Below are 56,732 nucleotides of genomic sequence, written 5' to 3'. Positions count from 1 at the left end.
TCATAAATTGTACGAAGAAGAAGATTATGTACTTATCGTTGGAAAAGTAGTAAATCTAGATGTTGATGATAAATACCTCAAAGAAGACGGTTCTTTAGATGTAGAAAAGGCAAACCCCTTAATGAATGTCGGAAATGCTGCAGGACTTAATTACTGCACGGTTTCTGAAACTGGAAAATTCGACCCAATTAGTGCAATGTTTCCAAATGGCAAAGATCCAGCGGCTAAAAATTAAAAATTAGCATGAATAATTTATTTTTTGCAATTTTCCAAAAAGTATGCTTTAGGTTGAATTAATTAAATTTTACATTTTCATTTTGGATATTCCGTAAAGAACATATACTAAAGCACACAATGCAAGCGGTCCGATAATACCAAACATCGAAAGTATTATGGATATTCCAAAGAGTACCAAAAACGGCTTTTTTGGATATTTTGGATAATTAATGTCTGATATCATAAGAAGTCCTGCAACAATTGCAAGGATTGAAACTAAATATTCTGATCTAAAATTGTATTTTAAAAATACCTGGCTTAATACACATAAAAATAATGCAGCTGCTGGAATTGGAAGTCCAATAAAATGTTTCACATCAAGTATTCCAAATCTTGCAAGCCTTAAAGCGCCCCCAATTAAAAATACGATTGATGCAAAAAGTACCGCTGTTGAATCAAAGTAATAATAAATTAAGTATGCGGGAGCAACACCGAAACTTACAACATCACAAATACTGTCAAGTTCTGCACCAAAATCTGAAACCGTGTTTGTTTTTCTCGCAACAATTCCATCAAGCGCATCAAATACAATTGAGATATAAACAAAACGAAAATCGTGGAGAAGTATTGCAAGCATTCCAAAAATAATGTTTATGACAGTTACATAATCTGAAATCGTGATTATGTTTCTAATTTTGAACATGTTTATCGCCGTTAAATTAGTTTTTGAATTAATAATTTAAAGAGGATTTTAAACCCTGTAATGACATTGGTTCCTCTCGCCATTGAATATTCCGTATAAATCGTTTTTATCGGTACTTCTTTAAATTTTAAGTTATTTTTTTTGAAAAGAACTATAAATTCCGAGGATACTTCGTACCTATTGCTTTTAAGCTGTTTTGAAACTATTTCTGCAGCATCGTATGAAAAAGCCCTAAGTCCCCCCTGACTATCGGTTACCATTTGTCCGCCCATTAGGCAGGTTATAAAATTTAATCCCCAGTTACCTATTTTTTTAATAAATGGCATATTTTTTAGTTCTTTTTCATCAATGAGCCGACTTCCGACAACGACATCAAAACTATCTTCAATTATTGGTTCTGAAACTTTGATTATATCGTTTGGATCGTGCTGACCATCTGCATCAAATGTTACTATTGCTTTTGGATTGTATTTTATTGCGCACTTTAAACCAGTTTTAAGTGCTCCACCAAGTCCCCTATTAATAATGTGTTTACAAACGATTATATCTTCTGAAACTGCGATTTTTGAAGTCTGATCTTTACTTCCATCGTCAACTACAATGATATTCTCATAACCGTGGCCTTTTAAATTGATTAACGTGTTTTTAATCATTTTTTCTTCATTATATGCCGGAATTACAATAAAAATATCATTTTTTTCCATACTATCCCGAATCGTTCGAATATTTTAATTTTAAATCTTATTTATATTTAGGTTGGTCATATATAAAAAAAGTTATTATATAAATGAACTGTTATTTTGTAAATTTTAAAGAACATTTCAAAGATTTAAAAAAGAAAAATGCATTTACATTGCATTTTCAAGAGTCATATCCATCATTTCTTTAACAGATTTTGCAAGTTCATCTGGAAGTCCTGAAATATCCACGCTTAAGAATCCTTTGATAATCAATGAGGATGCTTCATCTTCGCTAAGGCCTCTTGACATCATATATTGAATCTGATCTTCTGCAATTTTACCAACTGCAGCTTCGTGGGATAGTTCAAGATCCGTTCTTTCAGCTTCAAGTTCCGGAACTGCCAAAATATGTCCATCATTTGATAAAATTAATCCTCTGCATTCAAGATGCCCTTTAACGTGTGATTCTGCACCTACGAGGTGACCTCTTGAGATTACTTCTGCATTATCAACAACGATAACTCTTGAAATCATGTCCGCAGCTGAATTTTCACCTGAAAGGATTACTCTTGAACCCATATCTAATTTTGAGTCGCCTTTTCCATAAACAATTGTTTGGAATGTTGCTTTAGCATTTTTTCCCTCACAATATGCTGTAGGGTAGCTTTGAATGGATTTTACGGGCATCATTGTAACGTAATTGTTGATAAATATTGAATCGTCATCCATTTTTATCGCAGTTCTGGGTCTTACGTGTACGCTTTCTCCCCAGTTGTGAATCATCGTAAATGTAAGTTTTGCATTTTTTCCAATGTATATTTCCGAAATTCCCAAGTGAAGTCCTGATTTTACGTGAGGGGACGTTGTACAACCGGTAATTAAGTTTAATTCAGCTCCATCTTCAACAATAATAATATTGTGAACGTTTTGAGATACTTCTTCGCTACCTATTAATAGGCATGTTTGAAGAGGTATTGTTTTTTTAACGCCCTTTGGAGCTCTGATAAAGTATCCTTCTGTAAGTTCGTTTGCAACTCTAGCGCCGTACTTATCGCTCATTTCTACAGCACTCCAGTAGTAATCATCGAGTTCGTATTTTTCAAGAGCCTCAGTGATCGGCATAATTATAATATCTGAATACATTTTAGCGTATATTGCATCACTATTTACCTGAACGTAGGATCCAATAGTGTTTTTTTCCTCAATATCTACACCAACAGTTGCAAGAGCTTTTTTGTGGTCATCACTTAAATCATTCAATGAATCTACTTTTAGAAGGTTTTCTTTTGGTGTAGGATACATGCTTAAATCGATATCTTCTCCAAATGGTGCGGGAACATCCTTGTATTTCTGAGCCATTCCCCTTACTTGTTGCAACTTTTTTTCTGACAGCATGAAACACACCTCTGGTATCCGTTTTTAATAATTTCATTTAAAATTTCATCCGGAGTTCCTGAACAGGCAATTACTCCATCTAAGAGTACATGAGCTTTATCAACTTCCATGAAATTTAAGATGTACCCAAGGTGCGTTATGATAAGTCCAGATTTGTTCCTTTCACTTGGCTTTTTATCCTTATCAAGTAAATGGTTGATGATTCCACCGAGAATTTCTACGTTTTCAACGTCAACACCGCTATCTGGTTCATCAAACATTACAAGATCCGGGTTTTGTGCAAAAATCTGCAATAATTCAGATCTTTTAACTTCTCCACCCGAAAAACCAACGTTTAGGTCTCTTTGGTAGAAGTGTCTGATATTTAATTTTTTAGCCATTTCTTCCATTTCTTCATCGCTTTTTTTAGAAATGGCATTTATCATTGTTTCAAGCCTTACTCCCGAAATTGCAGGTGGTGACTGGTACGAAATACCAATTCCAAGCTGTGCTCTTTCATGCATTGGCATATCAGTTATATCTTTTCCCTTAAAGTAAATATTTCCCCTTATAACTTCGTATTTTGGGTTTCCAAGGATTGTATTAAGTAATGTGGATTTTCCTGCCCCATTGGGTCCGAACAAAACATGAGTTTCTCCTTTGTCAATGAATAGGTGAATGTCTTTTAAAATTTCTTTTTCACCCACTTTAACTGACAAGTCTTCGATTTGTAGCATTTAATCACCTTTAATATGTTTTAACAACGCCTCTCTGATTTCATCCACATTTTCTAATACCGTAATACCTTGCATATTCCTGAGTATGTTAACGTTTTCTACATCTGTATCTCTAATATATAGCTTTAGTGTTTTGCCTCCAGGAAGAATTGTTTCTATCTCTTCTTTTTTGTTATCTGGGGGGTAGATGTATGTTGGAACCATTGCCTTTGCCCCTTGTGCAACGGAATTTGTAATCAAAGTGTCTGCAATTCCATGTGCTATCTTTGCAACACTGTTTGCAGTTACAGGTGCAACCAAAAATAAATCGTATTTTCCAGTCTGTAACATTCCTGGTAAGAACGGAGCGTTTGAATTTACTTCTTTTCGAATATTATAAAATGTATCTTTTAATTTACCCATTAATTTATACCAGTTAAGTACCATTTCCGCGCTTTGTGAATAGTATATATCTACATCTAAATCGGCATGTTCATTTTTTAATTCAATAAGCATTTCAACGATTTCTTCAATTTTATCTCCACAACCAGTAATACCCCAAGCTACTTTAACCATTTTTAATCACCCTTTTCACTCAAACAATTGTAAAATTTTTTAAGAGTTCTTTTAAGAGTCCTAATCCCTTCAGAATCTTCTTCGACTCCTTTTCTACCAATGTCTTGAGACCAAAATGTAGCCCCTAAGTTAGACCCAAAAGAACCGCCGCTTATTGGAATTACTCCATTCAATATGTAAAAGTCATGAATGGTTTTTAATACAATTTCTTGGCCCCCATTCCTGTCACCACCAACAGAAAGCCCCATTCCATATTTATTCCTTACTACATCAATATCTTCTGCAAATATTGCCCTACATCTATCCATAATGGTTTTCAACTGTCCAGAAACAGTTCCATTATAGCAAGGACTTCCAAGAATAATCGCATCAGCCCATTTTAAACCATCATAAATTTCCTGCATACTGTCTTTATGCACGCAGCCTTCCCCAGTTCTTACGCAGTAATCACAGTGTATACAAAATTCAATCTTCTTCTGAAAAACTGAAATGTATTTGGTTTCAAATCCTTTTTCTTCTAAATAATCAAGCGCGTAATTTACAGCAAAATGCGTTCCTTCCTTTCTCGGACTTCCGGATATTCCAAGGATTTTCATAAAAACACCTATCGATTAAGAAATATTTATGATAATATAGTTATGATAATTTAAATCCATATAAGTTAATATATTTCTATATAATTTATCTTTTTGTATTCATTTTGAATTTAAAATGCAAAATTGCGACTATTTTGAACCTGAAGCAAATATTTAAAAATGTTATTTCCAAGGATCGTATCTTTTTAAAAGCAATGACAATCCAATTATGGTTAAGGAGCTTAACGTCATTGCAAATGCTGCAAGTTCGGGTTCAAATTTAATATTATATGAATAAAGGGCGCCGGCAGCAACAGGAATTAAAATTGAGTTGTATGCAAAAGCCCAGAACAAATTTAATTTTATCTGTTTCAATACCCTTTTACTCAATTTTACAAATCCTGTAACATAACTCAAATCATCATTCATTAAAACGACTTCACCACTTTCAATTGCAATATCTGTTCCGCTTCCAACTGCAATTCCAACATCTGCCGTAGAAAGTGCTGGAGCATCATTTATTCCATCTCCAATGAATTCAACGTATCCGCCGGCATTTTCTTTAATCCATTTAACAATTTCAGCCTTTTTTTCAGGTAAAACATTTGAATATACGTGATTTTCTAAAATACCAACTTCTTTTCCGATAACTTTTGCAGTTTTTTCATTGTCTCCTGTAATCATATAGGATTCAATTCCCATTTCACGTAAATTTTGAACTGTAATTTTTGCATTTTCTTTTATTTTATCAGATATTGCAATTATTCCCATTATTTTGTTTTCAATAGCAACAATGATGACGGTTTTTGCATTTTCTTCTAATCTGGATATTTCTACAATATAATGTTCATTTATTGAAAGATTATTTTCTTCCATAAGTCGCCGGTTTCCAATGAAAACCTTCTGATCTTTCAATATTCCAGAAACACCCATTCCAGTAATTGATTCAAATTTTTCAGGTTCAGAAAGTGAAATATTTAATTCATTCGCTTTTTTAACAATTGCAAGTGCTAGTGGATGTTCAGAGTTTTTTTCAAGCGAGCCCGCAATTAATAAAAGTTCTTCTTTGGAATAATCAGAAATTATTTCATCAACATCGGGTTTTCCTTTTGTAATGGTTCCAGTTTTATCAAAAATCATGCATTTGAGGTTTCCTGCAACATCAAATACCTTGCTATCTTTAATCAAAATGCCAAGTTCAGCTCCGCGTCCAACTCCAACTGTTATTGCAGTAGGTGTTGCAAGTCCAAGGGCACAGGGACACGCAATCACCATTACAGAAATAAATGTAGTCACTGCAAGTAAAATTCCGCCGTTAAAAAACCAAAATACTGAAGAAATAAGTGCAATTGTAAATACTGTTGGTATAAAGTACGAAACTGCCTTATCTGCTAAATTTTGGATATCTGGTTTTGAAAGTTGGGCATTTTTAACAAGCAGGATGATTTGTGACAATATTGTATCTTTTCCAATTTTTTCAGCAGTTATTTTTAAAATTCCATTTTTATTTATCGTTCCCCCAATTACAGAATCTCCTTTTTTCTTTGCAATAGGAATTGGTTCTCCGGTAATCATCGATTCATCAACGTAAGAAACTCCTTCAAAAACAGTTCCATCAACTGTAATCTTTTCCCCGGGACGAATCAAAATAATATCTCCAACAATCACGTCTTCGATTGGAATTTCAAATTCTTCGTTATTTTTAATAACTTTTGCAGTTTTTACCTGTAAACCCATTAGTTTTTTAATCGCTTCGGAGGTTCTGCCCTTCGCACGCTCTTCTAAATATCTACCAAGGGTTAAAAGTGTCGCAAGCATTATTGTCGTATCATAAAACATGAAGTTCATTGGAAGAATTCCTAACGTTACAAGTAATGCTGAAATGTATGCAACCCCCATTCCAAGAGAATACATAACATCCATGTTTAGCGATTTGATTTTAAGAGAATTAAACCCTGCTTTAAAAATTGGGAGTGCAATGTATATCAAAGGTGGAATTGAGATTAAAAATGCCAAATATGGTTTATATGGAATTTTTAGATACATAATTGAAAATAGTGCGATTGAGAAAACTGTCCCAAAAATTATTTTGCCAAGCTTTTCTTTAAGTTCCTCTTCTTTTTTAGGCAGTTCTTCAACTTCTTCTGCAATCCCGAGAACTTCATAGCCAAACCTTTCAATTTTTATCCAGATGTCTTCGATACTAACGATGTCTGGATTAAAATTGATAACTGCGCTTTCATCCAGTAAATTTACAACAATTTTATCAACACCGTCCATCTTTGAAACAGATTTTTCAATGGTTTTTACACAGACTGCACAAGTCATTCCGGAAATTTTTAGTTTTACTTCCATAAAAAATCCCCAAATTCAATTAACTAATTTTTTCTGCGAGATATAGTTCAAAAGCTTCATTTTTTAAAATTTCTTTTTCAGTTACTATTTTTTCATCGTACGTTATAATTCCAATTCCATCCTGTAAATTGATAACAATATTTATTATTCCTTCAAGTTCGCTTAAAAGATTTTTAATGGTTTTTACACACATCTGACAACTCATTCCACTTATTTTTAGTTTCAATTCTTTCATTAACCCACCACACACAATTTAACTAAAAATGAATGTGTAAATATATAACACTTCTATGTAACTACAATTAAAATAAAATTTAAGGTAATTTTGGAGTTAAATGTTTAAAAAAAGATAAATTATTTGATTGTATCGCAGATCCAATTTTCAAATTCTTCATTTGAATCATCGATATTTATTTTTAAGATTACTGGAGTTTCAAGTGGGTGAATTTCATTTATCATATCTTTTAAGACATCCCATTTGTTTTCAGCAGTTTTTAAAAATGCACCAACCTCTGTTTTTATTGCAATATCGCCATCTTCGATGTAGTGTGCTTCATGTTCTCTTAAATTTGCACAGGCTATCATTTTTTTTTCTAAAAGATACCCTACAATAGATTTTGCATTTTCAAGGTTTGGAAATGTTGTATAAACTAGTGTCGGTTTTCCCATCGATTATCCCCTCATTTTTTACATTTTTGCAAGTTTTTTTCCAAATTCATGGCATTTTTCGAGATGTTCTTCATCTGGAACAAATCTGCACGTTAAACATTCGTCTTCTACGGTATCAAAAGATAATATGTCGAAAGTATTTTTAATATGTTTTGTAGCACTCTCTGCCCAGCCGTAAGAACCAAATGCTGCCGCAATTTTTTTATTTGGTTTTAATCCTTCCATGTATTTTAAAAATCTGGCAACTTCAGGATATAAATTGATGTTGAGTGTAGGGGAACCCACAAGCACATATTTTGCATCTAAGATTTCTGTAATTATTTTGCTTATCGGAGTTTCAGATATTTTGAAGATTTTTACCTCTATATTACTATCCATTAAACCTTCTGCAATCGAAAGACCGATTTTTTCAGTTGATTTGTACATCGTATCATATACAATTACAGCTTTTTCAGAAATATTATTTGATGCAAATTCAAGATATTTTTCTTTAATTTTTGAGATATCTTCTTTCCAGATAATTCCATGGGATGGACATATCAAATCAAGTTCAAGAGTATCTACAGTTTTAACTGCATTTGGAATGAGTGTTCGGTATGGAAGAAGTATATTTGCAAAGTATTCTTTTGCAGATTCTATTGCATAATCAATTTCAAAGTCGAATCTTTCAGATGATGCGATGTGCTGTCCAAATGCATCGTTTGAAAACAGTATTTTATCTTCAGGACAGTATGTTACCATATTGTCTGGCCAGTGAAGCATCGGAGTTTTAACAAATGTTAAATTTCTACTGCCAATGTTTAATGAATCTCCTGTATCAACTAGTAGGTATTCCCAATCTTTCGTATCGTAGTGTAATTCAAGATGTTCTTTTGCCTTTGCGTTTGTTATGATAGTAGCTTTTGAAATTTCAATAATTTTTTCTAAAGAACCGCTATGATCCATTTCAACATGATTTACAACAATATAATCAATTTTTTCAGGATCAACGACCTTTTTAATTCTGTTATAAAATTCATCAAACATGTATTTTTTTACAGTATCTATCAAAACAACCTTTTCATCCATAATGATGTATGAATTGTAGCTAGAACCGTTTTTGGTCTCGTAGCCGTGAAATTCTCTGATATTCCAGTCGATTGCCCCTACCCAGTAGACATTATCTTTTAAAACAACTGCCATAAATACACCTAAAAAAAGTTAAATAATTTAGAATTCGACAACGGTGTATCCGTTATCAAGGTATTTTCTAAGACTGACGTGTCCGTGAAGCTCGTTTTCAATAGCAATTTTTCCTTTAATGCTTGTAAAAACATCAAACATATGAGAACATGCTTCACAAGCTACAAAGTTATCTTTAAGTGCTTCAACATGGGTTTTTAATGGGTGATCAGGTTTTAAAATTTCATTAAACCATTTCACAGCTTCTCCTTCAAAGACAATTTTTACATCGTCCCCTTTTTCTTTCATTTCTTTTGCAAAGAGCAGAGCATGAAATATTATTGGAACGTATGGTTTTCCCCCTTTATCATACGTAAATATCAAAAAACAAGCTTTCATAATTATCCCCTCTCTAAAAAAATAAATAATTAATTAAAGTCTACTTTCTTCATTTCTTTTTCCAGCAATTTTTGGATCGTAACCTTCAAATCCGCATTCTGGAGTATAACAACTTACATCGTAGAAAGTACAGATTTCTCCGCAGTTTGGACATTTTTCAGGAACTTTTTCAGCTTCCCCTTCAAAAATGTATCCGCAGTTTGAACATTTCCACCATACCATATTTTCACCTATGCAGTTTTTGCTTTTGTTGTTTCACTTTCAGGAGCGGTTTTAACCCTTTGCCCGAGTTCCTTATCGAGCATCATCAAGTAGTTTATATCTCCGCCAGTTAACTTCAATCCATCAAGAATGTCTCTAAATGAAGATTCTTCTTCAATCTGTTCGTTTACAAACCATTGAAGCATTGAAATTGCAGCGTAATCTTTTACTTCATGCGCAATATCCATCAACTTGTGGATTCGGCTTGTCACGTATTTTTCGTGGGTAAGTCCATTTTCAAAGACATCTGTAATGGAATTCCATTTTGGTTCAGGTTTATCAATTGCGTTTAATTGAAGGGTATCACCCATTTCGTGAATGTATTTGTAGAATTTCATTGCGTGGTCGATTTCTTCCTGAGCCTGAACTATGAACCAATTTGAAATTCCTTTAAAGCCTTCAGATTCTGCATAATTTGACATTGCAAGGTACAGGTATGCTGAATAGAGTTCTTTATTAATCTGTTCCTCTATTTCGTATCTTAATTTGCTGTCCATATCCTAAACCCCCTCAATATGGATTATTGAATGCTGCAACTTTTGGAAAGTTTTATTGCCAAGTCTTCTGCATTTTTTATTGGGAAATCGTTATCTGTTAAAAATTTAACGAGTTCTCCTGCTTCTAAATCTCCACAAGGCATTGAAATTCCACAAGGAAGTGCACTTCCAAGTTCAACTTTATTTTTTATTGGAAATACATCTTTATCTTTAAAGTAATCTGCTAATTTTAATTTGAAGGTTTCAATATCTTTTAGTGCTTCGCCAAGAGGATGGTTTGTAGTAATCATTGAATCACCAATTTTAGTTTTTACTCAATTTTTACTTCTTTTTCGTATTTCCAGAGCCCGTGAAGGTTGCAGAACATATATGCAACGAGTTTAAATGTATGTCCTTTATGTTCCTCATTTGGAGCTTTTATATTTACAACAACATCTGGTTTAGAGTGTTGCGTTAGTTGAACTCTTAAAAGCGGGCATTCTTCCACGTTTAATTCAATAAATTGGATAAAATGTCCATCTTCCATGGGATGTTCTACTCCGGCAGTATGAATTTTTACTTCATAAATTTCGTCAGGTTTAACGGTACTTTTACATTCTATCATAGGAACGTGTTTTTTTTCAAAATCTGTTCCTTCTTTAAGTGTTTGAGCACTCGCACAGCCCATTATATCCCCTCAGTTATAATTTACTAACTACTTTCATAGCTTTTGTAAATGCAGGCATTCCAGAAGTTAATAATACAACTCGCAATGCATCGATTATTTCTTCTTTAGTTATTTTTAATTCAACCATTCCACTTCTCATTTGTTTTTCTGCTGCATTTTCATCCCCTGTCGCTGCAACAATTCCAATTGCGATTAATTTTTGAGTTTTGTAATCCAAAGTTTTTCCAGTAAATGCTGCTTTATTTAATCCTACAACAGCATCGTAAATGTCTGGATAGCCTTCTTTTACAAATTTCATTCCTTCTCCGAAAAAAACACCTTCTTTCATAAATTATCCCCTCCGTTTTGAAAGTATATTAGTATTTTTTATTATTTATTTAATCCAAGCTTTTCAGTTACTGGATCTGCAGAAATAAAGTGAAGATCGAGTGCAACTTCTTTTGGGGTCATTCCCATGGCCATACCGAGCAACTGAGCATAATGAATAACTGGTAATTGGTATTCTCGTCCAAAAGTTTCTTTCATTTCAATCTGACCTCTGTCAAACTGTAAATGGCAGAATGGGCATACTTCCGTTACACAATCGCCCCCTGCTTCGAGTATATTTTTGACCTTAGTTTCAGCCATTTCAAGCGCAACTTCCGGGTTTCTAGCCCTTACTCCACCACCTGCTCCACAACACATATTCTTGTCTTTATAGTATATTGACTTTGCCCCAATTGCTTCAACAAGCCCGTCAAGGGATCTTGGAACTTCTGAACTTTCAATATGTTTTACATCGGTCGGCTTTAAGTAGTGGCATCCATAGTGAACTGCGATATTTAAATCAAGTGGCCTTTCCACTCTTTCGGCAATTTTTTCAGGCCCATAATCGAAATAGAGGACTTCTGTCAAATGCCGTACTTTTGATTTTCCAGTAAACTCAAGACCGTGCTTTGAGAGAACTTCATTTACCTTATTTCTTGCGCTTTCATTGTCGTGCAAAATGTGATTTGCTTCAAACAATGATCCATAGCAACCATTACATATTGTTAAAATGTCCAAATCAGCCTGTTCTGCCATTACAATGTTTCTTGCAGCAATTGTAAGCCAGGTCATAAGGTCAAAAGAACCAAATACTCCTGGTGCAGGACAGCAAGAAGCCTGTTCAAATGGATGTAGCTTCATTCCAAGTTTGTCAAGTGCTTTGTATGTTGCACTTTCTATTCCCGGATACCTATTTGGCGCAATACATCCTAAAAAAAACATGTATTCAAAATCGGTTTCACTCATTTTAATTCACCCCTATTCCCCAGATTTTTGAACGTTTAGTGGTTCCAAGTCCATAGTTTCCCTGCAAATTCCAACTTTTTTGCAGAAATTAAGGTCATCCATGATATCTCTTACGATTTCCAGAGCTTCAGGGTATTTGTGTGTAGTTGGGGGTATTTCGGTTAAACCTATCGCCAACCTTGCTTTTTTAATTTCATCGTTAACTGGAACAGCGTGGCCAGTTTTAAAAACAAGTAAACTGGTTTTCCTGTGAGGTTCTGCAATATAACCTTTTTCAGCAGCAATATTTCTTATAATTTTGATAATATCTGTTATTTTTACTTCCCTCGGACATTTTTCGTAACATTCATAGCATGTTGTACACATCCAAAGGTCATCACCCGATAAAATACTATCAATTCCTGCAAGAGCACTTCTTATCAGTTTTCTTGTTCTAAGTGGCGTTATTCTTCCACTTGGACATGCACCAGTACAGGTTCCACACTGGTAACATTTTTGAAAAGAAGATGCATTCTTTCCAAATATCCATTCCCCAGCTTCAATGATCTGTTTTGGAAAATCTGCATTAAATTCAGTAGATTTTAAAACCATTCACTTCACCTCCTGTATACTTAATTTTTATTTTTAAGACTTGATATATCTTTGCAGATTTGGATCAACTATTATACAGGAAGGTAATACCCAAAACAAATAATCATTAATAATATAAGTGAAGATGAACATTTACTAATTATCATAATTGATAATGATATTTTTTAATTTTAACTTTAATTTTATCAAAAGTTCAGGATTCATTTAATTATTTATGGAAGGGAAAATCATGTACGAAGGAGAAATTGCAATCGGGCCAGTGCACTCTACAATGCTTGAACCCCACAGATTGAGATTATTTATCGAAGATGAGATTGTAAAAGATGCAGAACTTACTATTGGTGTTAACCACAGGGGCGTAGAAAGATTAATGGAAGGACTCCCCGTTGAAAAAGCGTGTATCTTATGTGAAAAAATTTGTGGAATCTGTTCACACATTCACCTCTGGAGTGCAGCAAGGCTTGCTGAAATCGGGTGTAACATCGAAATTCCAGAACGTGCAAATCACATAAGAATTATCGTGGAAGAATTAGAGAGACTTCACTCACACACACTGCTTTTTGGACACGCTTTTGAAATATTGGGGCATGAAACAATGTCTATGAGATGTTTCATGTTAAGGGAACCAATCATGCAGGTATTTTTTGAAATCTCTGGAAGCAGAGTTCACTATTCATGCCCAATAATTGGTGGAATCAGGCCAAGATGCAATATTTCAGATACCCAAATTCCGCATATACTTGAAAAAGTTTCAAAATATGAGGAAGGTTTGAATAAATTTATTGAAAGAATGTTAAATGACCCGATGATTATTTCAAGAGTAAAAGATGTTGGTGTCATGGATAGAAAAACTGCGGCAAAATTCCACGCAGTGGGCCCTACTGCAAGAGGAAGCAATGTAAAATCAGATATGAGGAAGTGGGGATGGGTTCCAGAATACGATCCATACGACTTTGACGAAATATTATTTGACAGTGGGGATGTGTTTGCAAGACTCGCTGTTCGATTTTATGAATGCCTCGAAAGTGTTAAAATCATAAAACAGGCAGTAAATGCGTTAAAAGATACTGCTGATAAAAGAATATACAATCCAAATTACGAGTTACACGAATTTAAGCCAATAAACTGTTACACCGAAGCTCAAAGGGGAGAACAGTACTATTCATATGGACTTGATGGTGAAGGACTTGTAAGGCAGGCAAAAATCAGAACCCCGACTGCAACTAATCTTGGTGCAATGGAAGATATCGTAAAAGGTTACCACGTAAGTGACGCAGAATTGATTATTGCAAGCTGTGATCCATGTTTTACATGTACGGACAGGTTAATGGTTTTAAAAGAACCTTTTAAGAAATAATATTATATAATGATCAAATCTTTTTTTACTGTTTTAGGTGGTTTTATGATTGTAAGGGAAGTCATGAACGAAAATTTTTTAAAAGTTTCTCCAAGCGACATTGTGGGAGAAGTAGTCCAGTCGTTATATAAAAATAAAAAGACTTACGCGCCCGTAATCGAAGATGAAGAGATTGTTGGATGGGTTACGGCTTTAGATTTACTTACCGGATGTAAACACGTTAAAACAGAAGAAGCAATGCTTTTTTTAGATGAAATCAAAACAATAAATCCGGATGAGGAACTATCTGACGAATTAATCTCCGAAATGATAGAAAACGAAGTTTTCGCATACCCTGTTGTTGAGAATGATAAAATTGTTGGAACTTTAAGTTCATTTGATATTTTGAAAAAATTAACCGTTAAATAAAAATTCTTTTTTTCTTTTAACTTTAAAATTTAAAAAAGTAAAAAAATAATATTTTAATTTTATTTACAGATCTCTTGGATCGACAATTTCCCCTTTAACTGCGCATGCCGCGGCAGTTATTGGTGATGCAAGGTATACGTCTGATTCTAGGGAACCTTCTCTTCCCCTGAAGTTTCTGTTTGATGTTGCAATTCCAACTTCTCCAGGACCTAAAAGTCCGTATAATGCACCCATGCATGCAGAACACGATGGATTTGTTACAACGCAACCGTACTGGTAGAATTTTTTAATTAATCCTTCATCAATAGCTTCAAGCATTACGCTTCTTGATGCAGGGGTTACAACGACTCTTATGTCTTTTGAAATTCCACCATGCTTTTCAATAACTTTTAATGCAGCTCTCAAGTCTTCGATTCTTCCGTTTGTACATGAACCAATGAATACCTGGTCAATAGGGGTTCCTGCAACTTCCCGTACTGTTTTTACATTATCCACGTTGTGCGGGCATGCCATAACAGGTTCGAGGTTATCTACTTCAATTTCGAATTTTTCTTCAAATTCTGCATTTTTATCTCCAAGAATAAATTCGAATGGTTTTGCGGTGTTGTTGGTTTCCATTGCATTTTTTACATAATTAATTGTTTTGTCGTCCGGAGCAATCAAACCTGCTTTTCCGCCCATTTCAATAGCCATGTTTGACATTGACATTCTTGATGCAATAGTCATATTATCAACTGTGTTTCCTGCAAACTGTGCAGCTTTGTATGTTGCACCGTCAGCTCCAACCATTCCGATAATACTCAATATTACATCTTTAGACATTACTTCTGGTTTTAATTCTCCACTGATGTTGAAATAGAGTGTTTCAGGAACTTTAAACCAGAGTTCACCGGTTGCGAATACTGCTGCCATGTCGGTGCTTCCAATACCTGTTGCAAATGCACCAAATGCACCGTATGTACAGGTGTGGCTGTCTGCCCCAACAACAACGGTTCCTGGAACTACGTGGCCTTTTTCAGGCAATACTTGGTGGCAAACTCCCTCTCTAATGTCGTAGAAGTGTTTGATATTTTGTTCTTTTACAAAGTTTCTCATTAATATATGATTTTCAGCAGCGTTGATGCTATCAGCAGGTATCTGGTGGTCGAATGGAATCACAATTTTTTCATTGTCCCAAACCTTTGAAATACCTTCTTTCTTGAGGGTATTTACAGAAAGTGGGCCAGTGATATCATGAACCATCGCGGTTTCTACTTTAGCCATAACGATGTCTCCAGGTGAAACCTGAGTATTTCCTGAAGCTTTTGCCAAAATTTTTTCAGCTAGGGTCATTGCCATGTTTATACCTCCATATAGCACCATATGACAAATAAGGCGTACTTACTTGGAAAGTATTATATATCAGAACTATTTATTTATTTCTACGAATTAGAATTAGCAGTTGTTTTTTTATTATGCGAGGTGCGAATATGATGGATACACAAAGACCATTAGACGCTTTAGGTAAGTCAATCAATACAAACGTAACAGTTTTCTTAAAAGATGGTAAAGTTGTTAAAGGAAGATTAAAAGCATACGATTTACACATGAACGTTGCTTTAGAAAACGCTAAAATCGAAAACGATGAAGAAAAAGAATTCCCTATGTTAGTCGTAAGGGGAGACAACGTACTCTACGTTTCATTATAATTTCTTTGATTCGACAGTTAGTTTTTTATGTGATCTCGACATAGCAAATAAGGATAAAGATAAACACGGTGAAGTAAATGACAAAAGGAACACCATCCCAAGGTAAACACAATAAAGGTTCAAACCATATTGTATGCAGAAGATGTGGAAGAAGATCATTCCACGTAAGAAAAAAAGTATGTGCAGCATGCGGATTTGGTAAAAGCTCAAAAATCAAAAGATTTGCATGGCAATGGAAAAAAGTTACCGGAAAAGGAAACAGAGTAAAATAATATACCCACTTTCTTTTTTATTACTTAAAATAAAAATCCAAACTAACTTTTTTAACACTCGTTTAAACTCAATTTTTGTAACACTTATATATCAGTTTAATTTAGTTATTCTATCAATCTTATTCTGTGATAATCATGTGTGGAATCTTTGGAATTTATTCTCATGAAAAAAGTAACATTGTAAAAAAAGTTTACTATGGTCTTTACGCGCTTCAGCACAGGGGGCAGGAAGGTGCTGGAATTGCTGTCGGAAACGGCAAAGAAATAGGCCACTACAAGGGATTGGGATTGGTTCCTGAAGTATTTTCCAACAAGGAATTACAAAATTTGTACGGCCATATTGGGGTAGGCCATGTAAGGTATTCCACAACTGGCGGAAACATAATTGACAACTGTCAGCCGTTTGTTGTAAACAGCACTTTTGGAAAAATTGCAATTGCCCACAATGGGGATATTGTAAATTCAAAAGAATTAAAACACGAACTCGAAAAAAAGGGACATATTTTTGTTTCTACAACCGATTCTGAAGTTATTGCTCAACTTTTAGTTAGGGAACTTTTAAAAAATGATGATATTATTTCTGCAATCACAAACGTGACGCAAAAATTAAATGGTGCTTATTCTCTTTTAATCATCTACGATGACACATTGATAGCTTTAAGGGATCCAAACGGATTTAAGCCATTATGTATTGGAAAAGATGACGGCGCATACTATTTCAGTTCTGAAAGCTGTGCTCTTGATATCGTTGACGTTGAATTCGAAAGGGATGTTGCCCCTGGAGAAATGGTTGTTGTAAATAAAAATGGAATTAACACATACAAATTACCAAATGCAAAAGAAAAAGCATCAACGTGCATGTTTGAATATGTTTATTTTGCAAGGCCTGATTCAGTAATCGATGGAATAAGCGTTTATGCAGTTAGAAGAAATATTGGAAAGATTTTAGCAAGGGAGACTCCTGAAGAAGTCGATATTGTATCACCAGTTCCAGATTCGGGAATTATTTTTTCACAAGGGTACACTGAAGAAGCAGAAATTCCTTACTACGAAGCTTTAATTAAGAATAGATACATTGGAAGAACATTTATCCTTCCAACACAGGAAGAAAGGGATCTTGCAGTAAGATTGAAGTTAAACCCCGTAAAACACCTTTTAAAAGATAAAAAAGTCATGTTGATTGATGATAGTATTGTAAGGGGAACTACATCTGGAAAAATCATGAAAATGGTTAAAAAAGCAGGTGCAAAAGAAGTTCACCTGAGAATCGGGTCACCAAGAATTGTTTCACCATGTTTTTACGGAATAGACATGGCTACAACAAAGGAATTAATTGCAAATTCAAAAACCAATGAAGAAATAGCAGAAATGATTGGTGCAGATTCTGTTGCATATTTAAGTGTTGAAGGATTAGTCGAAGCAATTGGAAGAGATGACCTCTGTTTAGCATGTTTAAACGGAGAATATCCAACAGACGTGTCTTGCAAATTTGAATGCGGAAGTTGCAAAAAATAAAATTTTAATTTTCTATTTTTTTAATATTTTAAAAGTTCAAAAAAGAGTAATTATTTCTTAAATTTTGAAAAAACGCTTCTTTTTAATTTTTCAAAGAAACTTTCGTTATACATTTCTTCGATTTTATCCATGTCAACGTATGACCCTGTAACTTTTAGAGCAAGTTCAGTGTATGCTTTTGAAGCGGGGCTTCTTGGACTGTACTGGATTACATCCATTTTTTTAAGGGTCGCATTTCTAATATTTCCATCTTCGGGGATCAATCCAACAATTTTTTCTTCCAAAATCATTTCAATTTCGTCAGGCCCCATTTCACCGAAATCTTTTCCAGTTCTATTTAAAACAATTCCCATTACGTTAGTTCCTGCCATTTCGCTGCTTTCTTTAATTTTCATCGCATCCGCAATTGAAAAAAGCTCAGGAGTTACTACAAGAAGGATTTTATCTGCAATTGCAAGGTGAATTGCCATATCTTTATTCAAACCTGCTGGAGCGTCGATAATTACGTAATCGTATTCATCAGCAATTTCATTTATAACATCAGGGAATAAATCTAGGTCAGATTTTTTATAACCTGCAATTGAAAGGCTTGCGGGAAGTACAAATGCACCGGTTTTATGTTTGTAAATTGCATCTCTTACTGAACACTCTTCTGCGAGAACTTCATGAATGGACGGTCTGTTTTTTTCAAAATCAAATATCAGCCCTAAATTAGCCATTGAAATATCGCCATCAATTACAATAGTTTTTTTGCCGAGTTTGGAAAGTGCAACCGCCAAATTTGCAGAAGTTGTCGTTTTTCCAACTCCTCCTTTTCCAGAAGCTACCGTAATAATCATGAAATCACCAAATAAAACAAAATGAATCGTGTAATTAACTACTTATTATTTAATTTAAAGTATTTGTATTTAGTTATTTGTAACAGAAAAAGTATTTAATTGAACAGTTACTATTTATTAGAAACTCAAACTAATAATCAGGTCATACAAAATGGAAGAATTAATTCTAGGAATAGTTCAGGGACTTACCGAATTTTTACCGATTTCAAGTTCTGGACACCTCGCAATATTTACTGCAATTTTTAACAGCACACCTGATGTAGGTTATTTTGCATTTTTACACCTTGCAACATTTCTGGCAGTCTTAATTTTTGTAAAATCTGAAGTTTTTGAGATAATAAACGGGATTTCAAAAAAAGATAAAGAGTATATTAACCTCGCATCAAAACTTGTTTTATCAACAATTCCTGCAGTTTTTGTTGGATTATTTTTTGGAGATTTTATAGAATCAGTTTTTTCATCAACTTATCTGATCGGGATTTTTTTATCGATCACAGGAATATTAATGCTTCTCTCAGATAAACTGAATAAAAATCTAAAAACAATTAAATCTATTCCTTATTTTGATGCACTAATCGTTGGAGTATTTCAGGCTTTTTCAGTACTTCCTGGAATTTCAAGGAGTGGAACAACGCTTTTTGCAGCGCTTTTTTTAGGAATGAAAAAAGAAGATGCTGTAAAATATTCATTTTTAATGAGCCTTCCAGTAACGTTTGGTGCAGGGATACTAGAACTTCACAATGTAGCTTTTTCAACAGAGCAGATATTTGGATTTGTTATTTCATTTTTAACGGGACTTTTGGGATTATATCTTGTTAAAAGGATGGTAATTGGTGGAAAACTTAAAATTTTTGGATATTACTGCTTTTTAGCATCATTTTTTGTGTTAACGTTTTTATAAAACTAAAAGTGGAATAATTAACAATAAATTTAAAAATTAAAAAATCAGATTTTACAGGAATTTTTCAAGTATTGAGAGATCGGGAAATTTTAAAACTTCTTCTCCAATAACTATTGGGAATATCTCTTCTTTTTTAACTTTTTTCAAGTAGGGTGACATGAAGTTGCTTTCAAGTTCGTTTATTTTAACCCCTGATGCAATGTTTGAAAATGCAGGAGCTACAAGTATCTCAAAGTCATTCTGAACGATTTCAAGATAGCTTGGAAACCTCTGTTTATTTATTTCTAAAACAGGATGTTCATGTCCCATGATTAAGAGATTAAATTTAAAATCAACGTCAAATTTTTTATCGCCGTGAACCATTAAAATTTTATCTTCAAATAAGTAATCTAAAATTTTAAAATTAGTATTTTCCTTAAGTATATATTCGAGCATTATATCGTGATTTCCGCGAATTACGATTATTTCATGATTTTTTAAAAGGGAATTTAATTCTCGAACTGTTTCATAGACTTTGTAGGGTACTTTTTGAAAGTGGTGGAGAAAATCCCCTAAAAATACAAGTTTTTCAGGTTTAAATTCAATTATCAAATTTTTAATTCGTTTTAGAAGTTCTTTTTTTTCATTTAGTGGGAATAAAACACCGGTTCGCCGAATAAATTCTTCCATTCCAACGTGGACATCTGCAATTATTAAAGTTTTAGTTTCTTCTAAAAACACTGCATTATCTTTAAACTGGATTTCATGTCCATTAATGTTCATAATTAGTCCTCAAGCGAAATTCCCTTTTCGTATTCAATCATTTTGATTACCATTTGGTGGAAATCTTTCAAAAGCTGGTTTTTATTTTCAGCAAGAACTGAATCGCTTGCATTAAGTGTTGCAATTCCAAAGCTCATCGGGGTAGGTATTGGAACATCAATTATATTAATTTTTAATTTTCCGCTCCTAATTTCGCCCAAAACTTCACGAATATTATCAAGTTCAAGTGAATCTTCAATTATTTCTCGCAGTGTTTCCTCAAGGGGTGCAAATCTATCGAGGCTTTTTGCGTAATTTATTAGCAAATCTGCACTTACTTGCTGTTTTTTCGCAGATTTTTTATGTCCAATGTAATTTCTCAAAATCATGAGACTTCTTGTCGCATTTATCCTAAACATCCTTTTTAACAGGTTTGTTCCATCAAGAGCCTGTTTTAAGATATCTTTTATATTTTCAGGAGTTAATGATTTTACCACACTTTCAATATCAATTCTTTGGTTTTTCGCAAATTCAAGTGAAAATCCGTTATCGGAAATACTTACCAAAACTCCAAGTTTGTACTGTTTACTCAGGGCATAAGCCACAGCTCTGCTGAATCCGTCGTTAAATTTCCTTCCGTAATTACTGTGGAAGTAGTAATGCATTTTTTTATCAAAAATATGGCCTTCTACAACCATTTTATTTAATGTACTGACGCTATCGTTTCCTTTGTATAATATCTGCTGGTTAAAAAGCCCGTAAAGACTTTTTGTAGCATTTGAATCAAGTGGGTATTCACTTAAAAGATCAAGGAGTCTACCTGCATTATATTTTGAAACAGCTTCCTTTTTAAAAAGAAGGATATTTCTACCAAGGTCGTAGCTTAAAGGCAGTCTTTCAGAGTACCAGCTAGGAATATTTGGCCTTTCACTTGTTTTATCGACATAAACCTTGCTTCCACGCCTATACTGAAATTTAAGGTGTTCTCCACCAAGTGTAAATACATCGCCCTTTTCAAGCCTGTCCAAATACTGTTCATCGAGTTTTCCAACCCAGACTGTAGTTCCCCTCAAATATACGTCACAGCTGAAATCGTCAGGAATTGTGCCTATATTCATGTAATAAATTGCTCTTGCAGTTTTTCCAGTTTTTCCAATCATTTTTGTGTCTGGATCGTACCATATTTTTGAATATATCCTTTTTTCGTCCATTCCAGCATAAGATGCAGTCAGGTAGTTTAAAAGAATATCAAACTCTTCATCGGTAATTTCGTGGTAGTTATAACTTCTTCTAATGATATTTTTTACTCTTTCAAGCTCGATATATCCGTTTATCGCAATTCCATAGATATGCTGTATCAAAACATCAAGTGGACCTTTTGGAATGTGCACTTTATCGATAAAACCATCCATTGCTTTTTTAAGCATTACAGCGCACTCTAAAAGTTCGTCCCTGTCAAGTGCAATGATTCTACCTTTGGCAACCTTTCCAATTCCGTGGCCTGCCCTACCAATTCTTTGAAGCATAGTTTTAACACTTTTTGGACTTCCAATCTGAACTACAAGGTCGATATATGGCATATCGATTCCAAGTTCAAGGCTGCTGCTAGTTGTGGCAAATTTAAGGCTTCCTGTTTTTAATTTTTCTTCGAGTTCGTGCCTTTTTTCTTTTGATAAACTTCCGTGGTGGCATCCGCTGTTTGTTTCATCGTATTTTCCAGGATAACGCTTTCTAAGATTATATAATACTCTTTCAGCGCCACCCCTCGTATTTGTAAATATGAGCGTATTTTCATGAGTTTGAATTAACCTATCAAGTTTTTCGTAGAGCTTTTCAGAAATTTCTTTTGGAGTTCTATTTATTAAATCCTCAACAGGACACAGCAATTTTAAATCGTATCCCCTAACAAACCTTGTATCGACTATTTCAACGGGTCTGTTGTACCCATCGTCATAATACCCTCCAAGGTATTCTGCAACCATTTCTAAAGGTTCAACAGTTGCACTGCACCCGATTCTTAAAAATTCCTGATTAGTAAGCTCACGAAGTCGTTCAAGGCTGATACTTAAATGAACTCCTCTTTTGTTATCTGCAAGCGCGTGGATTTCATCGATAATTACCCATCGAACAGTTTTTAATTTTTCCTTAAATTTTGGGGAATTTAATATAATTGCAAGAGTTTCCGGAGTTGTATTTAAAATATGCGGCGTATTTTTTAGCATTTTTGATTTTTCATAATTTGAAGTATCGCCATGCCTTATCGCATGTCTAATTCCTGTAATTTCGCTACCTTCTTCTTTTAAAATTTCTTTTACTTCAGATAATGGTTCGTCTAAATTTACGTGAATGTCGTTTGCAAGACTTTTTAGCGGGCTGATGTAGAGGCAGTATATACTGTTTTGTAGCCCTTCTTCTTTTTCAATTCTAAAAAGTTCGTTTATAATTGCAATAAAGCTGCTAAGTGTTTTTCCACTTCCCGTAGGGCTACAAATTAAAGTATTTCTTCCAAAATGAATTTTTGGAATTGCGAGCCTTTGAGGTGGGGTAAAATATCCATTATTAATTGATTTATAGGCTTCAAATTTATTTACCCACCATTTTTTGACAGCAGGTTCGAATAAATCTAGTATTTCGCCATCATTTTTCAACCCAAATGGATATTCTGGATTTTTTAAGTTTTCTAAAGGGGATGATTGGATAATATCACCGTAAAAATTATGGTGTAAATTTGTAAATTTTTTAAATCTAATTTTTAAATTGGGGGTTCAAAAGTAATTAAAAAATAAGTATTAGCAGAAGTGTTTTGAAACATTGCTATATGTATTTTTGGATCCACGAAAAAACTGTAAAACTAGTGGAATTTTTCTTTTAACTTATTAATTTGTTTTTCAATAATGCGTTTTTTTAAATTAACCTGAATTGCACCAACAGGACATGCTGCAACGCAGATTTTACAGTTGTGACAATCTGAAACATCAAATGCATAGTATTTTCCGTCTTGGTCTTGTTTATAAATTCTAGGGCCTTTAGGACACTTATTGTAACATTTACCGCAACCAGTGCATTTTTCTTTATCAACGATAATTTCTACAGTCATAGCTTTCACGTTTAAAATTTTCTGAATTTCAGCAGATTTAGTTCTAATTATTAATGGCATTGAAATATATTTAACACTATCCTTACTAAAATCGTCAAAATATTCCAAAATAGTTCAGAAAACGTCTTAATTATGTAAATTATGATTTTCAAATCAATTCAAAAAAATAAAAAAAGCTATTTTATATATTTTTTAATTAGTTCGTTCATGTTTTCAGCAGATTTTAAGATATTTTCTGCACCAACAATTGCAGAAACAACTGCAACCCCTGAAACACCGCATTCTAGGACATTTTGAACGTTAGAATGGTTAATGCCCCCAATTGCAACAATTGGTAATTTAGAAAGTTTTGAAATACTTTTAAGTCCATCAATTCCAAGATTTCTCGCATCAAGTTTGGTATTTGTGGAATAAACCGCACCAACTCCCAGATAATCAGCACCTTCTGATTCTGCGGTTTTCATTTCTTCCATATTATATGCAGAAGCACCAATTATTAAATTAGGTGCAATTTCTTTAATTTTTGAAACGGGCATGTCATCTATTCCAACGTGGATTCCATCTGCATTTACAACTTGCGCTACATCGAGCCTGTCGTTTACAAAAAATAATGCATCGTATTCTAATGTTAATTTTCTAAGTTCATTTCCAACTTCAATCATTTCACGAGTCGTTGAATTTTTCATTCGAAGTTGAATGGACGAAGCACCTCCTTTTAGGGCCTCTTCAACAGAAACAACTTCATTTGAATAATTATTATCAGTTATCACGTAAAATTTTAATTTATCCTTAAATTTCAAATTTATTCACCTTAGCTTTTTCTAAAACTAATTTTTCATCGATTCTGTATAACCAGTCGTATACTTTTGCTTGGAACGTTCCAGGATATGGCGCTTCAGCAAATGCCATTTCAGCAGAAATTCCGTAAACCGTAAGTCCGCTAACTGCAGCTTTCAATGGTTCATCAACTGCGGAAAATGCACCAATAATTGATGTACTTGCACAGCCAGTTCCGGTAACTTTTGAAAGCATCGGATGTCCGTTTGAAATCGCATAAAGTTCTTTTCCATTGCTTACATAATCAATTGGGCCAGTTACTGCTGAAACGGTATTGAATTCTTTTGCAGCATTTTTAGAAAGTTCGATAGCTTCATTGCTGTCGTATGCAACGCTGTCTACGCCTCTTGTTTTTCCATGTTCTCCCAAAACTGCAGCAATTTCACCAAAATTCCCCCGTAATACTGAAATATCTGCAAAATCTAATATTTTTAAGGCTGTTTTTGTTCTTAATTTGGTAGCTCCCGCACCTACCGGGTCGAGTATTATTGGTTTTTTAAGGTCAGTTGCAATTTTTGCAGCTTTTTCCATTGACGGGATCCAGTATTCATCAAGAGTTCCAATGTTTACTACTAAAGAACTTGCAATTGATACCATTTCTTCTAATTCATCCATTGCGTGAGCCATTACTGGAGAAGCACCAAGTGCTAAAAGCGAATTTGCAGTAGAGTTCATTACAACGTAATTTGTAATGTTTTGAACGAGTGGGTTCGTTTCCCTTAATTTTGTAAGATTTTTTGCTACAAAGTCCATTTTTTCACCGATTTCTCCAAATTATCATTTAATAAAAACATACTCGTATTTAAAAACATGTCGGTAAAAAAGTTTCCGAAAAAAGTCCAATTTTATCAGATATCTATCCTAATAATAATGTATAACGTATATATATAGATTAATATCAATATAAAAAAACATGAAATAAGGATGATATTGTTTTTATGGAAAATAAACTGGTGAAAATAATGGATGAAAAAGACATGAAAATACTTGATTTTTTGATATTGGATGGAAGAAAACCATTTACCGAAATTGCAAAGGAATTGAAGACGAGTGAAAGTTCCGTTCGAAAAAGAGTTAAAAAAATGGAGGAAGAAGGGGTAATAAAAGGGTATTCTGTAATGGTTGATACGCCAAAAATGGGTTATAATGTTGTTGCACAGACTGGATTTGATACAAACCCTGAAGACTTTTTAGCAGTTGCACAGGAACTCTGTAAATTTGAAGAGGTAAAAAAGGTCTTTACTTCAACAGGGGATCACATGATCATGACAGAAATTTGGGCAAAAGATGGAAAAGAACTTTCGGAAATAATATTCAATAAAATTGGAAAAATTAAAGGAATTAAAAAAGTCTGCCCTGCAATTATACTAGAACAGTTGAAATAATCAAATTATTTTGATCAACCTTTTTAAAATGTTGAAAGAATGTCCAGCAATTATACTAGAACAGTTGAAATAAGTTTATTTTGAACTATTTTACCTAATTTTAGACAATATATGATTAAAAAAGGTTTAAAAGAGAATTTTTATTTAAAGTATCTATCTAAAATTCCTTTTAACATTTTAGCATGTCTTGCTTCGTCTCTTGAACTTTCTTCGAAGAAATCGTGGATGTGTTCGAGACCTTCTTTTTCAGCTAAATCTGCAGCTGCTTTTTTTTCGTTGTTTGCCATCGTTTCGCCTTCAAACATCATTTCAAGGTTTTCTTTTAACGTAGCTTTAATTACTCCGTTCATTTCAACGAATTTTGAAGCATGTTCAGCTTCTTCAAATGCAATTGATTTTAAAACTTCTGCAATTTCTGGGAGCCCTTCTCTCTGTGCCTGTCTTGCCATTGCAAGGTACATTCCAACTTCCATGCATTCCCCTTTAACGTTTCCACCAACTTCTTTTTCAAGTGCAGTACCTTTTGAAATACCAATTTTATGTTCGTTTACAAGTTCCATAATTTTCACCATATATCTTACTAATTTTTAAAATTTACCTTTATTTTTAATTTCGAAATATATTTTACGCTTATTCATTATAAAAAGTATGTTTTAGATTTTATTTTGAATTATATGCTATGTAAGCTTATATTACCTTAGTTAAATATATTTATTAATTTCGGTTCAAGGGCAATGTTTTAAATTAGTTATTTCCGAATATACCTATAATGGAGCCTAAATATTACATTAACCCTACGAAATCCGCAAAAATAGCATGAAAAGTGACGATATTCGAAACAGTTTTTCTAAAAATTTTAAATTATGCAAATTAAAAATTAAATTTTAAAAAAGATTATTTTATTAAAAAATAAATTAAATAGATTTTATTCTTTTTCCAAGTTCATTTCCAAGAGAATAGCATTTTTCAAGTTCATCTTCATTTGGAACATAATATAATTCATATTCATTAACCACATCAAAACCTGAATTCCTGAGTTCGTTTGCAATTTTTTCGATTGCACCACCCCTCCCCCCCATAGAACCAAATGTTAAAGCCAATTTCTTAAATCCTGTTCTATCAAATCTAAGACCTCTTAAATAATACATCAAATCTCCAATACTCGGGTAGGGCTGGTCATTAATCGTTGGAATTCCAAATAAAACGGCTTTACTATCAAGCATATCTTTTACAATTTCGCTTCTCTCATCAACGTGTAAATTATAAATTACAACTTCGATTCCTTCTGACATTAATCCTTCTGCAAACGCATGAGCCATTTTTTGAGTGGAATAGTGCATTGTGTCGTACACAATTGTAGCTTTGTCTTTGCACTGTCCTGTTGCAAAGTTTTGGTATGATGAGATTACTTTCATTGGATCAGTCCAGATCTGTCCGTGGGACGGTGCAATCGTCTTTATTTTTTCAAGTAAACCTAGTGAGCTAACTTGTTTAAACTTTTTTAAAACAAGTTTTGAGAGCGGAGTAATTAAATTTGCGTAGAATTTCTGATTTGCATCCATTAAAATATTTTCTGGAATTTCATTGTCAAATCTTTTAGTAATGCACAGGTGCTGTCCAAATGCATCGTTTGAAAATAATATGCCTTCTTCAGCATAAAATGTAAACATGCTGTCAGGCCAGTGTAAAAGGGGAGCTTCTAAGAATGTAAGAGTTTTTCCGCCTAAATCAATACTTTCAAGCGATTTTATAACTTTAAATGGTGCATCTTTTAGTCCAGTATAGTGTTTTTTCAAACCTTCAACTGCAACTTCGGTACAGTATATTGGGGCATTTGGAAACTTTTTGGTAATTTCAACGAGCGCACCACTGTGGTCTTTTTCAACGTGGTTTTGAACAACCACATCAATGTTGAGTGGTTTTCCTTCCTTTTCGAAAGCATTTTTTATCCTTCCCCACATCTGGGCAGAAGTTCCGGGATAAACGTTATCAATTAACGCTACTTTTTCGTCCCCAAATACGAGGTAAGCGTTATAGGTGGTTCCTTTTAGGGTATATCCGTGATATGATCGAATATCCCAGTCATATGTTCCAACCCAGTAGACTCCTTCGCTAATTTTCACTGCATCTGCTTTCATGAAAATGCCCTCCAAAACTTGGATAAGAATTGAGTTAATGTTATTACAATTTATAAAAAGAATTTATTTAAATAATTTTATATTTAGAATTATTATTTTATCAAAAGATGTAAAAATAAGGATTATTTTAAGTATTTTTCAATAATTATTCCTTTTTTATCACAGATATTTTTTAATTTTTTAAACAATATTTCATCAATTTCAAAACCATTTTTTTTACTTTCAGAAGTTCGCGCTTCAACATCTCCAGGGATTAAAATTTCAGAAGACCCTTCAGAAAGGTTTGAATTTTTTATTTCATCGACTAAAAAGTCAGTTTTATCTAAAAATTCGCTTTTTTCACCGAAAAATTCAGGATTTATCGCGATAAAGAAGTCTCCTTTCGTACACTTTTCATCGGCTCGGGCAGTCCCTTTCACATTTGTTCCAAGTTCTGCACCACCGATTGCAGAAAGAATTTCAACAGCCATTGCAATTCCATATCCTTTAATTCCACCAAATGGTAAAATACTGCCCTCAAGTGCTTGATCTGGGTCAGTTGTAATATTTCCGTTGATATCCACTGCCGCATTTTCCGGAAGTGTTTTTCCAAGACGTTTCGCTTCAAAGATTTTTCCCCTTGCAACAGATGCTGTCGCCATATCCAATGAATATTTGTGTTTTTTTCCTTCAAGAGCAATTGCAATTGGATTTGTTCCCAAAATTTTATCTTTTCCACCATATGGCGCCATTGCAGGTTCGGTATTTGTAATTGCAATTCCAATCATGCCTTTTTTCGAAGCTCTTTCCGAATAATGTCCTGTAATTCCAAAGTGATTTGAATTATATGTAGCAACCGCACCAATTCCTACATTTTTCGCCTTTTCAACTGCTAAATCCATTGCCATTGCAGCTGTAACATAACCTAATGCTAAATCCCCGTTCATGGTTGCAGTTGCAGGGCTTTCTCTTTCAATTTTGATATTTGGATTAATTTTGATATTTTCAGTTTCAAGGCCAATTATTGTTTGTGGAAATCTTCCAATACCATGTGAAGTGAATCCTTTTAAATCAGCTTCAGTGTAAATTTCAGCAGTAATTTCAGCATGTTCTTTTTTAACGCCGTATGCCATTAAAATATCAGCAAGTAATTTATTTTCCCCTTCGGGCGTAATTATATGTGCCATTTTGATTCCTCCGAATAATTAAAGCTTTAAATATCCCATGTTGTAGTATACGACGCTCCCATCAGCATCAACTATTGCAATAATCAATTCTTTTCTAACCGAATGTGCAACTCTAACAAATCCCGTAATTTCTGAAATTTCGCAAGGTATTTCTTCTGAAAAAACTTTTACAAGGTATCTAGAGTGAATTTCGTCAATATTGCTTCTTTCGTAAAGCCTAAAATCAGAACCATATTTTAAACCAGTTCTTACAGTATAACCCCTATTTCTGAGGTCTTTATATGCCAAATATCGGATACACAATTTTCTATCAATATTCTGTGCAACATCGAACAATTCTTCAAATGAAAGAAGTTTATTAGTTTTATCTCGCAATGATATCCAGTTTTTTGATACAAGGTAGAGTCCTTCAACAAAAGAAAGCGACAAAAAATTTTCGTGAAGTTCACCGTATCTTTTTTCGTTTAACCGGGATATCCCGTCTTTATCGTAAATTACAATCCTTTCGTCTGAAAGTTTTGCAGGTATTGTTTTCTTAGGTTTCGCCATTATATTTCCTCAAATTAAAAATAAAAATATCAGAATAAAAAACATGTATCTAATATATAATAGAGAAAACTATATATAGTTTTTAAAAAGATTCAATATAATTCAAGCTTACACGTGATTTTAAATCCATTTCTCTTAATTTACGGAAATTGAGATATACAAACGCGAAGACTATTTTAAGGTGGATATATGAGCGGAAATTCATCAACTGATATGTATTTATTCAAAAAATCATTAAGGGAACTTAAAGGTAAAAAGGGAAAAGGAACAGAGCTTATAAGCGTTTATGTTCCTGCAGGAAGGAGGCTTTCTGATATTTCTCAGTATTTAAGGCAGGAGCTTTCCCAATCCTCAAATATTAAAAGCAAAACAACAATGAAAAACGTACAGTCTGCAATCGAGGTAATTTTGCAGAGATTAAAGCTTTTAAAAGAACCTCTCGAAATGGGGGTAATCATATTTGCAGGAATGATTCCAAGGGGTGGCCCTGGAACAGAAAAGATGGAAGTTTACGTACTCGAACCTCCTGAACCTGTAAAAACATTTGTGTACAGATGTGATTCTTTATTCTACACCGACCCATTGGAAGACTTTATTCAGGATACTGAAGTTTACGGTGTAATTTTAGTTGATAGAAACGAGGCTACAATAGGTACAGTTAAAGGAAAAACGATAACTGTTCTAAAAAAACTTACAAGTGGAGTTCCTGGTAAATTTAAGGCAGGAGGTCAGTCTGCAAGAAGGCTCGAAAGACTTATCGATGATGCGGCACACCAGTTCATGGTAAGGATTGGAGAATACGCAACAGAATCGTTCATGCCAATTTTAGAGGAGAAAAAATTAAAAGGACTTCTTTTGGGGGGCCCTGGAAACACTAAAAACGAATTTGCAGAAAAAGACTATCTTCACCACGAATTAAAGAAAAAAATCATCGATACATTTGATTTGTGTTACACTGAAGAATTTGGAATCAGGGAACTTTTAGAAAAAGCATCGGATCTTTTAAGGGACCTTGATTTGATGAAAGAGAAAAATTTGATTCAAAGGTTCTTCAAAGAACTTATAAAAGATGATGGTGGGCTTTCAGCTTATGGTGAAGCTCAGGTAATGAAATATCTTGGAATGGGTGCAATTGATACGCTCATTGTTACTGAAGACATCGGAATTACAAGGGTTACCGTAAAATGTAACAACTGCGATTATACTCAAGAAGTAAACGTAAAAACAAACGAAATGTTCAAATTTGAAGACCAGTTAAAGACCAAAGCATGTCCAACATGTGGTGGAGCGATGTATATAGATGAGGAGAAAGATATTATCGAATATTTATCTGAACTCTGTAACGTACACAATACTGATATAATCGTTGTTTCAACAGATACTGAAGAAGGAAGCCAGATTTCAAGAGCATTCAAAGGAATGGCTGCAATTTTAAGATACAAATTGTAATTATTCTAAAATTACATTAAACTATTTTTAAATATTTATTTTCAAGTTAATTGGGGGAACGACCATGTTTTTTGAATATTCAGTTAAAACTGATGGAAGAGAGTCTTTGGTTGATATTTCTGACAATATTTTAGATGCAGTACAAAACTCAAAAGTCCAAAGTGGGATTGCAATAGTTTTTACCCCTCATACGACGTCTGCAATAACAATCAATGAAAATGCAGACCCTTCTGTAAAAAAAGATATTATTAAATTTTTACACGAAAAAATCCCCGAAAATTATGGATTTTCACATAATGAGGGAAATTCCGATGCGCACTTGAAAAGTTCGTTTTTTGGGCCTTCTTTAACTTTAATAATAAATAATGGAAAAGTAATTCTTGGAACCTGGCAGGGAGTTTATTTCTGCGAATTTGACGGGCCAAGAAGCAGGAAATTTTACGTAAAAATAATGAAAGACTGAATAAATTGGCAAAATTTAAGTAAATAATTTATACTGGAATTTTATAAAAATAATCTGAAACGTTTAATTTTTGAAAATTAATTAAAAAATTTATTTTTTGGTGAAAAGATGATTGCTACAATTCAGACGACACTTGGAACAATGAAAATAGAATTATTTGAAGAAAAAGCACCGATAACTGTTGAAAATTTCAAAAAATACGCAGAAACTGGATTTTTTGAAGGAACAATCTTTCATAGGGTAATAAAAGGATTCATGATTCAAGGTGGCGGTTTTACAAAAGATGGAATTCAAAAAGAAACTTTTGCTCCAATCAAAAACGAAGCTAAAAACGGACTCTCAAACAAAAGAGGAACTATCGCAATGGCTAGAACCAACGTTGTAGATTCGGCAACAAGCCAGTTCTTCATAAACACCGTTGACAACATGTTTTTAAACTACCAAAATGATTCAAACTACGGTTACGCAGTATTTGGCGAAATGACTGAGGGTTTTGAAGTTCTTGATAAAATTGCAGCAGTTAAAACTGGAAACAGAGGATACTTCGCAGACTGGCCAGTTGAAGACGTAATAATTGAAAAAGTTACAATCGAATAATTATTTTTTAACTATTATTTTATTTATTTTTTGGTGAAAATATGGATTTTAAAAACGTTATTTTCATAATTTTAACATCGATAGTTCTATTAACCAGTTTTGCAGGATGCACCGAAAATTCTACAAATTCTGATGAAACTGGGAAAATAGTTTACGCGACAATTCAGACGAATTACGGAAACATGACTTTTGAACTCTACCCTGATAAAGCGCCAATAACCGTTGAAAACTTCAAAACGTATGCAGAATCAGGATTTTACGAAGGAACAATCTTTCACAGGGTAATAAGTGATTTCATGGTCCAGGGTGGTGGTTTTACTGTAAATGGAACTAAAAAAGAAACGCTTGATCCGATTAAGAATGAAGCCGATAACGGACTCTCAAACAAAAGAGGAACTATCGCAATGGCAAGAACCAGTGTAGTGGATTCAGCAACAAGCCAGTTCTTCATAAACACGGTTGACAATTCATTTTTGGATTATCAAGATGACTCAAACTACGGTTACGCAGTATTTGGTAAAATGATCGACGGTTTCGATGTTCTCGATGAAATTGAAAGTGTGGAAACTGCAAATAATGGGCAGTATCAAAACTGGCCAGTAGAAGACGTAATAATTGAAAAAGTAATAATTGAAGAGTAATTAAAAAAATAGATTAATATTTAATTTTTTTATTCATTTTAACTTATTTTGCACGTTTTATTGAAAGAGAAACCCTTTTTTTATCAAAATCGATGTCCATTACCATAACATCAACGATATCTCCAACTGAGATTACATCAAGGGGATGCTTTATAAATCTGTCGGAAATTTCTGAAATATGTGCTAATCCATCGTGGTGAACCCCTATATCAATAAAAGCTCCGAAATCAACAATATTTCTTACAGTGCCTTTTAGAATCATTCCTTCTTTTAAATCTTCAAGTTCCAAAACATCGCTTCTTAAAACTGGTTTTGGAAGGTCTTCTCTTGGATCTCGTCCGGGTTTTTCAAGTTCTTTAATTATATCTTCAAGTGTAGGAACTCCACAATTTAATTTTTCGGCCAATTTTTCGATATCGACTTTTTCAGAAATTTTATCAACTTTCTTTTCTTTAATATCTTTTATCGAGATATTTAGTTCATTAAGTAAATTTTCTGTAATTTTGTAAGATTCTGGGTGGACTCCTGTGTTATCAAATAAATTTTTACCTTCAGGAATTCTTAAAAACCCTGCGCACTGTTCAAATGCTTTTTTACCAAGTTTATTTACCTTTAAAAGTTCTTTTCGGGATTCAAATTTTCCATTTTCGAGTCGGTATTCTACAATATTTTTTGCAATTCCAATATTGATTCCTGATACATAATTAAGAAGTGAAACCGACGCGGTATTTAAATCAACACCTACTGAGTTTACAGATGATTCAACAACTCCTGTTAAACTTTCAGATAATTTTTTCTGGTTCATATCATGCTGGTACTGTCCAACACCAATTGATTTTGGATCAATTTTTACAAGTTCGGCTAACGGGTCCTGAAGCCTTCTCGCAATTGATACTGCACTTCTAATTCCAACATCGTATTCTGGGAATTCGTCAGATCCGAGTTCGGATGCAGAATAAACAGAAGCTCCTGCTTCGTTTACAATCACGTAGTAGACGTCTTTTACAACTTCTTTTAAAATTTCAGAAACAATATGTTCAGATTCTCTCGAAGCAGTTCCATTTCCAATTGCGACAACATCGATATCGTGTTTTATTATTAATTCTTTGACCTGTTTTTTAGTTTCTGCAATTTTATTGTGGGGTTCTGTTGGATAAACTACCGTTTTATCGAGAACTTTTCCGGTTTCATCAACTACTGCAATTTTACAGCCTGTTCTAAATGCGGGGTCCCATCCAAGCACGGTTTTGTTTTTTATTGGCGGTTGTAGTAGCAGTTGCTTTAAATTTTTTGAAAATACTTCAATTGCACCGTTTTCTGCCTTTTCCGTGAGGCTATTTCTTATTTCTCTTTCAATTGATGGCGCAATCAATCTTTTATAGCTGTCAATTACAGTTTCTTTTAAAATTTCAGAAGTTTTCGAATTTTCTAAAATTATATTTTTAAATATCCGGTCTTGAATAAATTCAACAGGTGCATCGATTTTTACCTGTAAAACTTTTTCAGATTCCCCTCGATTTATTGCAAGGATTCTGTGTCCTGGAATTTTATGAACTGCTTCAGAATATTCGTAATACATTTCATAAACTGATTTTTCATCCACATTTTTTGCTTTTACAGAAATAATTCCTTCTGAAAATGTAGTTTCACGAATAAACTTTCTGTAATCTGCATTATCTGAAATTTCTTCTGCAATAATATCTTTAGCACCAGAAATTGCATCTTCAATTGAATTAACTTCCAATTCTGGATTAATGTATTCTTTTGCAAGTTCTTCGATAGGTTTTTCTAAAATCTGTTTTAAAATTAATTCTGATAGGGGTTTTAAACCCTTACTTTCCGCAATTGTCGCCCTTGTTTTTCTTTTTGGCCTGAATGGACGGTAAATATCTTCGAGTTCAGTTAAAAGTTCAGATTTTTCAATCTTTTGTTTCAATTCTTCAGTTAATTTGCCCTGTTCGTCAATTAATTTTATAATCTGGGCTTTTTTATCTTCTAAATTTCTCAAATAATTCAGTCTATCAAAAAATTTCCTCAAAACAACGTCATCAAGTGAACCTGTTGCTTCTTTTCTGTATCTTGAAATAAATGGAATTGTATTTCCTTCATCAATTAATTTAACCGTGTTTTCGACTTGAAATATTTTTAAATTAAATTCTTTTTGCAATTTTTGAAAAATATCCATAATAATCCCTCTAAAAAAGTAATTGAAATGATAGAATGATCTTTTTAAAAATTAATTTTTAACTTTTCTAAATTTTGCAATGAAAAATGGTTCATTTGGCGGAATTACCTTTAAAGTTCCTTTAACTTCGCCTTCAATCATGTTTATTCCTAGGAAATCGTCTACATTTAATTCGATAAGTTCTATATTTTTATTGTTTTTCAAAATATATCGAACAATATCTTCGTCTTCTTCAATTTCTGGGGAGCAAGTACTGTATACTAACTCACCGCCGTCTTTTAAAACTTCAATTGCAGTTCTGAATAATTCAACCTGTCTTTTTGCGCAGAATAAAATATCTCGTTTTGTTTTTACCCGATTGGAGTCTTTTATCTCGTTTCCAGTACATGGCGCATCTAAAAGAATTTTATCGAATCTTAACTTTTTATCGAGGTTAACTGCGTTTGTGTTTATCATCAATGTATTTTTAAAGCCCATCCTGTTTATATTTGACCTTAAACTTTTCAATCTATTTTTATTTATTTCAACAGCAAGAATCGAACCTTCGTTTTCCATTAATTGTGCAAGGTGCGTGGTTTTTCCACCTGGTGCTGCACACATATCGAGTACATCGTCATCTTTTGATGGATTGAGTGTTATTGAAGGAATTATTGATGAAATACTCTGTAAAAAGTAGTATCCCAAAAGGTATTCTGGAGTTGAGCCCATGGAAAATGGCGATTTTACTACTCTAAATACGTAATCTAAAAATGTATCTTCTAAAACTACTCCTTTTTCTTCTAATCGTTTTTTCAAGTCTTCAGAAGATATTTTTAACGTGTTTGTCCTTATAAATTGTAAATTTTCCAAAAATACCACCAATATTAAATTAAGCAATTGATCGTTTTTAACCATCAAGTTTTATATCTATAAATAATTTTTCGCGGATTTTGTACCATATCAAAATAGTAACAAAAATGCTTAGCGGAATTATTATAAAACTAACGTTATCGTGAACATATTCGCCGTTTCCAAAATTGTTTGTAAAGACAGCTATGATTATGATTCTAATTATGTTTCCAATGTATATTAATAGTGCACAAAAAACTGATCCAAAAATATATTCTTTTAAATTTTTGCTGACTGTTGCAACAAAACCCAAAATCAACGCAATCGTCATAATTCCAGTACACGGCTCTTCTACCAAAAACGTGATATTTGAAATGGATATTGTATTGTCTAAACGAGTTACATCACTTAATACTATTTTTAACATTAAATAACTCTGATAAGTTACAATGTCTATTAAAAAACTTTTAAATTGATAAAGAATTGCGTAAAATATGCTCGAATAAATAAAAAATTTAATAATATCCAAAATTAAATTTTTAGCTTTTTTATTCATAGTTTTCCATTTTACCATTTGTGAACGTAACCTTCGGATTTAATTGAATTTCCATCAACCGTTTTTCCAGATTCCTCGACTTTTCCAATTTTTGTTACTGAATTTACATCTTGTAATTTTTCTCCAGCTCTTTTAAAATCGGCAGTTGTAAATAGCAATTCAAATTCTTCACCGCTGTTTAAAACGGTATTTAATAAATCCATATCAAATTTTTCACAGAATTCAACAACATCTGTTGAAACAGAATTTAATAGCTTTTTAGAATTTATTTCAAAGTTTCCAGTATAATTTAAATCTTTTGAAAGGCCATCTGAAATATCACAGCACGATGTGATTATTTTATTTAATAAAAGTCCTTCTTTAACCCTTGCTCTTGGTTCTGCAAGTTTTTCAATGATTTTTGGAAATTCAGATATTGTTTTTTTAAATTCAAAGTTTCCTAAAATTCCATTATCTTTCATTTCAAGAATTTTTAAAGCGCAAGCGACTTTTCCAACATCTCCAGTAATGCAGATGTCTTCACCAATAATTCCGCCACGGTATATTGGATTATCGGTAATTCCAAATGCAGTTCCGGATAGCGTTAATTCAGGCGCTTTGTTCGTGTCACCTCCTGCAATTGGACATTCGTATTCTTTTGAAATATAATCTATTCCTTTGGATAATTCATCGATAAATTTTTTGTCCGGACTATCAAAACCCATTGAAATAACCATTCCAAGCGGTTTTGCACACATTGCAGCAATATCTGATACATTTGCAGTAACCAGCCTCATCCCAATCTGAAATGGTGTTAAAATGTCTGGAAAATGGGTTGATTTAAACATCATGTCGGTAGTTACAACTAAATGCTGATTTTCAAATTTGAAAACCGCACAGTCATCCCCGATTCCCTTTTCAACGCCGTCTGAATAGGAAAGATTCTTTGAAATAATTTTAATGATATCGAGTTCATTCATTTTTGTTCCTGTTTTAAAAGTTTGATAGTTTTTATGAAAAATCTCTTTAAAATATTTAGCTAAAAATTCAATGTTACATCCAAAAACCTATCAAATGTAAATTTTAATTTCACAATCATCTTTATATACTGAATCCGAGATACTAATGATGCAATTGACGCATAAGGACACAATGTCATTTTTATGCAATTGGTGGATGATGAACGGAGTAGCTTCTGATTTATGATGAAAGATGGGCGAGCTGACACCAATTTTTTTATTCTGAAAAACTAAATTTTTATATCTCTTCTTTTAACAATTAAATTTTATTTTATTCTTCATTCTGGCGGTAAAATGGCAATTAAAAACGTTTCAATCGTGTACCCTAATAAATTTGGCGGGGGAATTGCATGCCTTGCAGTGCATGTTTTAAACAGCCACCTAAATAAGTACCACGATATCTCTGCAAATGCGTATTTTATAGAGAATTATTCGAAAATTAAGAACAATGATGCTATTTTAATAACTTTACAGTATGAAAACGACTATTTTAACGTTGTAAAAATTGTAAATGAATTAAAAGTTCAAAATCCAAACGCTATTTTCATTGCAGGGGGCCCATGTGCCATTTCAAATCCGCTACCGCTTTATGAATTTTTTGATGCATTCGTTATCGGTGAAATCGAAGGAACTGATACGATGTATCAGTTAATTAATGGTAATTTTGAAATTCCCGGAGTTTTTGTTCCAAAAAGTTATAACAATGAAAAAATTAAAAGAATATATCCAAAAAAACTCGGGATAGATAATTATCCAATTTCCCAAGTAACTCATGAATCCGGAGCTTATGGGAAAGCATATCTCCTTGAAATTGGGAGGGGCTGTATTAGAAACTGTAAATTTTGTATGGCTAAATGTATATATGCTCCTCCGAGGTATCGAAAAATTGAGGATTTAAAATATCTGGTCGACGAAGGTTTAAAAAACACCGACGCAGACAAGGTTTCGCTAATCGCCCCATCTGTAAGCGATTACCGGTATGTACTGGATCTTTGCCAGCATATTTCTGAAAAAAACATGATGATTTCCCCATCTTCGTTAAGGGCAGATACAATTACTGATGAACTTCTCGAATTTTTAAATTTGAAAACTTTGACGATAGCGCCAGAAGCAGGTAGTGAATTTTTGCGGAAAAAAATTGATAAAGGAATCACTGAAGAAAATATATTAAATGCAGTAGATATTGCAAAAAATCACGGAATATCTACGGTAAAACTTTATTATATGGTTGGTTTTCCTGAAGAAACAGATGAAGATATCGAAGAAATAATAAATCTGACAAAAAAAATAAAAGATAATGTTCGAAAAGTAGACGTCAGTATAAATCCAATGATTCCAAAGCCCCACACTCCTTTTGAGAGTTTTGAATTTGACATGGGCTCAAAAACGAAGATAAAATATATCGAAAAGAGTCTGCGAAAAATAAAAGTTAGCGTTGATTTTGAAAAATTCAATTCCATGGTCGCACAGACTGTTCTTGCAAGAGGTGGGGTCGAACTTTCAAAAGTTTTAAATGAGTCAAAAAACACAATGGAACTTATTAAAAATGTGGATTTGGATAACTACATTGATAAAATCGAAGAAAAACCTTGGGATTTTATAGAAATTTAAATTAACAATTATAAAACCGGTGATAGCATGGCGATATTAGGACTCGTTGGAAAACCAAACGTTGGAAAATCAACTACATTCAATGCAATGACAGAAAAAATTGCAGATATTGGAAATTACCCATTTACTACGATAAACCCAAACATTGGAACTTCTTTTGTTACAAAGCCATGCCCATGTGACACTTTAGATTTAAAATGTACCCCAAACAATTCAAAATGTTTTGCTGGAATGCGTTATATTCCTGTTGAAGTTATTGACGTTGCAGGGCTCGTTCCTGATGCACACAAAGGAAAAGGAATGGGTAACAAATTTTTAGACGATTTAAGGCAGGCAGATGCATTTATACTTGTAGTTGATGCAAGTGGAAAAACGGATCTTGAAGGAAATCCTTCTGAAAATAATAATCCCGTAGATGACGTTAAATTTTTGTTAAATGAACTTGACATGTGGATTTACAGTATTTTAACTAAAAATTGGGAAAGGCTCTCAAGAAAAGCACAGCAGGAAAAAAATCTTTTAAAAGCGCTTTCTGAACAGTTAAGTGGATTAAACATTTCAGAAAATCAAGTGTTTGCGGTAATTAAAGAGTTTGACGAAAGTCCTATGAAATGGTCTGAAGATGATTTGTTGAAAATTTCGACAAATTTGAGAAAAGCTTCAAAACCAATGATTATTTCTGCAAATAAGGCAGATCACCCTGACGCAGAAAAAAACATTGAATTATTAAAAGAAGAATTTAAAGACTTTTTGGTTATTCCAACATCTGCTGAAATTGAACTTGCACTAAAAAAGGCGCAGAAAGCAGGTTTAATAAAATATGATGGAAAATCAATGGAAATTTTGGATGAATCATCCCTAAATAATGCACAGAAAAATGCATTAAATTATATGAAAAGCTACCTTGATAAATTTGGTGGAACAGGAATTCAGGATTTAATCAATGTGGCTTATTTTGATCTATTAAATATGATTGTAGTCTATCCTGTGGAGGACGAAGGAAAATTCTGCGATAAAAAAGGAAATGTTTTACCTGATGCATACCTTGTTAAAAAAGGAGCAACTGCAAAAGACCTTGCATTCAAAATACACACAGAAATCGGGCAAAAGTTCATCTACGCGGTCGATGCGAAGAAAAAGTTGAGAATCAGTGCAGATCAGGAATTAAACGATGGAGACATTATAAAAATTGTTTCTGCTGCATAATTTTTTTAAATTTTATATATTCTTTTTTTGGAGGGATTTTAAATGATACCTGATGGTAAAAAAGCGCTAGATTTATTAAATTTTTATGTAAAAGAACAGTCCAATCTTGATCATAATTTAATCGTTGGATATGGAATGCTTGGAATAGCTAAATATCTTGAAAAGGACGAAACCGAACAAAATTGCTGGTTTGTAACCGGAGTTTTACACGATATCGACATTGAAGAATATGGCTGCGATATAGAAAAACACTGTATCCTTGGCGAAGAAATTTTAAAAAAGGAAGGAATTTCAAAAGATTTAATTGAAGATATAAAATCTCACAACGATGTATTGAATATTGAAAGAAATTCGGAAATTAGGCATGCTTTATGGGCCGTTGATGCACTTTCGGGAATTATTCGAGCTTATGTTTTAATGAGGCCTGACAAAGATGTAAAAAAGGCAGAATTAAAGTCAATTAAGAAAAAATTAAAAGATAAAAGTTTTGCACAGAATGTTTCAAGGGAACAGATTGAATCCTGTGAAGAAAATTTGAAAATAACGCTTGATGATTTTGTAAATTCTGTTTTAAAAGAAGTAAAAGAAAATATTTCATTTAATTAAATTTAAACTTCAAATATTTTAAAAAATTATTTTTTTTGGGTTATTTAACTAATGGGAACAGTACGTGAACGATTGTACCTTTTCCAATTTTGCTTTCAACCCAAATTGATCCACCGTGGGATTCAACGATTTTTTTACAGACTGCAAGTCCAAGGCCCGATCCACCGATTTCTCGTTTTGAAGAAGAATCGATCTGGTAAAATCTGTCAAATATTTTATCAAGATGTTCTTTTGGAATTCCGGGTCCTTGATCGGTAATTTCAAGGTGAATGTTTCCGTTATCTTCAAAACCAGTTACTGTAACTTTGGTCTGTTTTTTACTGAATTTCACTGCATTTTCAATTAAATTTGCAAGAACCTGATGTATTTTAGATTTATCTCCTTTTATATACGAATCATCTACATCCTCGAGTAAAATTATGTTTCTACTGTCTGCAAAGTGCTGTAAAGAGGAAATAATTTCTTCCACTGCATTTTTGATGTTTAATTTATTAAATTCGCCATCTAAAACATCATCATCAACACTTACGAGGTCTGACATGTTATCGGTAATTCTTTTTAACCGTTCTGAATTTTCAGATATTACTGATACGAATTCTTTCTGCTTTTCATTTAGTTTTCCCGCAGTTTCATCTTTTAACAGTTGAATATATCCAAGAATTGACGTAAGCGGAGTTCTCAATTCGTGAGATACTATCGAAATAAGTTCGGATTTTAAATCATCAACTTCTTTTAATTCGTCATATGAATGTTTAAGGTCATTTGCATCTTTTTTAAGTTTTTGATCTGACCTACTTATTTCTTCGGCCATACTGTTGAATGATTCTGCCAATTCTTCTATTTCATCGCCAGTTTCGATATGTACTCTTTCATCATATTTTCCATGCCCAAATATTTCAGCAGAATTTTTAAGTTTTTTTATCGGAACTATTATTTTTCTGTTTAAAATTATAGCAACTAAAACTGCGATAAGCAGGCTTGTGGCTGCGATAAAGAATATTTTCTGAATCGTTGAATTAAGCAATGCCATAAATGGAGTTTGAGGAGTTCCAACCGCCGTCATTCCGATTACTTCGCCATCGATATTATATATAGGAGAATATTCGCCTAAATACAATACTCCGTTAATACTTATATCTCCAATATAATCTTGTTTTTTTGAAATAGTTTCAAATATTCCTTCAGATGCAGGCATACCATAACCATCTACTCCATCCATTTGGCTAGTTGTAGATATCCTTACATTTTTTAGATATATTGAAGCATCATCGCCAGTAACTTCTTTAACTCTATCTACCCAGTAATCATCTTTATTCATGATATCTACATAGGTTACAGTACCGATAAGTGATTCTCCATCATGTACTGGTGCAACAGTAAATATTGCGAGTGCATCGTAGCCATCCAGTTCATAATCGCTATATTTTGAAGCTTCTTCATTTGGAAGGACATCGTAAGCGTATAGTGTATTTTTTCCGAGTAATTTTTTAACGTAAGAACTTATTTCTGCATTGGTATCTCCGTAACTTGCACAAATTACGTTTCCTTCTGCATCGGTAAATACTACCAGGTCAACCCAAGACTGGTCTTCAAGACCATTTGCAAAATCCTGTAATGTTTTTTCATCCTTATTTTTGACTGCATTAATTACAACTGGAAGCTGTGCTGTATATGACGTCATAGTGTCAAATTCGATGAGTACACTATCCATTCTTTCAGTCAATATTCCCATATTTCTATCGAGATCTTTATTCTGGTTTGAAATCATCAAATCTGAAATTGTATCTGTTGATACATAGCTCAACATTATTGTCGGGATTAAAACAATAATTATTGAATAAATTAGTAATTTAGTTCCAATCATTCCAATTCTTGATTTTCTCATGAGGCACCACAAATAATATATTAAATTAAATTTATCGAAATATGCTCATTAATTATTTTAATCATATATTTAGGCAACTTATTAAATAATTTTTTTATTGGGATCAAGGACAACATTTCTGATTTATCAGCTATTTATTCTAACAGAATGAATACTATGTATAATCATTCCAGATATCACGACAAGCAGTCCGAAAATTGCAGAAATGTCTGGAAATGCACCACCAAGCAGGATAATTTCACCAAGTACTGAAAATACTATTTCTCCAGACTGTGTTGATTCAACAGCAGCAAGTTTTTTCATATCTTTTCTTACAAGGTCTGTCGCCTTGAAAAAAAGCCAGGTTGCAATTATTCCTGAAAATAATGCAACAATAAATGACTGTATAATCTGGTTATTGTTTGGAATACCTGACCTTAAAAGTCCGTAAATTAAAAGTAAAATCCATGCAGGCATGCTGCAAAGAGTCATTCCAAGAATTCTCTGAAATGTGGTTAATTTACCGCCCGAAATTTCCATGGTTTTTCTGTTTCCCAAGGGATATGAAAATGCCGCAACAATAACTGGTAAAAATCCAAAAATAATTGATTCTATTGAAACAGAAGTTATTCTTGAATACTGCATTAAAATAATTCCAAAAAGAATTATGGCTGAAATAAAAAGCGATTTTTTTGGAATTTTATTCTTTACTTTTTCTAAATTTCCATTATTTTCAACCATGCTGTAAAATAACGGGGTTACAAGAATTCCTGCAATGATTGTAATCTGCCAGGTTCCCGCAATAAGCCAGGATGGCCCGTAATCACCTGCAAATGTAAGTGGGGCGTAAAATAAAACAAAACCAACATTACTCCAGATAAACCATTCTTTAAAATTGTTTTTTATTTCAGAAATTACTTTTTTAATGTTATTTCTACCGTAAAGCAAAATTAAGAGAATTGGCAGTGTAAATATGTATCTTAAAGATGCAGAAAATACCCAATCTCCCCCGAAAAGATCCATCTGTCGATTCAAAACAAAAGTGGATGCGAAAAAAAGTGATGAAAGAATTCCTAAAATTATCGATTTCATAAATACACCAGAATTTGTTAAAATAAAGTTGAAAGACTAAAATTTAAAACTTTTGATGTAAATGTATCTTAACAATATATTATATAGAATAAAACTACATTTTAGTATATTTGGGATGAAATTTTTTGGTGAAAATATGGAATGTCCTATCTGTGGCGGAGAAAAATGCATAAGAATGTCAGCAGTTCAAATTTACAAGGATTTAATCGAACTTTTTTTTAAATACCAGGATAAAGAAAGTGACGTTACTTTTAAGAAGCATCCTACTGTTGGAGAAATTGGGGAATGCGAAAAAACAGGTAAAAAGTTATGGTACTGCCCGTACTGTGACAAGCCTTTTGCAGAAAACTATGAACTGGAAAAAGTAACAGTGGAGTGTCCAAACTGTAAAAAGACACTATGTATTCCAGTTTCAAACAGAACGTTCTGTTAAATTATTATTTTTCAATTTTTTTTAGATTTTTTCAATCTTTTTTTCGCTTTTTCAAATAATTCTTCAGGAGTATTTTTTTCTTCTCCAAGGTACTTTAAAACGGTTTCAGCGTGTTTGTAATATTCTTCATCAGGGTTTAAATCTCCAATGAACTGACCTTTACAGTTTTCTAAAAACCAGCCGTCATACGTTAAAACAAGGTTTTTATCTTTTATTTGAACTGAATAAGGCCTTAATCTACAGATGATTGGTCTAACCCTATAAATTTTACATTTATTGTTTTCATCCAAGAATATACATTTTTCTTTTGAAGTTTTAAGTCTTCCCGTCATTCCATCAAAGTTTACAAGGTATTTTTTAACGACTTCGTCAAATGGGATCTTTAAAAAGCCTGCAATGTTTGCAACATCTTTTTTGGAAACGCTTGGGGAGTCACAGCATCCACCACACATCATACAGTGCCATGCAATATTTTTTAAGTCTTTTTTAATGTCAAGTTTCATAAAATTCACTTTTTTGTTTTAGTTTAAATTTTTAAATTTTTTTAATATCTTAAAAATTAAAAAATAGATTTTAATTGAAATTAAAAGTATTCGTGCACCTTTTTAATGCATGCAACAACAAGTTCTGTTGTTTTTTCAAGGTCTTCTGTATCAATAACTTCAACTGGTGTGTGGATGTATCTTGAAGGAACGGATATAACTCCAGTTGGAATTCCATCTCTTGTCAGGTGAATTGCGGTTGCATCAGTAGTTCCACCTTCTCCAACTTCGTATTGGACAGGAATTTCGTTTTCTTTTGTAACGTCCCTTACCATTTTTAAAACTGTAGGGTGTGTAATAATTCCCCTTCCAGAAGCATCAACAATTGTTGCAACAGGGCCTTTTCCAAGTTCTACTGGAGCATCTTCTAATTTAATTCCAGGGTGGTCTCCACAGATTGTAACATCGAGTGCAAATGCAACATCAGGGTTAATTCCAAATGCGGATGTTTTTGCACCTTTAAGTCCTACTTCTTCCTGAACTGTTCCTACAGCGTAAACCTGACATTTTAAATCCATATCCTTGATTAATTCCATGGTTTTCAAAACAACCGCACAGCCTGCCCTGTTGTCAAATGATTTGCATGAAACTACGTTTCCACCAAGGTTGTCAAATTCAGACTTGAATGAAATTGCAGTACCGATTTCAACACCCATTTTTTCTGCATCTTCTTTATTTTTTGCACCGATGTCGATAAACATATGTTCAGCTGAAATTAACTTGTTTCTTTCATTTTCTTTCATTTTATGTGGTGGTTTTGATCCCAAAACTCCAACAATATCTCCTTCATTGCTGTGAACGATAACTTTTTGGTTTAAAAGCATCTGGTCGTTAATTCCACCAATTTTTGTAAATTTTAAGAATCCTTTGTCATCGATGAATTTTACCATGAGTCCGATTTCGTCCATGTGGGATGCAATCATAATTTTTGGACCGGTTGATCCTTTTTTCGCAATTAAATTACCGAATTTATCAGTTTCAATACTATCGCAGTATTTTTCGAGTTCTTTTTTCATGTATTCTCTTACATTATCTTCTCTTCCAGAAATCCCTTTTTCTGTTGCGAGAATCTTTAAATAATCAAGTGTACTCATAAAATCACCAGCTTATTTCTTAACTACTCAATTTTCATAATGATATCTATTCTATGATTTAAATATGATTGTTTTTAACTAAATTTTGGTATTTTCTGAAAAAATAATATTTAACAAGTGGAATATACAAAAAATTTATAAATGCATCCGATATATTCATGTTATCAATGGATTGTAATATTAATACTCTTGAAAGATATAATATTTTAACATATTCAAACACCATGTTGGCGATTTATTTTTATTTTCATATTATTGCCATTATTAGTAAAATCAAAAGAAAAAACGAAACAGATTTAAAAATTCATGTTTTTAAAATCGGTGAAAAGAATGAAAAACACAAAAAACTTGACTTTTGAAGAATTGGCTGTAAAATCAAAAAGTTTAAGATATAATATTGTAAAAATGATTGGACTTGCAGAATCAGGACACCCTGGAGGATCCCTTTCAGCAATTGATATTATTACGGCTCTTTATTATAACATTATGGGTTACGATCCAAAAAACCCAAATTTGGATTCAAGAGATAGGTTTATTTTAAGTAAGGGTCACGCATGTCCTGCACTTTATGCAACACTTGCAGATTTAGGTTATTTTAAAGAAGAAGAATTGTGGAATTTAAGACAACTCGGAGCTCTTTTACAAGGACACCCGACAATCGAAATTCCTGGAATTGAGGTAAATACCGGATCACTTGGACAGGGATTTTCTTCATCAGTTGGCGTTGCTATCGGATGTAAATTAAACAAGTATGAAAATAACGTTTTCGTTCTTTTAGGGGATGGAGAATGCCAAGAAGGACAGGTCTGGGAAGCTGCAATGGCTGCGGCACACTACAAGCTTGATAATTTAATCGGTTTTGTCGATAGAAACAAACTCCAGATTGACGGATGCACAGAAGATGTAATGTGTCTTGCGGATTTAAAGGCTAAATTTGCAGGATTTGGTTTTGATGTATTTGAAATCGAAGGTCACAATTACGAGGAAATTATCAAAACCGCAGAACTTGCAAAATCAATGAAAAACGGAAAGCCAAAAATGATTATTGCAAATACAATAAAAGGAAAAGGCGTATCTTTCATGGAAAACAACGTTGGATTCCACGGAAAAGCTCCAAATAAAGAAGAATTAGAAAAAGCACTTACAGAACTTCAGTAATTGATGGTGGTTTAAATGGTAATGATTGGTGCATCCATTCTTTCTGCAGATTACGGACACATGGAACAAGAAGTAAAAAAGGCTGAAGAAGGGAATGTTGATTTCTTTCACGTTGATATAATGGACGGACACTTTGTACCGAATTTAAGTATGGGGCTTAGAGTTCCGCACTATTTGAAAAGTATAACTGACGTTCCAATAGATGTACATTTAATGGTTGAAAATCCTGATTTATTTATTCCCAAATTGGCAGATGCTGCAGATATAATTGCATTTCATGCAGAATCCAGCAAATATTTATTCAGAACCGTTGACATGATAAAAGAACACGGTGCAAAGCCAATAGTTGCATTAAACCCATCAACCCCTATCAACAACGTGGAATATGTTTTAGAAAATTTGTATGGTGTTTTGATAATGACCGTTGAACCTGGCTTTTCAGGGCAGTCTTTTATAAATCCAATGCTCAAAAAGATAGATAATTTAAAAAATAAAATATTGGCTGAAGGATATGACACAAAAATCTTTGTAGATGGTGGAATTAATCTAGAAACTGCGCCAAAAGCAGTTGAAGCAGGAGCAGATGCTTTAATTGCAGCTTCAGCAATTTATGGAAAAGAAGATGTTAAAAAGGCAGTAGATGACTTAAGAAATTCTGCAAACTTTAAAATTTAATGTAAAAATGTGTATTGAGTTGTTGAATTAATATTGATGTTTACAACTGTGGTGAAGTATATGAAAGGAACAAAAAAAGGAATGAGAGACGCATACGGCGAAACACTGGCCGAACTTGGAGAATTAAATAAAAATATTGTGGTACTTGATGCTGATTTATCGGGTTCTACCAAAACAAGCGTTTTTGCTAAAAAATACCCTGAAAGATTTTTCAATGCAGGAATTGCAGAACAGAACATGATGGGTATGGCAGCAGGACTTTCAAGAACTGGAAAAACCGTATTCGCATCAACTTTTGCAATGTTTGCAACAGGAAGGGCATGGGAGCAGATTAGAAATTCTATCGCATATCCTGGTTTAAACGTAAAAATATGTGCAACACACAGTGGAATTACTGTTGGTGAAGATGGAGCATCTCATGAAATGACAGAAGACATTGCAATAATGAGATCAATTCCAAAAATGATTGTAATTTCTCCATCTGATTATTTGGAAACAAAAAGTGCCATTAGATGGGCATCTAATTACGAAGGTCCGGTTTACGTAAGAATGCCAAGGGGAAATACGGAAATAATCTTTGAAAACGAAGAAGAAGCAAAATTCGAGTTTGGAAAAGCAAGGATTTTAAAAGAAGGAACTGATATTACGCTAATTGCAACAGGAGAACTCGTTCCAGAAGCAATCAACGCTTCAAAAATACTTTTGGAAAAAGGAATATCTGTAGAAGTTATTGCAATTTCAACAATAAAACCAATTGATAAAGATGCAATAAAAAATTCAAAAGATTTTATAGTTTCAATTGAAGATCACAGTATTGTCGCAGGACTTGGAGGAGCAATTTCAGAAGTCATTGCAGAAGATGGATTAAACAAAAAACTCCTAAGAATTGGTATCAATGACGAGTTTGGAAAATCTGGAAAAGCAGGAGATTTATTGAAATACTATAAACTCGACTCAGAAAGCATTGCAGAAACCGTGTTGAACGCATACAAAAAATAATTTTTAAATTACTTTTAAATTAACATTATTCTTATTTTTAATTTTCAAACGGGGTTAGATTCATGAAAAAAATCGGAATTTTAGAGTTTTTAGTTTTAATTTCAGTTTTGGTTACTGCCCTTGCAATTGGATACAATTTTTTAAGCCCAACTTCAGCAGAGTATACTTTCGATGGGGAAGAAATGTACAAATGTGCGTGGATTTCTGAAAATATAATGCTTAAGGGTTTTCCACTTTACGCAGACATTGATGGAAAATGGACTGCTGATGGTTTAGAATTTTCAGATCGCGTACAAATCTTAGCTGCAAGTGGTGGAACGCTTACAGTTGCATATGAAAACAAAGAAATGACTATCGGTGGAAAACTTGCTTCAAAAGAAGATATTGCAGCAAGTAAAATATATCTGGTTCCTTTAGGAAACACGATAATCAGATACAACTTAGAATCAATAAATGGAACTTCATTTTCCGAAATAAGTGATATTATTTATACAGATATCGGCGATGATTTAACGGTTCTCGAAGTTGACGTCGATGGTTCATTTGCAATCGATTCAGATACTTTTTCACCAACAGAGCAACTTGAAGTTATAAATTATTTCAAATACGAAACAGCGCTACCAAAAATTAGTTTTGTAGATGGTGGGCTGATTTTAAAAGGAACGTTTAATTTGGAGGACTTAAAAAATTTAGATAGTTTATTAAATCCTCAAAAAATTGTTACATCAGATATGGAAGTAAATATTATTGTGGAAGAATCAAGCAACGAGATAAACACTGAAAATTATAACAATGCAAAACTAATAACCTGGATGTAATAGTATGAAGAAGTTTTTGGAACTTAATTCGCAAAAAATCGGACCTCACCACATATTTGTCGGTTTATCCTGTCTTTTCGTACTTCTGTCAAATGTTAGTACAATTTCTGCATGCATTGTATTATTCTCATCAGTATTTTTTTATATTTCATTTATCGCAGGGAAGAATATCTTTAAAACATTGGATTTCAAACCCTATGAATTAAATTATAAACTTCACGAAAAAATCGGACTTTTTTTGATATTATTCGGGATTTTTTTTACGATAATGGATCTTTTATGGGTTAGGGGAGTTCCGCTGTTCGACCCTGCATCTAGAAAATTTTTAAGTGTTATATATACTGCATTTTCGCATACGCTCCCTCTTGGATGGGCAATACTTGTTTCAAGTTCAAAATTAAACAATAAAAAAATATTTTTATATTCTGGCCTATTTTCTGCTTTAATAATGCTTTTAGGCTACCGTACGCAAGTTGTGGTACTATTACTTTCAACAATCTTTGCAATGTATTATTCAGGAAAAATAAAGAATAAACTCATGATTTATTCATTAATCGGGCTTGCAATGGTTGTTTTTGGACTTTCATTTTTGAGGCATTATGTGTTGAATATTGGTGGAAATCCCCTTCTTTCAAGAATAGACCTTACAATGAGCATATTTGATCTCATTGTAAAAAATTTCAACGGTAATTTCCAAGGGGTTATTCATAACGCCATATTTTCGTCATACGGGTTAATCGAGGGTTCAAAATATGGGCCAAGGACATTAATTGCAAACAGTATCGGAGTAACAGGGGTTACAATTACGCCGACAATATTTGGTGCAGTTTTGATGGATTTTGGAATGCTCGGACTGGTTCCTTATTTTGGAATTTTTGGGCTTTTAATGGGGCTTTCAAACGAGGTTTCAAGTAAATTAAAAGGTTTATATCTTGGATTTTATTCGATAATGGTATCTTATTTAATTGTTGGGATTGAAACTGGAATTTTGGATTTAGATGTAGTTGTGATGTATACTTTAGGGGTAATTATGACAGTTTACGGGATTTTTAGGGGGATTTTAAATGCTAAAAAATAATTTTGAAAAATGTAAGAATTATTTTGCAGAAAAATATGGACTTGGGCTAGATAACCCGATAACCATAATTTTTTTAGGCCATGCGCTGATATTTTTGTTTGCAATTCCCTATTTTGATAAATTTGGAATAGATTCCCTTTTAAAAATGATACTGGTTGTATTTGGAAATCTGGCTATTTTTTCAATTCCATTTTTTATAAATTTTGAAAAGATGTTGAAATTAGATAAATTAAATTTAAAATTGGTTTCTGGAATTTTGTTTGGATTATCCATGTTTTTTGGAATTTTTATCCTTTCAGCAAATATATTAAATTCAATAATATTTTCAGGACTAATATTTTTGATTTTACATGTTTTCATGAAATATTATTATTCTGAAAAAATAAGTAAAATCATGTTTTCAATTGGGGTAATTTCCTTTTTTGCAATGATTTTAATTCACGGAACCGTTCCAATTACCGATTATACCGTTAGAATGGCGATTTCAAATGATCCCTTAAGGTTAATTTCTTCAGGCGCACTCATATTTGCAAGCCTTTTTAATTTTGGATATTTTTTGGTATCATTTGCAATTTTGGCAGTAACAGGCTATAAAGCTAATGTTTTGGTGTTAATCGTTGCATATTTGCTTTATAATTACAAAAAAAACAAAATAGGCGCGAAAAAAATATTTTTAGTCGGAATTTTTACAATATTATTTTTAGGAATAATGGCAAAGTCGATACTTTCCTCATCAGGTCAATCATGGAGCCTTAATTTTTTAGAAATCTTATCATACCGGGCTTATTTTGATTTAATGACGTTAGAAAAGATTATTTTGTATCCTGCAGCATTATATGGTAAAATTGCATTCACACCAGGTGGTGAGTCGTTAATTGGAGAAATAATTCATGGTTACAGACATAATATTACTTCAACCATGTTTGGCCCGATTTATCTTGATCTGGGTTATTACAGCTTAATTTTTTCGCTAATATTTGGAATAATAAGTAAGTTAATATATAAAAAGAGCGATACTAAAATATATTCTATTTATGGTGCCGTATTGTTATCAATGTGTGAAATCGGCATTAATTACGGTTTTTTAGTTACAATGTTAACGTTCTTGTATGTTTCAGAAAATCTGCAGAAAAAACCCTAATTATTTAAAAAACTATATTTATTTCTTATTTCCGTGTTAAAGTGGTATAATGGTATCAATAAAGGATATCGGCAAAGATTATAACGTTCCCGAAGATAAAAAGTATCTTGTTATTGTCGTCGACATGGATGACGATGTCGGAAGAAAAGCAAACATCAGGACTCCTATTTTAAGTAGGGAAGATAATATCAATGCAGCTGTGAGGCTCGGATTGACTGATCCTGGAGATAGTGACGTAAACTCCATGCTCGGTGGAGTTCAGCACTACGACCACCTAAAAAAAGAAGGAAAAGACGTTGAAATTGCAACAATTTCTGGAGATATCGATATCGAATCAGAAGTCTGTGCAATTAAAATTAAGGAACAGATTGATTTTTTAATTTACCTTTACGAGCCTAATTTCATATATCTGGTTTCGGATGGAAAAGAAGATGAAATGGTTTTAAAATATCTGGAATTAAAGGATATTTTTGTCTGGAAAAAAAGAATTGTAATTAAACAAAACGAATCTCTCGAATCAACTTACTACCTTATGCAAGAATTTATAAAAAAGACAATGTCGCAGTACATTCCTTTAATATTTACATCAATTGGATTTGCAATGATTTTATATGCGATATTTTCAGATCTTGGTTGGAGAATAATTGCAGGACTTATTGGTATTTACATTTTGTCTGAGGGTGTTGGATTAGTTGAATCTATTAAAAAAACCCTCAATGAAAGTAAAAAGGGACTTGAAGTTGGAAAATTATCTCCTTTTGGAAATATTTTGGGATTTTTGATACTTCTTGTTGGAATACTCTACTCTTATCAGGCATCAGTAGATCCAGAATTAACAGTATTTTTTGGAAAATTCTTGTTAAATATTGCAAACCCTCTAACGTTGGGATTTGTATTGCTAGTACTCGTTCATTTTATAGATGATTTGATACATACTGAAAAAAGCATACTTAGGCTTATAAAGAGGTTATTCTTTAACGTAGTTCTTGCATTTATACTAAGGCAGATGTTGATTATATCTTCGGATTATTTGATCGGATATACTGTTGAATTTATGGGTCTTGTAATGTATATTTTAGCATATGTTTCGATATTGATAGTATTGTCCGTTGTATTATTTCACGAGCCAAAATCTAAAGAAGAGATGAATAACGAGTAGTTGTGAAAACATGCTTGAAATTCTTGGATACGCTAAAGGATCTTTTGAAGTTTTGAATTTGGATGAGATAAATAGTGAACACGATCTTATATGGATTGATTGCTACGATCCTTCAGATGTGGAATTGATAGAACTTTCAAAAACAATCGACATAGAAATTGATGAATTAAGCCTTGGTCTCGATGAACAGGAAGTTCCAAGGGTTGAAGAAGAAGATAAATATTATACAATTATTTTTAAAGCTCCGTTATTTGAAGAAGACATCACAACGACTTCTTTTGGAATTTATGTAAAAGATAATATTATATTGACGATTCATGCAGATAAAATTAAGTCAATTGGGCGACTGTATAATTTAGTGAAGACAAAAAAGCCAAAAACACTTCTGGATAAGGGAAAAGGATTTTTTATCTACACGATACTAAACCAGATTACAATAAGCTATTCTAGGATTCTTGTAAACCTTGAAGATCAGTTGGATGTTTTAGAAGACCGAATTGTTCAAGAACAAAATAAAAATATGACTGAAGAAATACTACAGCTTAGAAAAATGCTTGTTTATTTTCACAAGGCGCTTATTTCAAACAAGGATGTTATTTCAGTTTTAAAAAGAAAATACCTTTCAATAACTACTCAGGAAGACAGATGGGAATTTGAAGACCTCTACTACGATGTTTTGCAGTTAATTGACATGGAAACTACATATCGTGAGCTTTTATCTTCCATGATGGATATGTCTCTTTCGATTGAAAACATAAGGATGAATCAGGTAATGAAGATACTTACAATGGTTACTGCGTTATTTGCAGTTCCAATGTGGATTACTGGAATATATGGTATGAATTTTAAATATATGCCTCTTTCAGAGCACCCTTATGGATTTTGGATAATTTCTGCGGTATCAATTGTAATTATAATGATAATTATTCACACCTTTGTAAAAGAAAAATGGATTAAATAATTTCGGTGAAATTAATGAAAGAAATGATTATATGGCCTGCGTATATTGATATAAAAAGAACTAAAAACGAAGGCAGAAAAGTTCCAAAAGAATTTGCAGTAGCAAACCCGAAATTAAAAGATATTGCTGATAAAATAAAGAAAATGGGTTTAGAACATAGTATTGAAATTAAAAAAAGTTATCCAATGGAACCTTGGGAAATTTGTGGATATATAAAAGTAAAATTGGATAAAAACACTTCAAAATTGCAAATTTTAAAAGAAATATCTAAAAATATGAAATAATTATTTTTCAGAATCTTTTTTATCTTTGATTTCAAGTTCTGAAAGTAAAAATTTAATTCTGTTTTCCAGTTTTTCGTAACTCTTTGAAAGATCCCTATATTTTTCATAGAGTTCATTTAGTTTATGATTTAAATATTCAAGTTCTACATTTTTTCTGCTTATTTCACTTTTTAACTGGCTGTTTGTGTATAATTCATGTTTATATTTTGCTTCGAGTGCGATATAAGATTTTTTAGATTCAAGATATATCTTTTTAATATCCTCATATTTATCTCTTGAAACAGTTTCAGGCTTTTTTTTTCGGAGTTTAAACATGTAAAATCACAGTTAACTATTTATTAGTTCTGTAAGTGCTTTTGCTGCCCCGTCCATTGAATTTTCGAAACTTACTCCATTTTCAGAGAGGATTTTTCTTCCCTCTTCTTCGTTAGTTCCCATCATTCTAACTGCAAATTTAAGGTTTGGATTTTCATTTAAAACGTCTACAATTCCCAATGAGACTTCATCACATCTAGTAATTCCACCAAGAATATTGATAAATGCTCCTTTAACATTTTTTCTAGAAGTTGCTTTTAAAAGTGCTTTTTTTACAGTTTCTCTGGTCGAACCACCACCAACATCCAAGAAACATGCAGGTTCTCCGCCGAACTCTTTTACAATATCCATGCTTGCAAGGGTAAGTCCTGCACCGTTTCCGATAACTGCAATGTCACCATCAAGTTCAACGTATGCAAATTCGGATTTTTCCTGTTTTTCAAATTCTTCAAATTTATCGTAATTATGTCTAAAGTATGCATCGTCGTCAATATTTAAAACTGCATCCGCAGCAATGATTTTTCCATCTTCTGTAAACACTAACGGGTTTATTTCAGCTAAAATTCCATCCATATCTTTGAATGCTTTATAAACTTTGCACAAAACGTCTGCAACTTTTGGAATTTCTGCACTTGGAATGCCTGCTTTTTTGAGCATTTCTCTTGCAAGGTATGGTAAAAATTCTTTTCCAGATTCTAACGGCAATTTTATTATTTTTTCTGGAGTTTTTGAAGCTACTTCTTCAATATCTACTCCACCTTCGGTTGAAAATATAACAACATTGTTTTTTTCATTTCTATTAACAACAACGCCAACATAGTATTCTTTTGAAATCTTTATCTGCTCTTCAAGGAGTACTTTTTCAACGACTTCTCCTTTTACCGTGTTTCCTATCAATGATTCAATTTTTTCGTTTGCATCATCTAAATTATCTGAAAATAAGATTCCGCCAGCTTTTCCTCTTCCACCGACTAAAACTTGCGCTTTTATAACAACAGGATAATCGATACTGTCGACTTTACCGCAAGTAAGTTTGTTTTTTGGAATTGGGATTCCATTTTCTTTAAAAATTTCCTTTGCTTCATATTCGTGCAATTTCATAAAATTCACCGCATGTTTGTTGACAATAGTTACTGAAAATGTAAATACGTGTTTATTTTGAGATTATAATCGAATTAATGAATTTTTCGCAGTATTCGCATCTGATTTTTAACGTGTTTTTCTGTTCAATCGAAAATTTGCCGTCAATATTTTCTTTGTTCGTGATACAGTTTGGGTTTGTACACTTGATTATCCCATCAATTCTTTTTGGGAGGTCTACTTTAAATTTTTTTATGACGATTCCTTCTTTGATGATGTTTATCGTTGCATCTGGTGAAATTAGCGCAATTTTATTTACATCCTCTTTTGTAAGTTCAAGCCCTTCAATTTTTAAGATATCTTTCATAACACCTTTTTTTGAAGGCACGTTTAATGCAATGGTCATCGGGAGTTTTTCTTCGATATTTAAGATTTTATAAACTTTCAAGGCTTTTGAACCACTGATATGGTCGATAACAGTTCCGTTTTCAATGGGTTTTACCTTAAGTTCCATTTTCATAACTTCACCAGATATTTTTATATAACTATTAAAAAACTGTTTTAAATCATTACTGTTTTTCAATATATTTTATAATTTCTTCGAGCATTTCAAAGGCATCGATTCTTTTTATGTCTTGTTGATTTTTAAGATATTTTTCCAAGACTTCCTTTTTTTCATCAGAAATTCCCGATTTTTCAATAACGTTTTCAAAAGTCCTAAGTGGATAATAAAGTTCTTTTCCTGAAGTAATCAGTTTCTTAGAATCATTTTCATCGATTATTTTATCTTTAATTGCATTATTGATCATTTCCCTAAAGCTGATCATTGAAAATGTGATCTGATTTAAATTATCATCAAAAGTAACTGCAACTTCATCATCATCGGTAATTATTCCATGTTTGTATAATGAATAAACTGAGCCAACTCCAATCATACCGCAGCTGTCTAATTCCGAAGCTCTGAGTGCCCCCATTGAACCTGCACCAAATACTTTGATGTTATTTTGAAGGACCTTTAAAATTTCTCTATGGGCTACCGCAGTATTTTGAAGGAAACATCCGTCGATTATTCCAATGACGTCATAATCAAAGATTTTTTGAGCAGTTAAATCTCCACGTTTTATCGGAGGATAAATATCTACATCAAAGTTTTTCATTTTTTCTTTTATTTCATCTTCCTTGATAGTTAATTTGGAAAAAATAGCTATTTTCATTCGACAGACCTCCACAATGATTCGAAATATTCTTTTTCCTCTTTAAGAACATTTTCGTTTGATATTGCAATTCCAGATTC

At 32.9% G+C, this 56,732-nt stretch carries 67 protein-coding genes (2 of these 67 cut by a window edge); 25 read left to right on the top strand and 42 right to left on the bottom strand.

Annotated elements, in window-relative coordinates; genetic code table 11:
* Positions 1-235, top strand: partial view of a flavin reductase family protein gene (locus HNP90_RS05290; protein ID WP_011976822.1) — the 3' end only. Its footprint begins 365 nt before the window's first position; 235 of the gene's 600 nt are visible here — the last part of the coding sequence; the start codon falls outside the window, past its left edge; its stop codon occupies positions 233-235.
* A 69-nt stretch (positions 236-304) separates the two neighbouring features.
* Here HNP90_RS05290 and pssA read toward each other — a convergent pair whose 3' ends face one another.
* The 18 genes from pssA to hdrC form a co-directional block, all read right to left on the bottom strand.
* A complete protein-coding gene (gene pssA / locus HNP90_RS05285) occupies positions 305-919 on the bottom strand; it encodes a CDP-diacylglycerol--serine O-phosphatidyltransferase (protein ID WP_011976821.1) in 615 nt (204 codons plus the stop codon).
* An 11-nt stretch (positions 920-930) separates the two neighbouring features.
* On the bottom strand, positions 931-1,623 hold the full coding sequence (locus HNP90_RS05280) for a glycosyltransferase family 2 protein (RefSeq protein ID WP_011976820.1): 693 nt from the start codon (positions 1,621-1,623) through the stop codon (positions 931-933).
* A 144-nt stretch (positions 1,624-1,767) separates the two neighbouring features.
* A complete protein-coding gene (locus tag HNP90_RS05275; protein ID WP_011976819.1) occupies positions 1,768-2,994 on the bottom strand; it encodes a SufB/SufD family protein in 1,227 nt (408 codons plus the stop codon).
* Positions 2,964-3,710, bottom strand: a complete 747-nt coding sequence (locus tag HNP90_RS05270) for an ABC transporter ATP-binding protein (RefSeq protein ID WP_011976818.1) — start codon at positions 3,708-3,710, stop codon at positions 2,964-2,966. The genes HNP90_RS05275 and HNP90_RS05270 overlap by 31 nt, the downstream gene beginning before the upstream one ends.
* A complete protein-coding gene (afpA, locus tag HNP90_RS05265; RefSeq protein WP_011976817.1) occupies positions 3,711-4,265 on the bottom strand; it encodes an archaeoflavoprotein AfpA in 555 nt (184 codons plus the stop codon).
* Positions 4,266-4,267: 2 nt separating this feature from the next.
* A complete protein-coding gene (locus tag HNP90_RS05260; protein ID WP_011976816.1) occupies positions 4,268-4,861 on the bottom strand; it encodes a flavodoxin family protein in 594 nt (197 codons plus the stop codon).
* A 162-nt stretch (positions 4,862-5,023) separates the two neighbouring features.
* Positions 5,024-7,195, bottom strand: a complete 2,172-nt coding sequence (locus tag HNP90_RS05255; RefSeq protein WP_011976815.1) for a heavy metal translocating P-type ATPase — start codon at positions 7,193-7,195, stop codon at positions 5,024-5,026.
* Between the two features lie 19 nt (positions 7,196-7,214).
* A complete protein-coding gene (locus HNP90_RS05250) occupies positions 7,215-7,430 on the bottom strand; it encodes a heavy-metal-associated domain-containing protein (protein ID WP_011976814.1) in 216 nt (71 codons plus the stop codon).
* 119 nt (positions 7,431-7,549) lie between these two features.
* Complete coding sequence (cutA, locus tag HNP90_RS05245) at positions 7,550-7,864, bottom strand: divalent cation tolerance protein CutA (protein WP_011976813.1); 315 nt, start codon at positions 7,862-7,864, stop codon at positions 7,550-7,552.
* Positions 7,865-7,882: 18 nt separating this feature from the next.
* On the bottom strand, positions 7,883-9,046 hold the full coding sequence (locus HNP90_RS05240) for an FprA family A-type flavoprotein (protein WP_011976812.1): 1,164 nt from the start codon (positions 9,044-9,046) through the stop codon (positions 7,883-7,885).
* A 27-nt stretch (positions 9,047-9,073) separates the two neighbouring features.
* Complete coding sequence (locus HNP90_RS05235) at positions 9,074-9,424, bottom strand: DsrE family protein (protein WP_011976811.1); 351 nt, start codon at positions 9,422-9,424, stop codon at positions 9,074-9,076.
* Between the two features lie 33 nt (positions 9,425-9,457).
* On the bottom strand, positions 9,458-9,646 hold the full coding sequence (locus HNP90_RS05230) for a rubredoxin-like domain-containing protein (RefSeq protein ID WP_011976810.1): 189 nt from the start codon (positions 9,644-9,646) through the stop codon (positions 9,458-9,460).
* Positions 9,647-9,654: 8 nt separating this feature from the next.
* Positions 9,655-10,182 (bottom strand): ferritin, encoded by a 528-nt coding sequence (locus tag HNP90_RS05225; protein WP_011976809.1) that lies wholly within the window; start codon positions 10,180-10,182, stop codon positions 9,655-9,657.
* A 23-nt stretch (positions 10,183-10,205) separates the two neighbouring features.
* Positions 10,206-10,472: an MTH865 family protein gene (locus HNP90_RS05220; protein ID WP_011976808.1), complete on the bottom strand. Its 267-nt coding sequence runs from the start codon at positions 10,470-10,472 to the stop codon at positions 10,206-10,208.
* A 20-nt stretch (positions 10,473-10,492) separates the two neighbouring features.
* A complete protein-coding gene (locus HNP90_RS05215) occupies positions 10,493-10,849 on the bottom strand; it encodes a class II SORL domain-containing protein (protein ID WP_011976807.1) in 357 nt (118 codons plus the stop codon).
* Positions 10,850-10,862: 13 nt separating this feature from the next.
* Positions 10,863-11,177 (bottom strand): carboxymuconolactone decarboxylase family protein, encoded by a 315-nt coding sequence (locus HNP90_RS05210; RefSeq protein WP_011976806.1) that lies wholly within the window; start codon positions 11,175-11,177, stop codon positions 10,863-10,865.
* Positions 11,178-11,218: 41 nt separating this feature from the next.
* Positions 11,219-12,121 (bottom strand): CoB--CoM heterodisulfide reductase subunit B, encoded by a 903-nt coding sequence (gene hdrB / locus HNP90_RS05205; RefSeq protein WP_011976805.1) that lies wholly within the window; start codon positions 12,119-12,121, stop codon positions 11,219-11,221.
* 12 nt (positions 12,122-12,133) lie between these two features.
* Positions 12,134-12,712, bottom strand: a complete 579-nt coding sequence (gene hdrC / locus HNP90_RS05200) for a CoB--CoM heterodisulfide reductase subunit C (RefSeq protein WP_011976804.1) — start codon at positions 12,710-12,712, stop codon at positions 12,134-12,136.
* A 229-nt stretch (positions 12,713-12,941) separates the two neighbouring features.
* Here hdrC and HNP90_RS05195 point away from each other — a divergent pair, with 229 nt between their 5' ends.
* Positions 12,942-14,069, top strand: coding sequence for a hydrogenase large subunit (locus HNP90_RS05195; protein ID WP_011976803.1), 1,128 nt, complete (start codon positions 12,942-12,944; stop codon positions 14,067-14,069).
* 45 nt (positions 14,070-14,114) lie between these two features.
* On the top strand, positions 14,115-14,477 hold the full coding sequence (locus tag HNP90_RS05190; RefSeq protein ID WP_011976802.1) for a CBS domain-containing protein: 363 nt from the start codon (positions 14,115-14,117) through the stop codon (positions 14,475-14,477).
* A 63-nt stretch (positions 14,478-14,540) separates the two neighbouring features.
* On the opposite strand, the gene HNP90_RS05185 is transcribed toward HNP90_RS05190, so the two are convergent.
* A complete protein-coding gene (locus HNP90_RS05185; protein WP_011976801.1) occupies positions 14,541-15,815 on the bottom strand; it encodes a 3-isopropylmalate dehydratase large subunit in 1,275 nt (424 codons plus the stop codon).
* A 131-nt stretch (positions 15,816-15,946) separates the two neighbouring features.
* On the opposite strand from HNP90_RS05185, the gene HNP90_RS05180 reads away from it, so the two are divergent.
* The 3 genes from HNP90_RS05180 (at position 15,947) to purF (ending at position 17,952) form a co-directional block, all read left to right on the top strand.
* Positions 15,947-16,165 carry an LSm family protein gene (locus HNP90_RS05180; RefSeq protein WP_011868207.1) on the top strand — a complete coding sequence of 73 codons (219 nt, stop codon included), beginning with the start codon at positions 15,947-15,949 and terminating at the stop codon, positions 16,163-16,165.
* A 77-nt stretch (positions 16,166-16,242) separates the two neighbouring features.
* On the top strand, positions 16,243-16,437 hold the full coding sequence (locus HNP90_RS05175; RefSeq protein ID WP_011868208.1) for a 50S ribosomal protein L37e: 195 nt from the start codon (positions 16,243-16,245) through the stop codon (positions 16,435-16,437).
* 135 nt (positions 16,438-16,572) lie between these two features.
* The gene (gene purF, locus HNP90_RS05170) at positions 16,573-17,952 is read left to right on the top strand and encodes an amidophosphoribosyltransferase (RefSeq protein WP_011976800.1); all 1,380 of its coding nucleotides are present in this window, start codon (positions 16,573-16,575) and stop codon (positions 17,950-17,952) included.
* Between the two features lie 50 nt (positions 17,953-18,002).
* Here the strand turns inward: purF and minD are convergent, their stop codons facing one another.
* Positions 18,003-18,791 carry a cell division ATPase MinD gene (gene minD / locus HNP90_RS05165; protein WP_011976799.1) on the bottom strand — a complete coding sequence of 263 codons (789 nt, stop codon included), beginning with the start codon at positions 18,789-18,791 and terminating at the stop codon, positions 18,003-18,005.
* A gap of 151 nt (positions 18,792-18,942) precedes the next feature.
* Between minD and HNP90_RS05160 the strand changes: the two genes are divergently transcribed.
* On the top strand, positions 18,943-19,692 hold the full coding sequence (locus tag HNP90_RS05160) for an undecaprenyl-diphosphate phosphatase (protein WP_011976798.1): 750 nt from the start codon (positions 18,943-18,945) through the stop codon (positions 19,690-19,692).
* Between the two features lie 51 nt (positions 19,693-19,743).
* On the opposite strand, the gene HNP90_RS05155 is transcribed toward HNP90_RS05160, so the two are convergent.
* The 5 genes from HNP90_RS05155 to thiM all read right to left on the bottom strand — a co-directional run bounded on the left by HNP90_RS05155 (position 19,744) and on the right by thiM (position 25,120).
* Entirely contained in the window at positions 19,744-20,454 is a 711-nt protein-coding gene (locus HNP90_RS05155) for a metallophosphoesterase (RefSeq protein ID WP_011976797.1), read from the bottom strand.
* A gap of 2 nt (positions 20,455-20,456) precedes the next feature.
* Positions 20,457-23,081, bottom strand: coding sequence for an ATP-dependent helicase (locus HNP90_RS05150; protein WP_011976796.1), 2,625 nt, complete (start codon positions 23,079-23,081; stop codon positions 20,457-20,459).
* Between the two features lie 203 nt (positions 23,082-23,284).
* On the bottom strand, positions 23,285-23,530 hold the full coding sequence (locus HNP90_RS05145; protein WP_011976795.1) for a 4Fe-4S binding protein: 246 nt from the start codon (positions 23,528-23,530) through the stop codon (positions 23,285-23,287).
* 176 nt (positions 23,531-23,706) lie between these two features.
* A complete protein-coding gene (gene thiE, locus HNP90_RS05140; RefSeq protein ID WP_011976794.1) occupies positions 23,707-24,330 on the bottom strand; it encodes a thiamine phosphate synthase in 624 nt (207 codons plus the stop codon).
* The gene (gene thiM / locus HNP90_RS05135; RefSeq protein ID WP_011976793.1) at positions 24,320-25,120 is read right to left on the bottom strand and encodes a hydroxyethylthiazole kinase; all 801 of its coding nucleotides are present in this window, start codon (positions 25,118-25,120) and stop codon (positions 24,320-24,322) included. Before thiM ends, thiE begins: the two co-directional genes overlap by 11 nt.
* 209 nt (positions 25,121-25,329) lie before the next feature.
* Between thiM and HNP90_RS05130 the strand changes: the two genes are divergently transcribed.
* Entirely contained in the window at positions 25,330-25,752 is a 423-nt protein-coding gene (locus HNP90_RS05130; RefSeq protein ID WP_011976792.1) for an AsnC family transcriptional regulator, read from the top strand.
* A 140-nt stretch (positions 25,753-25,892) separates the two neighbouring features.
* Here the strand turns inward: HNP90_RS05130 and HNP90_RS05125 are convergent, their stop codons facing one another.
* From HNP90_RS05125 to endA, 4 genes are all read right to left on the bottom strand, one after another.
* On the bottom strand, positions 25,893-26,312 hold the full coding sequence (locus tag HNP90_RS05125) for a ferritin-like domain-containing protein (RefSeq protein ID WP_011976791.1): 420 nt from the start codon (positions 26,310-26,312) through the stop codon (positions 25,893-25,895).
* Between the two features lie 354 nt (positions 26,313-26,666).
* The gene (locus HNP90_RS05120; RefSeq protein ID WP_011976790.1) at positions 26,667-27,890 is read right to left on the bottom strand and encodes an FprA family A-type flavoprotein; all 1,224 of its coding nucleotides are present in this window, start codon (positions 27,888-27,890) and stop codon (positions 26,667-26,669) included.
* 122 nt (positions 27,891-28,012) lie between these two features.
* Positions 28,013-29,056 carry an L-sulfolactate dehydrogenase gene (comC, locus tag HNP90_RS05115; RefSeq protein WP_011976789.1) on the bottom strand — a complete coding sequence of 348 codons (1,044 nt, stop codon included), beginning with the start codon at positions 29,054-29,056 and terminating at the stop codon, positions 28,013-28,015.
* An 18-nt stretch (positions 29,057-29,074) separates the two neighbouring features.
* The gene (endA, locus tag HNP90_RS05110; RefSeq protein ID WP_181486642.1) at positions 29,075-29,608 is read right to left on the bottom strand and encodes a tRNA-intron lyase; all 534 of its coding nucleotides are present in this window, start codon (positions 29,606-29,608) and stop codon (positions 29,075-29,077) included.
* Positions 29,609-29,794: 186 nt separating this feature from the next.
* Between endA and prf1 the strand changes: the two genes are divergently transcribed.
* The 4 genes from prf1 (at position 29,795) to HNP90_RS05090 (ending at position 32,755) form a co-directional block, all read left to right on the top strand.
* Complete coding sequence (prf1, locus tag HNP90_RS05105) at positions 29,795-31,054, top strand: peptide chain release factor aRF-1 (RefSeq protein WP_011976787.1); 1,260 nt, start codon at positions 29,795-29,797, stop codon at positions 31,052-31,054.
* A 64-nt stretch (positions 31,055-31,118) separates the two neighbouring features.
* Positions 31,119-31,517: a secondary thiamine-phosphate synthase enzyme YjbQ gene (locus HNP90_RS05100; protein ID WP_011976786.1), complete on the top strand. Its 399-nt coding sequence runs from the start codon at positions 31,119-31,121 to the stop codon at positions 31,515-31,517.
* 108 nt (positions 31,518-31,625) lie between these two features.
* Positions 31,626-32,114: a peptidylprolyl isomerase gene (locus tag HNP90_RS05095; RefSeq protein WP_011976785.1), complete on the top strand. Its 489-nt coding sequence runs from the start codon at positions 31,626-31,628 to the stop codon at positions 32,112-32,114.
* A gap of 41 nt (positions 32,115-32,155) precedes the next feature.
* Positions 32,156-32,755 (top strand): peptidylprolyl isomerase, encoded by a 600-nt coding sequence (locus HNP90_RS05090; protein ID WP_011976784.1) that lies wholly within the window; start codon positions 32,156-32,158, stop codon positions 32,753-32,755.
* Positions 32,756-32,798: 43 nt separating this feature from the next.
* On the opposite strand, the gene HNP90_RS05085 is transcribed toward HNP90_RS05090, so the two are convergent.
* The 4 genes from HNP90_RS05085 to thiL are packed head-to-tail and all read right to left on the bottom strand — an operon-like array spanning position 32,799 to position 37,283.
* Positions 32,799-34,940 (bottom strand): Tex family protein, encoded by a 2,142-nt coding sequence (locus tag HNP90_RS05085; RefSeq protein WP_011976783.1) that lies wholly within the window; start codon positions 34,938-34,940, stop codon positions 32,799-32,801.
* A gap of 51 nt (positions 34,941-34,991) precedes the next feature.
* Positions 34,992-35,789, bottom strand: coding sequence for an NOL1/NOP2/sun family putative RNA methylase (locus HNP90_RS05080; RefSeq protein ID WP_011976782.1), 798 nt, complete (start codon positions 35,787-35,789; stop codon positions 34,992-34,994).
* Between the two features lie 37 nt (positions 35,790-35,826).
* A complete protein-coding gene (gene artE / locus HNP90_RS05075; protein ID WP_048060493.1) occupies positions 35,827-36,324 on the bottom strand; it encodes an archaeosortase family protein ArtE in 498 nt (165 codons plus the stop codon).
* Between the two features lie 11 nt (positions 36,325-36,335).
* Complete coding sequence (gene thiL / locus HNP90_RS05070) at positions 36,336-37,283, bottom strand: thiamine-phosphate kinase (protein ID WP_011976780.1); 948 nt, start codon at positions 37,281-37,283, stop codon at positions 36,336-36,338.
* A gap of 333 nt (positions 37,284-37,616) precedes the next feature.
* On the opposite strand from thiL, the gene HNP90_RS05065 reads away from it, so the two are divergent.
* From HNP90_RS05065 to HNP90_RS05055, 3 genes are read left to right on the top strand one after another with little or no spacing between them, the layout of a single operon-like run.
* Positions 37,617-38,933, top strand: coding sequence for a B12-binding domain-containing radical SAM protein (locus HNP90_RS05065; RefSeq protein ID WP_011976779.1), 1,317 nt, complete (start codon positions 37,617-37,619; stop codon positions 38,931-38,933).
* Between the two features lie 27 nt (positions 38,934-38,960).
* On the top strand, positions 38,961-40,139 hold the full coding sequence (locus HNP90_RS05060; RefSeq protein WP_011976778.1) for a redox-regulated ATPase YchF: 1,179 nt from the start codon (positions 38,961-38,963) through the stop codon (positions 40,137-40,139).
* 42 nt (positions 40,140-40,181) lie between these two features.
* Positions 40,182-40,745: a metal-dependent phosphohydrolase gene (locus HNP90_RS05055; protein WP_011976777.1), complete on the top strand. Its 564-nt coding sequence runs from the start codon at positions 40,182-40,184 to the stop codon at positions 40,743-40,745.
* A 40-nt stretch (positions 40,746-40,785) separates the two neighbouring features.
* On the opposite strand, the gene HNP90_RS05050 is transcribed toward HNP90_RS05055, so the two are convergent.
* On the bottom strand, positions 40,786-42,630 hold the full coding sequence (locus HNP90_RS05050; RefSeq protein WP_011976776.1) for an ATP-binding protein: 1,845 nt from the start codon (positions 42,628-42,630) through the stop codon (positions 40,786-40,788).
* Positions 42,631-42,756: 126 nt separating this feature from the next.
* On the bottom strand, positions 42,757-43,701 hold the full coding sequence (locus HNP90_RS05045; protein ID WP_011976775.1) for a DMT family transporter: 945 nt from the start codon (positions 43,699-43,701) through the stop codon (positions 42,757-42,759).
* Positions 43,702-43,837: 136 nt separating this feature from the next.
* Between HNP90_RS05045 and HNP90_RS05040 the strand changes: the two genes are divergently transcribed.
* On the top strand, positions 43,838-44,134 hold the full coding sequence (locus HNP90_RS05040) for a hypothetical protein (RefSeq protein WP_011976774.1): 297 nt from the start codon (positions 43,838-43,840) through the stop codon (positions 44,132-44,134).
* A gap of 11 nt (positions 44,135-44,145) precedes the next feature.
* Here the strand turns inward: HNP90_RS05040 and HNP90_RS05035 are convergent, their stop codons facing one another.
* Positions 44,146-44,637: a YkgJ family cysteine cluster protein gene (locus tag HNP90_RS05035; RefSeq protein ID WP_011976773.1), complete on the bottom strand. Its 492-nt coding sequence runs from the start codon at positions 44,635-44,637 to the stop codon at positions 44,146-44,148.
* 80 nt (positions 44,638-44,717) lie between these two features.
* Positions 44,718-45,770, bottom strand: a complete 1,053-nt coding sequence (locus HNP90_RS05030) for a M42 family metallopeptidase (protein ID WP_011976772.1) — start codon at positions 45,768-45,770, stop codon at positions 44,718-44,720.
* A 306-nt stretch (positions 45,771-46,076) separates the two neighbouring features.
* Between HNP90_RS05030 and HNP90_RS05025 the strand changes: the two genes are divergently transcribed.
* The 9 genes from HNP90_RS05025 to HNP90_RS04985 all read left to right on the top strand — a co-directional run bounded on the left by HNP90_RS05025 (position 46,077) and on the right by HNP90_RS04985 (position 54,043).
* The gene (locus tag HNP90_RS05025; protein WP_081430731.1) at positions 46,077-46,928 is read left to right on the top strand and encodes a transketolase; all 852 of its coding nucleotides are present in this window, start codon (positions 46,077-46,079) and stop codon (positions 46,926-46,928) included.
* A gap of 15 nt (positions 46,929-46,943) precedes the next feature.
* Entirely contained in the window at positions 46,944-47,603 is a 660-nt protein-coding gene (gene rpe, locus HNP90_RS05020; protein WP_011976770.1) for a ribulose-phosphate 3-epimerase, read from the top strand.
* Between the two features lie 60 nt (positions 47,604-47,663).
* Positions 47,664-48,602 (top strand): transketolase family protein, encoded by a 939-nt coding sequence (locus HNP90_RS05015; protein ID WP_011976769.1) that lies wholly within the window; start codon positions 47,664-47,666, stop codon positions 48,600-48,602.
* 62 nt (positions 48,603-48,664) lie between these two features.
* Positions 48,665-49,420, top strand: a complete 756-nt coding sequence (locus HNP90_RS05010; protein WP_011976768.1) for a TrmB family transcriptional regulator sugar-binding domain-containing protein — start codon at positions 48,665-48,667, stop codon at positions 49,418-49,420.
* 4 nt (positions 49,421-49,424) lie between these two features.
* Positions 49,425-50,498 (top strand): oligosaccharide repeat unit polymerase family protein, encoded by a 1,074-nt coding sequence (locus HNP90_RS05005; RefSeq protein ID WP_011976767.1) that lies wholly within the window; start codon positions 49,425-49,427, stop codon positions 50,496-50,498.
* Complete coding sequence (locus HNP90_RS05000) at positions 50,485-51,639, top strand: oligosaccharide repeat unit polymerase family protein (RefSeq protein ID WP_011976766.1); 1,155 nt, start codon at positions 50,485-50,487, stop codon at positions 51,637-51,639. The genes HNP90_RS05005 and HNP90_RS05000 overlap by 14 nt, the downstream gene beginning before the upstream one ends.
* Positions 51,640-51,688: 49 nt before the next feature.
* On the top strand, positions 51,689-52,798 hold the full coding sequence (locus HNP90_RS04995; RefSeq protein ID WP_011976765.1) for a DUF373 family protein: 1,110 nt from the start codon (positions 51,689-51,691) through the stop codon (positions 52,796-52,798).
* A gap of 10 nt (positions 52,799-52,808) precedes the next feature.
* Positions 52,809-53,759, top strand: coding sequence for a magnesium/cobalt transporter CorA (gene corA, locus HNP90_RS04990; RefSeq protein ID WP_011976764.1), 951 nt, complete (start codon positions 52,809-52,811; stop codon positions 53,757-53,759).
* A 14-nt stretch (positions 53,760-53,773) separates the two neighbouring features.
* Entirely contained in the window at positions 53,774-54,043 is a 270-nt protein-coding gene (locus tag HNP90_RS04985; RefSeq protein WP_011976763.1) for a signal recognition particle subunit SRP19/SEC65 family protein, read from the top strand.
* On the opposite strand, the gene HNP90_RS04980 is transcribed toward HNP90_RS04985, so the two are convergent.
* The 5 genes in view from HNP90_RS04980 to HNP90_RS04960 are tightly spaced (at most 52 nt apart) and all read right to left on the bottom strand, a layout consistent with a single transcriptional unit that may run on beyond the window.
* Positions 54,044-54,358 (bottom strand): hypothetical protein, encoded by a 315-nt coding sequence (locus HNP90_RS04980; protein ID WP_011976762.1) that lies wholly within the window; start codon positions 54,356-54,358, stop codon positions 54,044-54,046. It abuts the gene before it with no gap.
* Positions 54,359-54,370: 12 nt separating this feature from the next.
* A complete protein-coding gene (gene sucC / locus HNP90_RS04975) occupies positions 54,371-55,459 on the bottom strand; it encodes an ADP-forming succinate--CoA ligase subunit beta (RefSeq protein ID WP_011976761.1) in 1,089 nt (362 codons plus the stop codon).
* A gap of 52 nt (positions 55,460-55,511) precedes the next feature.
* Entirely contained in the window at positions 55,512-55,958 is a 447-nt protein-coding gene (pyrI, locus tag HNP90_RS04970; RefSeq protein WP_011976760.1) for an aspartate carbamoyltransferase regulatory subunit, read from the bottom strand.
* A gap of 49 nt (positions 55,959-56,007) precedes the next feature.
* Positions 56,008-56,652, bottom strand: coding sequence for a TfuA-like protein (locus HNP90_RS04965; RefSeq protein ID WP_011976759.1), 645 nt, complete (start codon positions 56,650-56,652; stop codon positions 56,008-56,010).
* Positions 56,649-56,732, bottom strand: the end of a protein-coding gene (locus HNP90_RS04960; RefSeq protein WP_011976758.1) for a phospholipase D-like domain-containing protein. It continues 492 nt past the right edge of the window; only the last 84 of its 576 coding nucleotides appear in the window; its start codon lies off the right edge, out of view — the gene reads right to left on this strand; the stop codon is at positions 56,649-56,651. The genes HNP90_RS04965 and HNP90_RS04960 overlap by 4 nt, the downstream gene beginning before the upstream one ends.

Source organism: Methanococcus maripaludis (assembly GCF_013760955.1).
Classification (GTDB): domain Archaea; phylum AGJL01; class Methanococci; order Methanococcales; family Methanococcaceae; genus Methanococcus; species Methanococcus maripaludis_A.
Note: the sequence above shows the minus strand (reverse complement) of the source record. Positions and strands in the feature narration are given on the sequence as shown.

Bases quoted from the DNA above. Each gene is read 5' to 3' on its own strand.
- HNP90_RS05005 (WP_011976767.1), top strand. From the start codon at position 49,425: ATGAAGAAGTTTTTGGAACTTAATTCGCAAAAAATCGGACCTCACCAC.
- rpe (WP_011976770.1), top strand. From the start codon at position 46,944: ATGGTAATGATTGGTGCATCCATTCTTTCTGCAGATTACGGACACATG.
- HNP90_RS05060 (WP_011976778.1), top strand. From the start codon at position 38,961: ATGGCGATATTAGGACTCGTTGGAAAACCAAACGTTGGAAAATCAACT.
- HNP90_RS05015 (WP_011976769.1), top strand. From the start codon at position 47,664: ATGAAAGGAACAAAAAAAGGAATGAGAGACGCATACGGCGAAACACTG.
- HNP90_RS05280 (WP_011976820.1), bottom strand. From the start codon at position 1,623: ATGGAAAAAAATGATATTTTTATTGTAATTCCGGCATATAATGAAGAA.
- pssA (WP_011976821.1), bottom strand. From the start codon at position 919: ATGTTCAAAATTAGAAACATAATCACGATTTCAGATTATGTAACTGTC.
- HNP90_RS05250 (WP_011976814.1), bottom strand. From the start codon at position 7,430: ATGAAAGAATTGAAACTAAAAATAAGTGGAATGAGTTGTCAGATGTGT.
- prf1 (WP_011976787.1), top strand. From the start codon at position 29,795: ATGAGCGGAAATTCATCAACTGATATGTATTTATTCAAAAAATCATTA.
- HNP90_RS05160 (WP_011976798.1), top strand. From the start codon at position 18,943: ATGGAAGAATTAATTCTAGGAATAGTTCAGGGACTTACCGAATTTTTA.
- hdrB (WP_011976805.1), bottom strand. From the start codon at position 12,121: ATGAGTGAAACCGATTTTGAATACATGTTTTTTTTAGGATGTATTGCG.
- HNP90_RS04995 (WP_011976765.1), top strand. From the start codon at position 51,689: ATGGTATCAATAAAGGATATCGGCAAAGATTATAACGTTCCCGAAGAT.
- HNP90_RS05055 (WP_011976777.1), top strand. From the start codon at position 40,182: ATGATACCTGATGGTAAAAAAGCGCTAGATTTATTAAATTTTTATGTA.
- cutA (WP_011976813.1), bottom strand. From the start codon at position 7,864: ATGGGAAAACCGACACTAGTTTATACAACATTTCCAAACCTTGAAAAT.
- corA (WP_011976764.1), top strand. From the start codon at position 52,809: ATGCTTGAAATTCTTGGATACGCTAAAGGATCTTTTGAAGTTTTGAAT.
- HNP90_RS05130 (WP_011976792.1), top strand. From the start codon at position 25,330: ATGGATGAAAAAGACATGAAAATACTTGATTTTTTGATATTGGATGGA.
- HNP90_RS05010 (WP_011976768.1), top strand. From the start codon at position 48,665: ATGAAAAAAATCGGAATTTTAGAGTTTTTAGTTTTAATTTCAGTTTTG.
- HNP90_RS05085 (WP_011976783.1), bottom strand. From the start codon at position 34,940: ATGGATATTTTTCAAAAATTGCAAAAAGAATTTAATTTAAAAATATTT.
- HNP90_RS05145 (WP_011976795.1), bottom strand. From the start codon at position 23,530: ATGACTGTAGAAATTATCGTTGATAAAGAAAAATGCACTGGTTGCGGT.
- HNP90_RS04985 (WP_011976763.1), top strand. From the start codon at position 53,774: ATGAAAGAAATGATTATATGGCCTGCGTATATTGATATAAAAAGAACT.
- HNP90_RS05175 (WP_011868208.1), top strand. From the start codon at position 16,243: ATGACAAAAGGAACACCATCCCAAGGTAAACACAATAAAGGTTCAAAC.
- HNP90_RS05025 (WP_081430731.1), top strand. From the start codon at position 46,077: ATGTTTTTAAAATCGGTGAAAAGAATGAAAAACACAAAAAACTTGACT.
- thiL (WP_011976780.1), bottom strand. From the start codon at position 37,283: ATGAATGAACTCGATATCATTAAAATTATTTCAAAGAATCTTTCCTAT.
- HNP90_RS05255 (WP_011976815.1), bottom strand. From the start codon at position 7,195: ATGGAAGTAAAACTAAAAATTTCCGGAATGACTTGTGCAGTCTGTGTA.
- HNP90_RS05120 (WP_011976790.1), bottom strand. From the start codon at position 27,890: ATGAAAGCAGATGCAGTGAAAATTAGCGAAGGAGTCTACTGGGTTGGA.
- HNP90_RS04965 (WP_011976759.1), bottom strand. From the start codon at position 56,652: ATGAAAATAGCTATTTTTTCCAAATTAACTATCAAGGAAGATGAAATA.
- HNP90_RS05220 (WP_011976808.1), bottom strand. From the start codon at position 10,472: ATGATTACTACAAACCATCCTCTTGGCGAAGCACTAAAAGATATTGAA.
- HNP90_RS05095 (WP_011976785.1), top strand. From the start codon at position 31,626: ATGATTGCTACAATTCAGACGACACTTGGAACAATGAAAATAGAATTA.
- thiM (WP_011976793.1), bottom strand. From the start codon at position 25,120: ATGGACTTTGTAGCAAAAAATCTTACAAAATTAAGGGAAACGAACCCA.
- HNP90_RS05045 (WP_011976775.1), bottom strand. From the start codon at position 43,701: ATGAAATCGATAATTTTAGGAATTCTTTCATCACTTTTTTTCGCATCC.
- HNP90_RS05030 (WP_011976772.1), bottom strand. From the start codon at position 45,770: ATGAGTACACTTGATTATTTAAAGATTCTCGCAACAGAAAAAGGGATT.
- hdrC (WP_011976804.1), bottom strand. From the start codon at position 12,712: ATGGTTTTAAAATCTACTGAATTTAATGCAGATTTTCCAAAACAGATC.
- HNP90_RS05195 (WP_011976803.1), top strand. From the start codon at position 12,942: ATGTACGAAGGAGAAATTGCAATCGGGCCAGTGCACTCTACAATGCTT.
- HNP90_RS05090 (WP_011976784.1), top strand. From the start codon at position 32,156: ATGGATTTTAAAAACGTTATTTTCATAATTTTAACATCGATAGTTCTA.
- pyrI (WP_011976760.1), bottom strand. From the start codon at position 55,958: ATGAAAATGGAACTTAAGGTAAAACCCATTGAAAACGGAACTGTTATC.
- HNP90_RS05190 (WP_011976802.1), top strand. From the start codon at position 14,115: ATGATTGTAAGGGAAGTCATGAACGAAAATTTTTTAAAAGTTTCTCCA.
- HNP90_RS05050 (WP_011976776.1), bottom strand. From the start codon at position 42,630: ATGAGAAAATCAAGAATTGGAATGATTGGAACTAAATTACTAATTTAT.
- minD (WP_011976799.1), bottom strand. From the start codon at position 18,791: ATGATTATTACGGTAGCTTCTGGAAAAGGAGGAGTTGGAAAAACGACA.
- HNP90_RS05215 (WP_011976807.1), bottom strand. From the start codon at position 10,849: ATGGGCTGTGCGAGTGCTCAAACACTTAAAGAAGGAACAGATTTTGAA.
- HNP90_RS05275 (WP_011976819.1), bottom strand. From the start codon at position 2,994: ATGCTGTCAGAAAAAAAGTTGCAACAAGTAAGGGGAATGGCTCAGAAA.
- HNP90_RS05240 (WP_011976812.1), bottom strand. From the start codon at position 9,046: ATGGCAGTTGTTTTAAAAGATAATGTCTACTGGGTAGGGGCAATCGAC.
- HNP90_RS05230 (WP_011976810.1), bottom strand. From the start codon at position 9,646: ATGGTATGGTGGAAATGTTCAAACTGCGGATACATTTTTGAAGGGGAA.
- HNP90_RS05000 (WP_011976766.1), top strand. From the start codon at position 50,485: ATGCTAAAAAATAATTTTGAAAAATGTAAGAATTATTTTGCAGAAAAA.
- HNP90_RS05065 (WP_011976779.1), top strand. From the start codon at position 37,617: ATGGCAATTAAAAACGTTTCAATCGTGTACCCTAATAAATTTGGCGGG.
- HNP90_RS05210 (WP_011976806.1), bottom strand. From the start codon at position 11,177: ATGAAAGAAGGTGTTTTTTTCGGAGAAGGAATGAAATTTGTAAAAGAA.
- HNP90_RS05235 (WP_011976811.1), bottom strand. From the start codon at position 9,424: ATGAAAGCTTGTTTTTTGATATTTACGTATGATAAAGGGGGAAAACCA.
- comC (WP_011976789.1), bottom strand. From the start codon at position 29,056: ATGGCACATATAATTACGCCCGAAGGGGAAAATAAATTACTTGCTGAT.
- artE (WP_048060493.1), bottom strand. From the start codon at position 36,324: ATGAATAAAAAAGCTAAAAATTTAATTTTGGATATTATTAAATTTTTT.
- HNP90_RS05270 (WP_011976818.1), bottom strand. From the start codon at position 3,710: ATGCTACAAATCGAAGACTTGTCAGTTAAAGTGGGTGAAAAAGAAATT.
- HNP90_RS05180 (WP_011868207.1), top strand. From the start codon at position 15,947: ATGATGGATACACAAAGACCATTAGACGCTTTAGGTAAGTCAATCAAT.
- HNP90_RS05100 (WP_011976786.1), top strand. From the start codon at position 31,119: ATGTTTTTTGAATATTCAGTTAAAACTGATGGAAGAGAGTCTTTGGTT.
- HNP90_RS05125 (WP_011976791.1), bottom strand. From the start codon at position 26,312: ATGGAACTTGTAAACGAACATAAAATTGGTATTTCAAAAGGTACTGCA.
- HNP90_RS05260 (WP_011976816.1), bottom strand. From the start codon at position 4,861: ATGAAAATCCTTGGAATATCCGGAAGTCCGAGAAAGGAAGGAACGCAT.
- HNP90_RS05185 (WP_011976801.1), bottom strand. From the start codon at position 15,815: ATGGCAATGACCCTAGCTGAAAAAATTTTGGCAAAAGCTTCAGGAAAT.
- sucC (WP_011976761.1), bottom strand. From the start codon at position 55,459: ATGAAATTGCACGAATATGAAGCAAAGGAAATTTTTAAAGAAAATGGA.
- HNP90_RS05155 (WP_011976797.1), bottom strand. From the start codon at position 20,454: ATGAACATTAATGGACATGAAATCCAGTTTAAAGATAATGCAGTGTTT.
- purF (WP_011976800.1), top strand. From the start codon at position 16,573: ATGTGTGGAATCTTTGGAATTTATTCTCATGAAAAAAGTAACATTGTA.
- HNP90_RS05040 (WP_011976774.1), top strand. From the start codon at position 43,838: ATGGAATGTCCTATCTGTGGCGGAGAAAAATGCATAAGAATGTCAGCA.
- HNP90_RS05225 (WP_011976809.1), bottom strand. From the start codon at position 10,182: ATGGACAGCAAATTAAGATACGAAATAGAGGAACAGATTAATAAAGAA.
- HNP90_RS04980 (WP_011976762.1), bottom strand. From the start codon at position 54,358: ATGTTTAAACTCCGAAAAAAAAAGCCTGAAACTGTTTCAAGAGATAAA.
- HNP90_RS05035 (WP_011976773.1), bottom strand. From the start codon at position 44,637: ATGAAACTTGACATTAAAAAAGACTTAAAAAATATTGCATGGCACTGT.
- afpA (WP_011976817.1), bottom strand. From the start codon at position 4,265: ATGGTTAAAGTAGCTTGGGGTATTACTGGTTGTGGAGATAAAATTGAA.